Source organism: Chryseobacterium panacisoli (genome assembly GCF_008274625.1).
Taxonomy (GTDB): Bacteria; Bacteroidota; Bacteroidia; order Flavobacteriales; family Weeksellaceae; genus Chryseobacterium; species Chryseobacterium panacisoli.
In genome coordinates this window covers 1-57671 of the sequence record NZ_VTRU01000003.1, presented here as the reverse complement: position 1 = coordinate 57671, position 57671 = coordinate 1, and the positions used below count along the sequence as shown (strand labels likewise).

Below are 57671 nucleotides of genomic sequence, written 5' to 3'. Positions count from 1 at the left end.
TACCAATCTACAGTGTCAGAAAATAAATTGGTTAACTCTGTTAGATTTCTCTCCGAAAGATGCTGAAGGAAATCCTGAACGGTTTCCTGAATGTTGTTATTCATTTTTTCTATAAATTTTAAATTTCCTGAAACATTTTTAAAAAAAATAAGTTTAAAAGAGTTTAAATTCATTTTTCCACGGCAAATCCTTTTTGGAAAATTCCAATCAATAATGCCCTAAATATATAAAATTAGAAGATAAGAAAAATCTAAATTCTGTTATCGAAAATACTATTTCACAGTAGATAATCAATAACAGATATAAGTTCTTATCTCATAAATCCTTTGATGATGGGCTGTTTCAAAGTGTAATTTTTATGATATGTATCATATTTTTATTTAGAATTAATAAAAATAAAATAATTTTGCAGAACTAACTTAATTATAAACATGAAAAAAACAATTATTTCTGCAGCTCTATTAGCCGTAACAATGCTGAGTGCCCAGGAAACGGATACCATTAAGGTGGCTGAAATCCAGTCCGTATCACTCCAGGGAACTCACAATTACAGAACCAAAAAATCGGAATCTATAGCAAGGCTTCCTCTTGAAAATCTTGAAAACCCTACCGTTTACAACCTTGTTCCCAAAGAAATCATCAGTGAAATGGGAGCTATGGACTTCAACACAGCGATGGCTTCTGCGCCGGGAGTTGTGGTAAGCAACAGCGTAAACGACAGTGGAAACGATATTTTCATGAGAGGTTTCAGCTCAAATGCCAGTTTTAGAAACGGATTGACTCAAAACCCAAGAGTACAGTCCGAAATCGCTAATATTGAAAGAGTAGAAGTAATTAAAGGTCCATCCGGAACCTTATTCGGAGGAACATTGGCCAACTATGGGGGTGTGGTGAATATAGTCACTAAAAAACCACAGGAAAACTTTGGAGGAATTATCAATTATACCACCGGAAGCTGGGGAATGAACAGGATTACAGCAGATGTGAACACGCCTTTGAATAAAGAAAAAACTGCATTGGCAAGATTCAATGTCGCTGCATATTCTCAGGATTCTTTCCAGGATGCCGGTTATAACAAAGGATTGTTCTTTTCCGGAAGTGTTTTATATAAAGTAAGCGATAAAACCACAGTAACGCTTGATACAGAATTCCATGCCCCGGATAAAACATTGAATGCCTATGTAAGAAACTCAGAGAAATTGACCTTACATTCAATGAAAGACCTGGAAGTTGCCTACAAAAGAGCTTTTACAAGTAATGATATCGGCTCCAAAAGAACGAACTTTGTGACGATGGCTGAGGTGACTCACAAATTCAACGATCAATGGACTTCAAGAACATCTTACCAGAGAGGTGAAGCCAATGAAAATGAGTCTATCTTTTTAGTGCTCAGATATCTGAATAATAATCAGGTAGAAAGAATGATCCGCCCTTTCGACAGCTTTAAAGTGACTACAGACAATATCCAGCAGAATTTTACCGGAGATTTTAAAATAGGTGGCTTAAGAAACCGTTTGGTGGTGGGAATAGACTATTTCCAGCAAAGAACGAAATATCAGTTCCCTTATTATGAGGCCAACGGATACAGCAATGTTTTCATGCCTTATGATAAAGTAAATCTTGACAGCTCTTCAGCGTGGGATCCTATCTCGAGAAATAAATTTATGAACAAGGAGAGAAAATCTACCGAATCTGATATTACAACATTCAGAACGATCAGCGGTTATATCTCTGATGTTTTAAATATCACAGATAATTTACTGGTAATGGCAAGTTTGAGAGTAGACAGCTATAAAAATGATGATACCATCATCAATGGTGTTGAGATCTCAACCAAAAACGGATATCCTGAAAATAAAGTTACTGGATACAGCCAGACCCAGTTTTCCCCAAAATTCGGATTGGTCTATGAAATTGTAAAAGATCAGATCTCATTCTTCGCCAATTATGTAAATGGATTTAAAAATTATGCTCCTTCTCTTAACGAAGTGGGTGTTTTGACAAAATGGGATCCGGAACAGGGAAATCAGATTGAAACAGGTTTTAAAGTAGATCTTTTTCATAAAAAATTACTGACAACCGTGAGCTATTATAATATTAATGTTAAAAATAGACTGGTTGCAGATCCGGGCGGGATAGGAAGCATTCAGGATGGTAATATTAAAAGTCAGGGACTGGAAATAGGAATCATTGCCAACCCTTTCAAAGGATGGAATATTGTTGCCGGATATGGATATAACGATAACAAATACGATGACCGAAGCAAAGACAGCGGAAAAAGAATAGCGTGGACACCAAAACATGTAGCCAATCTATGGACAAGCTATAAAATTATGGATGGAGCGTATGAAGGACTTGGTTTCGGAGCCGGATTTAATTTTGTAGACCAAACGTATATCAACATTACCAATCATTTCCTTGCTCCTTCTTATACTACCGTAGGAGCTACAATTTTCTATGACAAGAAAAAATACAGAATCGGCCTGAAAATGAATAATGCTCTGAATGAAAACTATTGGAACTTCTACGGACAGCCACAGAAGCCAAGAGAAATCCTTGCCAATTTTGCATTCAAATTTTAATACCCTAAAAAACAAAAAATAATCTCAACGAAAATATAAGGATGAAAACCGCAAAGGTGCAGCGCTTTGATTTATAATAAACAAATATTTCTGTGCCTTCGAATATGCTAAAGTAAATGGCAGCAGGAATAACTCTTTTCACTTTACATACATGCCGTTATAAATCCTGCTGTGCCTTTGTATTTTCAACCATTATATTTTTGAATGACAGAAACAGATATGGAGAATAAAAAAACTAATCCTAAAAAAAAGCAGGGGAAATCCCTTACGAAAAGGATCACCGGATGGCTGCATCTTTGGCTTGGACTGGTTTCCGGGATCATTGTGCTGACGGTTACTCTTTCGGGAACTGTATTTGTCTTTTGTGACGAAATTATTGATCTGTGCGGAGGAAGTGCCAAATACATCCAGGTTCCTGCGGATACCAGAAAAATGACTCCTGAAGAATTACTAGCTCAATTCCATCAGCAGGTTCCAGATAGAAAAGCGTTCTATTTTGATACTTACAAAGAAGCAGACAGGAGCTTCAGAGTGGCATCAGCAACCAAACCGCCTAAAGATAAAAATGCAGATAATGCAGAAAAACCGAAGAAAAAAGAACGTGGGCCAAGAGGTGTATTTGCCTATCATTATCTTAATCCTTACACCGGAAAAGTGATCGGTTCTACAAAGAGCTATGAATTTTTCTATGTTGTGGCCCATATTCATGCTCAGCTGCTGGCAGGGAAGTTTGGGAAAACCGTAGTAGGAATTGCTTCTGTAATATTTTTTATCCAGTTAATTGGCGGGTTGATCCTTTGGTGGCCTAAAAAATGGAATAAAACCACAAGAACGACTGCTTTTAAAATCAAATCAGGAACAAAATGGCGTAGGAAAAATTACGATTTTCATAATGTTTTTGGGTTCTATTCATTGCTTCCGGCAGTATTTATTACCATCACAGGACTGATTATGGCTTATGAGGTTTTGACCAATCTTACCCAGCAGGCTTTCGGCGGAGCTGTAGATGCACATCGTATTGCAGAAAAGTATGAGCCGAAATTTGATGCCGGGAAAAAAGCTTTGTCCTATACCGATTTTGTAGACGGAAAGTTCAAAGAATTTCCTGAGGCAAAACAGTTCAGAATGAGTATCCCAAGAAATGATTCTGCAACGGTTTATCATGTAGTAGCAGCTCAGTTTATTGGCTTAAAAAGCCTTGTCAATGGGAAAAGTATGGAAACAGACAAATATACCGGAAAGGAGATAGAATATCCTAAAGAAGTTCAGATGCATGAAGTGATTGAGCATATGAATTTTGACCTTCATGTAGGATATTGGGGCGGAATGTTCGGTAAAATATTCACCTTCATTATCGGAATTATCTGTACAAGCCTCCCGGTTACCGGATTCCTGATCTGGTGGGGCAGAAGAAACAAATCACCCAAAAAGAATAAAGAAATTAAGAACATTCATCAACACAGAAAAGAATCACACCATGAACAACTGGTTTAAAATGATATACCTTCCACTATTTTTGCTCTTCACATTAGGAAAAGCCCAGGAAAAACTGATAATAGGAGAGAAGCAAAACGTATTTTCAAAAGTTTTAAACGAAAACAGGGAAATCTGGATTCACCTGCCTAAAACCTATGATGACAATACCATCAGCCCTGCAAAATATCCGGTCATCTATCTGCTTGACGGTGAAATCAATTTTGAATATTACACCGGATTAACAGATTTCATTGCAAGAACTCCTTATGCTGATATCCCGGAATGTATTGTAGTAGGAATTAAGAATACAGAAAGAACAAGAGATCTTACGCCAACGAAAGCTCAGAAGAAAAGCCCTGTAAATCCGGATGTTATTCTTTTTGCAGACAGCGGAGAAAGCGAAAATTTTGTAAAATTTATGCAGGAAGAGCTGAAACCATTCATCAGTAAGAACTACAGAACTCAGGGCTATTCCGTATTGGTGGGACATTCTTTCGGGGGATTATTTGCCATCAGTACATTCCTTTCACATCCTGATTATTTCAATGCTTATGTGGCTAATGACCCGAGTTTATGGTGGGATAACAAAATTATGATTTCAAGAGCAAAAGATTATTTAGAAAAAAATAAAAAGTTTCCGGCAAAGAAATCCTTATATGTTTCTCAGGCAGATAATGAAGAACAGCAGAAAAACTGGAACTCCGATATGACACAGGCTATTGAAGAATTTAAAGGAATCATAGAAAAGAACGGGTCTCTGAACTATAAACATAGTTTTTTCGGAGGAGAAACCCATGGTACTGTTTCCTATCCCGGAAATTATGAATCTTTAAAATTTATATTCAAAGGTTTCAGATCCGATATAAAACAGTTGGCTAAAAATCCCAAACTGCTGGAGGATGATTATAAAAAGTTTTCCGAAAAAATGGGAGCAGAATTTACTCCTTCAGAAGCTTATCTGAATGTAGTCATCAAATTCATGAAGAGTAATGGTTTCAAAGAATCAGAAACTTATTTTACGAATCTGAAAGACCTGTATTATTCTAAGAAATAATAAACTGAAGATAAAAAAGCCAATTTGTTGATCAACAGGTTGGTTTTTTAGATAGATGATATAAGTTTTGGCTAAAGCCAATGGATTGTTGATTAAAATATACAGAAATTGTCATTCTGAACGAAATGAAATGTAGTGAAGAATCTTATGTGTTTGTTATCAATAAGATTCTTCCTTCGTCAGAATGACAAAATCAAATAATTAGTTTTTAGATAGATGATAACTTTAAAAATTTTGGCTAAAGCCAATGGATTGTTGATAAAATAAAAAACGGGCTAAAGCCCGTTCCTATTGATACTTTACAGATTTTGCTGATTGCGCCGATTTATTCTAAAAAACTATCCACACAGTTTGTCATTCCGTAGGAATCTATGCAAGAGTTAATGTCTGTTATCACAATTAATCGGAAAATCCCTTTCTTTTTTATCTAAAAAACTAATGGAAGGACAGCCAAAAGATTGAGCAATAAATCCAAATACAACGGGAGGTTTTCCTTTGAAAAGATGACCTGTATATTGAAAAATATTGGCTTCATCAGTATCTATTCCATACAGAGGAAGAAATTCTCCGCCATCACTTCCTGCAAGGCTGAATGTTTTCTCAGCGATCTTTTCTTTATGGTCATTGATAACTGCCAGTCTGCGTTCTGTGATATTTCCTTCTTCAAGATAATCCTGCAGATAATAGGTCATATTTTCATACTGTGTCTGATAGGTTTTTCCTGATATCAACTTTGATGGACTAAAATATTTTTTTGAAATATCAGCACCGGCTTTTTGCCATTTCATCGCCTTCATTTTATTTTCTACAAAAGGATTTTTATTCCCAAAATAAGCGATGGCATTATCAAATTTATCAGAGTCTGTTATTTTTTGGTGAGTTGCTACCTGAAACCCCATCATATAAGAGTCTGGATCTAAATCTTCACTATCTGTATAAGGACTTAGATATGCCACTGCTTTTAATTGGCTGATCGGAATTCTTTGCAGTTTGTTAGAGCCATACCCGTAAATATACAGGGAGTCATTGTCAGTAAGGTGAATTCCTTCGAGCAGCTTTTTTCTGCTGGGAGCATCCAATTCAAAATGCTGACGTTCTTCATAGGTCATCTGTTTCTGATTTTTAAGAATATCTGCAGGAACAGGCTGTACACCTTTATAGATATCCGAAACAGAAATAAAAATATCCATATCGGAATCTTTTTCTGCTGATGAAATGATAGACAGACTGAAGATATTAAAGTTATTATAATCTATTTTCTCTTCAGTTTTTGTTGTTTTTATAGTGTCAACTGTAGTTTTTGTTTCGGTGATCACTGTTTTCTTTTCTTCTTTCTGACAGCTCACTATGACCAATTGAAAAAATAAAAGTGCGGCGGTGGTTTTGATCTTAATCTTTTTTCTTAATAGCAATGTATTTATCATATTCTAATTCATTTTGTAATAAGGTTCTGAAAAGTATTTACTGGGTTTTATATAAGCCATTTTTCTCTCAGCATCAAAAATCCATATAAATCTGCGGAGCATATCGGCCCCGAGATAACTGACATTTTGTGTTTTAAGCTCTCCTGAAAAAAAACCTGCAGGGATGTCTTTGAAAACACTCTTTCCTAATTTAAAATAAGGAAGAATGGCCTGTTTGGTGATTAAAATTTTGCCTTCAGAATTTTTCAGTGTCTTTTCTCCGGTTACTTTTAGCTTTTTGTCAAGCTGCTTTTCTTCTGCAAACTCGTTGCTGTAAAGAATGGTTCCGGAAAATCCGGATTGCAGTACAAAATAAGCTTCCTGCTGTTGGTCGCCATCAATAATATTATCTGCTGCAAGATAGAACCCATCATGGTCTAAGATGATATTGACAGGCTGGTAACCTTTCAGGTCTGGCATTTTATCATACATCACAAATTGATTGTTGTCGTAATCAATTTTAAAAGCTTTACCATCAAAAATTCCGGTTCCAATTTTTCCATCTGCTTCATGTCCCGTTAACTGATTATCAAAAAAGCGTACGTTTTTCTGGTTGATTTTCCCAATTTCCACGGTATTATGATCACTGACTTCTTCTTTGTTGAAAATAATATGATCTGCTTTATGCTTTCGTTCCGGGGAAATTGAATACTCTTTCATCGCAATCTGAAACATCAGATCCAGAGAATCCTTTTTGTTGACAAGGGCTTTCACAATGATATTATTGTGTTTTGTAATCCGAAAGGGGATGGTTTGCTGGGCTTTCATACCGGAAAATCCGACAGAAAGCAGGATGAAAAGAACTGTTCTTTTGAGCATTATCGGTGATTAGTGTTTTAAAACTTTAAAATTACCTATTATCTTTGGAAAAGCAAATAATAAAATGAAATGGTTGAAAAGTTACTTCAAAGCGGAATCCATTGGGAGAAGAAAGAATTCAAAAGAAATGAGTTCCTGAAGATTTCGGGAAGTATGGATACTAACATTTATTTTATTGAAAACGGCAGTGTCAGGATTTTCATGATGGATGAAAATGAAGAGCGAATTATCCGTTTCGGATATGCCGGAAATATTATTGTCAGCCTGGATTCTTTTTTAGCAGAAAAACCGTCTGATCTTTATATTCAGGCAATTAAAAAGACAGCAGTAAGAATAGCCTCAAAAAAGGAATTTTATAAGTTTATACAGTCCAGTGAAGAACATCTGAAATTCTGGATGAATATTCTGGAAGATCTGGTCTTGCAGCAGCTCGAAAGAGAAAAAGATTTACTCATCAATGCTCCGGGAGAACGCTTTGAGCGAGTTTTGAAACGAAGCCCAAAGCTGTTTCAGGAAGTTCCCAATAAATACATTGCCAATTATCTGAGGATGTCACCGGAAACTTTATCAAGGCTTAAAAAATCTTGAGTTCAGTCAAGATTTAAGAATGATCTGTTCAGGATATTTGCATAAAAAAAGTAATGAAAATTTTAGCTTCGGCATTATTAGATGAATTAAAAGAAACAACCCGCCAGCATTTACAATATGCACAGATACTCACCCAAAAAACAGAGGAGGAGCTGAACTTCAGAACTTCACAGGATAGCTGGAGCCCATTGGAATGTCTGGAGCATCTCAACCGTTACGGAGCTTTTTATATTCCGGAAATTTCTAACAGGATTGCTGCATCCAAAACCACTCCGGGTGTTGATTTTAAACCGGGAATCCTCGGTAATTATTTTGCAAATATGATGCTTCCGAAGAAAAAACAGAATGCGATGAAGACACTTAAAGCAATGAACCCCATCCACAGCCAGCTGAACAAAAGAGTGGTGGAGGAATTTATCAGCCAGCAAAAACAGTTACTCGAATTACTAGAAAAAGCACAGAATATTGATCTTGAAAGAACAAAAACGAGTATCAGTATTTCAAAATTGATCAAACTGAAGCTGGGAGATACCTTTCGTTTTGTTATTTATCACAATGTAAGGCATATTGAACAGATAAAAAGAATTTTACCTCATTAAAAAGAAGCTATGATTTCCAAAAAAGCTTAATTTTAAACTAATGGAAATTATACACCAAAAAAACATATCAACGCCACTGGGGGAAATGATCGCCTGTGCCGTAGATCAGGGAATCTGCCTGCTTGAATTTACAGACCGGAAGAATATTGAAAAACAGCTGAAGGCTTTGTCAAAGGTCTTGAAAGCTGAAATTGTAGAGAAAGAACATCTTCATTTCCACCAATTGGAAGAAGAGCTGAAAGAATATTTTGAAGGAATAAGAACCCATTTTGAAGTTCCATTATTTACTACAGGAACAGAGTTTCAGGAAAAAGTATGGGAGCTTCTCCGTGAAATTCCAATGGGAGAAATAAGAACATACAAACAACAGTCGGAAAGATTAGGAAACCCCAAGGCAATACGTGCTGTAGGAACAGCCAATGGAATTAACAAAATTGCCATTTTAATCCCTTGTCATCGGGTGATAGGTTCCAACGGAGAATTGGTAGGGTATGCCGGAGGAATCTGGAGAAAACAAAAATTGCTGGAGCTTGAAAAGGCTATATTATTTTAAAACTAATGCTGTACTCGGAGAATTATAAAAAATAGATGTTCATTTTTCGGTTGTAAACACCCTGTAGTCTTTCTAATTTTGAATAAAAAAGTTATGATAAGTTTTGAACAGGTACAGCCTAGTGAAGAGCCATTACTGTTGAGTAGTGTGTGGAATGCAGAAATCTACAGAGAGCTTGAAAAAGCAAGTCAAAAGATTACGAACGGAAGAAATTTTTCACCTCTTTTTATTACATTATGAAGCTCACAGAAAAAATAATGTATGAAGCTTCTTATACCAAGGATGCTTCATTTGAAGGGATATTCTGGATGGGTGTAAAAACCACAGGAATATTCTGCAGACCAACATGTACGGCAAGGAAACCAAAATTTGAAAATGTAGAATTTTTTTCCACTACCAAAGATGCTATGCTGAAAGGCTATCGCCCTTGCAAAGTATGCAGACCTTTGGAAAATCTGAATGCAACACCATCCTATATTAAAGAATTGCTGAAAGAAATTGCTGAAGATCCGACATTGAAGCTTAAAGATTATGATCTTGTAAAAAGAGGATTGGAGCCCGCAACAGTCCGCAGATGGTTTCTGAAACATCATGGAATAACTTTTCATGCTTTCCAGAGAATGTCCAAACTCAATACAGCATTTAAAAAACTCCAACAGGGAGAATCAGTTACAGAGGTAGCGTTTGATACAGGATATGAAAGCCTGAGTGGCTTTAATGAGAGTTTTAAAAATATCTTTGGGGTATCTCCTAAAAATAATACGACGGAAAAGATTATTGATCTGAAGAGAATTGAAACCTCGTTGGGAACGATGATAGCCTGCGCCGATGAACATGGCATCTGCCTTCTGGAATTTTCAGACAGAAAAGCACTTCCTACAGAGCTGAAAAGTATCTCAGAACATTGTAAAGCGAATATCATTCAGGGAGAAAACCCACATTTTGATATCCTGGAAAAAGAGCTGAAGGAATACTTCGATGGAAAAAGAACCCAATTTACCGTTCCTCTTTCTCCGGTGGGAACTGCTTTCCAGAAGGAAGTCTGGAATATTTTACAGAAAATTCCTTATGGAGCAACAAGAAGCTATCAGGAACAGGCTGATATCCTGGGGAATCCTAAATCTGTAAGAGCAGTAGCCAATGCCAACGGGTTGAATAAAATATCCATTATCATACCCTGTCACCGTGTGATCGGAAGTAATGGACAGTTAACGGGATATGGCGGAGGAATCTGGAGAAAACAAAAATTACTGGAACTGGAAAAGGCTATTTTATTTTAGTTTTTTTTCTAATATTTCTTCATTCAATCCAGTTGAGAAAAGGTAAAATGATTAAGAATAGCAAAGTCTTCAATGGCAAAAGGGAGGGTAAAAAAAGGATTTGATTGGAATACTACGTTAATAGAAAAATATCGGGAAAACAAAAATTAACGAAGTTTGTGAAAGCTATTTTGTTTTGATTTTTGTAATTTTAAACAAAAATTTACACGTGAAAAAGTTACTAGCAGCAGTTTGCATTTCAGTTTCAGCATTCAGTTTTGCTCAGGATTATTCTGTACCGGCAGCAAGCCCGCGTCAGAAGGTGGAGCAGCAGTTTTCAATGTCCAAAATCTCTATTGACTATGGAAGACCGGGAGTGAAAGGACGTAAGATTTTCGGAGAATTGGTTCCTTATGGTCAGGTTTGGAGAGCAGGAGCGAACTCGTCTACGAAAATTACTTTTGGACAGGCCGTTAATTTCGGCGGGAAAACAGTGCCTGCAGGAACCTATGGATTATTCATTGTTCCTACAGAAAAAGAATGGAAAGTGATCCTGAATAAAGATTTCCAGCAGTGGGGAGCTTATACTTACGATCCTAAACAGGACGTAGTAGATGTTACCGTACCAGTAAATAAGCTGACAGACAAACAGGAGTGGTTTGAAATTACTCTGAATCCTACAGATGAAAATACAGGAAACCTAGTGATCAAATGGGATATGGCTCAGGCAGAAGTTCCTTTGAAGCCATCAAAATTAGACACTGTGATCAAGATTTCTGACAAATTGAAGGAAATCAAAAAAATAGAATCAGATTCTACTAAAAAGAGCTAAATAATGAATTTTTATGTTCAGCCTGTTTTAGAGAATGAAGAATTTCAGTTAATCCCCTTACAGCAAGGGGATTTTGAATCTTTATATGAAGTAGCTTCCGATCCTAAAGTATGGGAACAGCATCCCAACAAGGACCGTTATAAGAAAGAGGTTTTTGAAAACTTTTTTACAGGAGCTATGGAGAGTAAAGGTGCTTTCAAGATTATTGAAAAAGCCACCGGGGATGTTTTGGGAAGCAGCCGTTATTATAACTTTGATGAAGAAGACAGCCATATTTTCATCGGGTATACTTTCTATGGAACAAAATCATGGGGCAAAGGTATTAACCCACAGGTTAAAAAGCTGATGCTGGATTATATCTTCCAGTTTGTAGATAAAGTTCACTTTCATATCGGAAAAGAAAACTTCCGTTCACAGACCGCTTTGGAAAGACTTGGAGGACAAAAAATTGCAGAGGAAGAAGTTGCTTATTTTGCAGAACCTACAAGAACCAATTTTGTCTATGAAATCAAAAAAGAAGCCTGGGTATGAAAAAATATAAAATTCAACAATCACCATTCGTAGTCCCAACTACTGATGGGAAGCTGATAGAAGAGCATTGGGGAAATTCTACCGGAAATTCTAATGTTTCTATTGCGCATATGGTAGCACCTCCAGACTGGAGCGAGCCCCATCAGACGCCGGAATTTGATGAGTTTACCTATATTATTTCAGGGAAAAAACAATTTGAAATTGATGGAGAAACCATTACCCTGGAAAAAGGGCAGAGTATTCTTATTGAAAAAGGAGCGAGAATCCGTTACAGTAACCCATTTTCAGAACCTTGCGAATATCTTGCCATCTGCCTGCCTGCATTTTCTATGGAGTTGGTCAACAGGGAAGAGGAAGGTGTAGATTAAGAAAATTTTTAAAATATAAAAAAAGGCAAATCCTAGGATTTGCCTTTTTTTATTTGGATGGTAAATTAGAGTTATCTTCTTGAAATACCTATGAATTCTATGCTTTGTTAAGTTTTTTTCAAAATTGATATTGAATGTTTTAAATTATTTTGTAAGTTCGCGGACTTAAAAAAATGAACTAATTAAAATCTATGAAAAACAAATTATCAATTGTACTTATGCTGGGAATCGTACTTTCTACTACTTCATGCGCAACAATTTTTACAGGAACTCAGGATTCAATCGCTTTTTCTTCAAATCCTGAAGGGGCAAAAGTGTTTCACAAAGGAATAGAAAAATGTACAACACCTTGTACTGCTAAAATCCCAAGAGCTTTGGGTAAGCAGATGGTAGCATTTGAAAAAGAAGGGTTTGAGAAGAAAGAAGTGAAGCTGACTAAAAACTTTAATGCAGTAACTTTACTTAATATTATTCTGGGAGGAGCTATAGGAGTTGGAATTGATGCCGCAACAGGTTCCCTGACCAAATACTCTCCAAAAAAATATGATGTTGAGCTGGAAGCTAAACCATAATTGGATAAAAATATAAAAGGAAAAAGGCAAATTTGCAGTTAGCAGATTTGCCTTTTTTATGTTTACTTTAAAATCTCTTTCAGGAACATCAGGGTGTGATTCCATGCTCTTTTCGCCATGGTTTCATTATAATCCGGTGATTTTGGATCTGTGAAAGTATGTTTTGAGTGGGCGTATGTGATAATTTGCCAGTCGGCATTTCCTTCGTTCATTTCTTTGATAAGGTTATTGTAATCATCAGGAGTTACACCTTTGTCATCAGCTGGATTTTCAACAAGAATTTTAGCAGTTAATGCCTCATTTTTTCTGCTCTGATCCTTTGCAAGGCTTCCGTGGATAGAAACAACTCCCGCAACAGGCAGATGTCCTCTGGCAGATTCTAATGCTCCGGTACCTCCGAAACAATATCCAATAACAGCTGTTTTGTCAGAAATGGCTCCGTTTTTCTTCAGCTGTTCCAAAGCCAGCGAAATTCTTTTCTGGTATTCGTTATAATTCTGTTTATAGTATCCTGAACTTTTAGCGGCAGATTCATTGTCTGCAGGAATTTTTCCTTCGCCATAAATATCAGCGATAAAGGCAATGTAGCCTTGCTTTTCCAGTTCAATGGCGGCTGTTTTGGCTTCTTCATCAATCCCTTTCCAGGCTGGGAGAATCAAAACTCCCGGAAGTTTCTTTCCTGCGTTGGAGGTAATTAAGCCATTCAGTTTCTGTGCGCCGTCCTGATAGGAAACAGTTTTAAGTTTCTGACTGAAAAGAGTTCCTGAAGCCATGATCATTGTGGTTAATAAGATGGAACGTATCATAATTAATTATTTGTGAATTAGTGAATTATAAACAGATTAAAATTAAGAAAATATTTAAATGTTTAAACGTCAATTCCAGATTTCTTCAATTCCTTTGCTAAATCAGTGTCCGGAAAAACCTGGATGGTAATAAAGCCTAGTGATTTTGCCATTTCAATATTCTTTGTATTATCATCGATGAAAACCGATTCCTCAGCCTTGATATTGTATCTTTCTAACAGCACATGCCAGATTTCAGGATCGGGTTTTATCAGCTTTTCTGCTCCGGAAACAACAATTTTACCCTCAAATATCTGGAAGAAATCATAGTTTTCCAATGCGTAAGGAAAAGTTTCCTCCGACCAGTTGGTGAGTCCAAACAGATGATAATCCGTATTTTTCAGTTTTCTCAGCACTTCTACGTTTTGTGGAATATCGCTTTTCAGCATTACCGTCCAGTTGTCGTAGAAAGCCCGGATCTCTTTTTCCCATTCAGGAAACTTTTTCACCTGGATTTCTGTTCCTTCAGCGAGACTTCTTCCTCTGTCCTGTTCTACATTCCATTCATCCTGTGCAATATGTTCCAGGAAGAATTCCATTTTTTCATTATCGTTAAAATAATCTTTGAAAAAATATCTCGGGTTCCAGTCCATAAGGACACCTCCGAAATCGAAAATAATGTTTTTGATTTTCATATTAATTGATATTGTTGTGAATACCCCGTCAAAACAATGACTTCTCGCTGCTTCTCCAAAGGAGATGATTTTTGCTTTCCATTGATTATCATTATGTAAACGGTGGGCTTTTGTGTTTTTATTTTGTATGATTATACTTAAAATCAGTCTCTATTTACTCTGGTCTGTAGAACTGATATTGTCCGTCTTTATAATACGCATTGATATGCTGAAGTCCATTGGTCAGAATGATTTCTCTGGCTCCGATAATAGAGTTGTATCTGGCTGTCTGTTCAAATGTTTTTTCCGTTAATTTGATCTGTGGCGCTTTACACTCAATCAGAATTACAGGCTCTGTTTTCTCGGTAACCAGTAGGTCAACACGTTTGGTCAGTCCATTCAGAACAATCTTTTTTTCAGTAATCAGGGCAGATGTGGAATAGGATTTTACAGTAAGGTAATAATGTATCCAGTGCTGTCTTACCCATTCCTCAGGAGTGAGCAGAAGATAAGTTTTACGAACCAAATCATAAATAAAAAACTTATCTTTGTCTTTCTTGAATTTAAAATCAAAAGTTTCCTGAAAATTCAGTTTTGGAAGTTCCATTAATAAGATGAAAGAATTAGATTTAATCCTCAAAAATATTAAAAATAAAGAAGTTTTACCTATTTATTTTTTCCACGGAGAAGAAGCCTACTTTATTGATGTTGCTGTGAAAGCCCTTGAACATAACTTTTTGGAAGAAGATGAGAAAGCTTTCAACCAAACGGTTACTTACGGAAAAGATACTTCTTATCAGGAAGTCCTTTCTCTGGCAAGACAGTTTCCGATGATGGGAGATAAGCAGGTGATTATCGTGAAAGAAGCTCAGGATTTGCGATTCAATGAAGAGGAAAACAGAATTCTGGAATCTTATGTAGAAAATCCTGTACCTTCTACAGTATTGGTTTTTGCCCATAAACACAAGAAGCTGGACAGCCGAAAAAAGGCTGCCAAAGCCTTGGATAAAGCCAAAGCTCTTTTCCTGAGTGAATCTATAAAGGAAAGCAATCTTCCTAAATGGATTTCAGATGAATGCGCGAAACTTAAAATCAATACAGCACCCAATATTTCCCATCTTCTGGCAGAATATCTGGGTAATGACCTGTCAAGAATTGTGAATGAACTCAACAAATTAAAGATCATTCTTAAAGAAGGAGAAATCCTTGACGGAACAATTGTTGAAAATCATATCGGAATCAGTAAAGAATACAATATTTTTGAGCTACAGAAGGCCTTGGGAACTAAAAATGCCAATGCTGCTTTTAAAATTGCTCATTTTATGGGTAAAAATTCGAAGAACAATCCTTTTGTAATGATGCTGGCAAGCCTTTATAATTACTTTTCAAACGTTATTATCTATCAAACGATGGCAGGGCAGTCTCCACAGGCAATTGCCTCCCAGATGGGCGTAAATCCTTACTTTATTAAAGATTATGCAGAAAGTGCAAGGCTTTATCCTTTAAAACATGCCACAAGAGTCATTTCTATTTTGCGGGAATTCGATATGAAAGGAAAAGGGCTTGGAGCTGTGAATATGGGAGAAGCTGAACTGATCAGAGAGCTGGTGTACAAGATTATCAATGTAGATAAAATCAAGATGAAGGTGTGAGACGGGATGCGGGTTTTATGATTCGAGATAACGATATGAGTGTACGATACTTGATGGGGTATGAAAACAAAAGTTTTATTTTTCATATTAAAGACCAAACCCTGTAATCTAACCCCGAATCTTGACCTGTACAAAATGACCATCGAAATTCAGCATATCAGATATTGACAAGTATCATTAAAATAACTTTAAGGAGAAATTAAAAATTCCGAAATTAGCAGTCTTAATTTAAATTAAATCTTTTCGAACAAAGTAAATTATGGAGCAAAACATTTTAGATTGTGTGATCGTTGGATCTGGGCCTTCTGGCTTCACCGCTGCTATCTATGCAGCAAGAGCAGACCTTAAACCTGAATTGTATACAGGTTTGGAGCCAGGCGGACAATTAACTACAACCACGGAGGTGGATAACTTTCCAGGGTATCCAGCTGGGATTACAGGTCCTGAAATGATGATGGATCTGCAAAAACAGGCAGAAAGATTTGATACCAAGGTTCATTATGAAATGATCACTAAAGCTGAATTTTCAAAAGAAGTTGGCGGTGTTCACAAATTATATGCAGGAAACAAAGAGATCCTTGCCAAAACAGTAATTATCTCTACTGGAGCTACAGCAAAATATTTAGGTCTTGATGATGAGAAAAAGTATGCAGGAGGTGGAGTTTCTGCTTGTGCTACGTGTGACGGATTCTTCTACAGAGGAAAAGATGTAGTAGTAGTAGGAGCAGGAGATACAGCTGCTGAAGAGGCTACTTACCTTGCAAAACTATGTAAGAAAGTAACTCTATTGGTAAGAAAAGACGTTTTCAGAGCTTCAAAAGCAATGGTTCACAGAGTGGAAAGTACTCCGAATATCGAGGTGAAATTCCACCATGAATTAATTGGGATTGAAGGGGAAAACAGTTTAGTAGAAAGAGCGGTAATCATCAACAACCAGACTCAGGAGAAATCTACAGTAGATGTTGAAGGAATCTTTATCGCCATCGGTCACAAGCCGAATACTGATATTTTCGCAGGTCAGATAGATCTTGATGAAAACGGATATATTTTAACAGAGAAAGGTTCTTCAAGAACAAATCTTCCGGGAGTATTTGCTGCCGGAGATGTTCAGGATCATATCTACAGACAGGCTATTACAGCTGCAGGAAGCGGGTGTATGTCTGCAATGGATGCTGAAAAATATTTAGCTGAATTACATTAATAGTATTCAGTGTATACAATACAAAGCGTGCCCGATGGGTGCGCTTTTTTGTTTTCCAAATGCATCTTTAAAACATTGATCAATTTTTATTGGTAATCGCAAAGGCGCAAAGTTTTTTTAAGTTTTATGCTTTATTTAAGGCGCAAGAAAATCAAAGATTTTCAGCAAGGATGAGATTTTATTTTTATTAAAAAAATCACGCATATCAATGGGATAGAAGATGTTTTTGAGTATCTGTGTAAACGTTAAAATCAGCATAAGATAAAATAGATTCTACAGTATACAATTTTATCGGAGATAAAATCCTTGCGCCTTTGTGTTTTCCAACATTAAACATTCCTCCATACCAAATATTTCACAAAAAATAATGAAATATCTAATGAATTAATATATTTGTGAAACTGCAAAACGACTTGAATTTGCATTTGAGTAACTATAAACTGAACAAAAAACGAATAAAAAATGAAAAGAGTAACCGCCATTGGAGGCATCTTCTTTAAGTGTAAAGACCCAGAACAAGTTAACGAATGGTATAAAACGCATCTCGGATTACCAACCAGCCCATACGGAGCCAAATTCGACTGGAAAGACGAAGAATCTGATAAAAAAGGATATACGCTGTGGAGCCCTTTTAAAGAATCTACCCAATATTTTGAGCCTTCATCCAAAGAATTCATGATCAATTACCATGTAGAGAATATTGAAGCATTGGTAGAGGAATTAAAGAAAGAAGGAGTAACGGTCCTGGATGAGATAGCTACGTATGAATATGGAAAGTTTGTTCACATTCTTGATTCGGAAGGAAACAAGATAGAATTGTTTGAACCTGCTGGAGAGTAAAAAAAGGGAGTATGCACAAAGCTTTAGATTCCTACGAAATGACAGGCGTTATGGGTAAACCACCATTCAAATTGTATCATTCCGTAGGAATCCAGTCCTAATAACTCAAAAAAAATTCTGTAATTTCTAATCCAAAATATAAATCTTTTTCTCTTTAAGATTGAATCCCAGTTTTTTACCCAGCCAGTTGATGCTCGTTTTACCTTCATAAATAAGACCTTCTACAAAAGAGACTTTAGGTTTTTCAACGTAGCAAAAGACGTGGAAATACTGCCAATGTCACCATTATAAAACTTGGTCGTCAGATCGGGATTGAATTCACTTTTCTTTTCCATTACCTGCAGCATTTCTTTTTTGATGCCTAGTGTATTCATCAGGTTTTCACTCAACCAGAAAGAGTCTTTGCCGGAGCCGGAATCCAGAAGAACATTGATTTTATATTTATTATTCAGAAGCACGTAAGTGGTAATGTCCAGAGACTGATTTGAAAATAGTGTTATTAGTTTTTTAAGGTAAACCTTACAAATATAAATTATAAATGTAAAATTGAGTATAGGAAATCGAATAGTTTTATTATTCATGACCTGTATTATGCTTTGAATCATTTTTAAAGAGCGTTCTGTTCATGATCATAAATGTCTTCCTACTTAAAGTAAAATTCCTACATTTAGCAACTCATAAAAAAGAATATGGAAAAAAAAGTCATCAAAATAACACACGTTACCGGAACCTACATCATTGAGGTTCCCAATGGAGCTCTTAATGATATGAAAACCCAGTTGGACAAGTGTCTTAACGATGAACAAGGGGCTATTGTAGTGAAGGGAGAAGATGGAGATCAGTTTGTATATCCGTCCGAACTTTTAAAAAACAGCTTCATTGCAATCGTAGACAAGGAATAGATGATATGTTCGGGAAAAATAATTCCCTTGATTTCTAGTCTATTATTAAGTTTTGTTAAAATTTGTGTGGCAAAAGTTTTGCGGAAATTAAAAATCGTTCTATATTTGCACCACTGAAAACAACGGTATAGCCGGAGTTTAGGGAGAGTTGGCAGAGTGGTCGATTGCGGCAGTCTTGAAAACTGTTGACTGTAACAGGTCCGGGGGTTCGAATCCCTCACTCTCCGCAAAGAAAGCCTTGAATCGAATGATTCAAGGCTTTTTTATAAGATATTTTGTTATCACACATGATACCATTTCTTTTTCAATAATAATCCTGCTTTTACCAGAAGCATCAATACAGGAACTTCCACCAATGGTCCAATCACACCTACAAATGCCTGCGGTGAATGAATGCCGAAAACAGAGATGGCAACAGCAATGGCCAGCTCAAAGTTGTTTCCGGTTGCTGTAAAGGCTATTGATGCATTTTTATCATAAGGAATTTTTAATGATTTGTTGATCATAAAGCTCATAAAAAACATGAGAACAAAATAGATGATCAGCGGTACTGCTACTTTTATCACGTCCATAGGCAGTTCCAATATTTTGGTCCCTTTTAAGCTAAACATCAGTACGATCGTAAATAATAAAGCATACAGTGTAACAGGAGATATCTGAGGTATGAATTTTCTGTTATACCACACTGTACCTTTTGATTTTATCAGAAAATAACGACTAAGAAAACTCGCCAGAAAAGGAATTCCGAGGTATATCAAGACACTTTCCGTAATATCTTTCACAGACACAGTTACATTGAAACTGGCCAGTCCTAATTGAGCGGGAAGTACATTGATAAACAGCCAAACCATAAAACTATAAGTAAACACCTGAAAAATACTGTTTAAAGCAACCAACAAAGCAGCATATTCTCTGTTACCTTTAGCGAGGTCATTCCAGACAATTACCATAGCAATACATCTTGCCAGTCCGATTAGTATCAGACCTGACATATAATCAGGTTCATGTCTTAAAAAAAGAACCGCGAGGGCAAACATAAGGGCTGGACCGATGATCCAGTTGAGAAATAAGGAAATGCCGATCACTTTTTTATCTTTAAATACTAATGGCAGAAGGGAATAGTCAACCTTTGCCAATGGTGGATACATCATAAGAATAAGTCCAATTGCCAGAGGAATATTGGTAGTTCCTACAGACTGGGAGTTGATGATGTTAGGAATAGCCGGAAACAAATGTCCCAAAGCTATCCCAATACCCATAGCAAGGAATATCCATAATGTGAGATAACGATCCAGAAACTTTAATCTTGGCTGCATATTATTGGATTTTAGAAAAAACATAGAACATTTCTTCTGCAATTTGTAAGCTTCGCTTTGTATATACACCTGTTTGTTCAGGGGTATTGTCTGAAACTTTTGGGTCTTCAAATGTTATAGGAATTCTTTTTTCTGCTCCTGGGATGAACGGACATCCGCCATCTGCCTGCGAACAGGTCATAATTGCTGCAAATCCGGAAACGGGATTGAAAGGACTGTCATATTTTTTTGAAAAACCTATAACGGGGAGGGTATTGCCATCATATTTTATGGCATATATGGGATTATCTGAAATTGCAATACTGAATACTGTAAACCCCTGCTCAGCTAAAGTTTCTGCTATCTTGGGGAATAATGCCGTTGTTTCCGTACCTCCGGAGTAGCTATGAACTCCCGGGATCGTAAAAAAAGCAGCCGCTGCCTGTGCCCAAACCTGCGTCAAATGACTACGGCGCGAATTGTGCGTGCAGATAAAATTCAGATTGACTTCTTTCCCCTCATTTACTTTTTGCTGAATGTAGCTAACCAATGGTTCCAGAATCTCTTTTCTGCTGGTCTCTATATTTTCCCATTGTAAAGATTGAACCGTGTTTAATAATTCTTGATACATCTATCTATTTTATAAGGTTTAATTAGCAGCAGCCTGAAGCCGGATTACAAGCTGATTTTGGGTTTGCAGACAATTCAGAAAGATTTTTCTTTTGTTTTTCAGAAGGAATTCCGCATGCTTCCTGATCAAGACAGGCTGTTGTTTTGTTTTTCAGGACAAAATTTTTACCGTTAAATTCCAGATCATATTTACCGATAGTTTCTCCCTGATATTCTACTTCAATTTCTGAATTTTCTATTCCCAGTTTTTCTTCAGAAAGTTGAATGATATGCAGCAGTTTTCCCGGTTTCAGACGGTGTTCATAATCATCAGCATTCCATAGCTGAAAGTTGACCGCCTTTTCATTTCGGATTACACCGCCACAATCGATGAAGTTTTTTGTAATCTGACCTACTTCTGTTACATGGAAATGCTCAGGTACAAAAGTGCTGTTTTCCAATTGAAATTCTACATTTTCCAGTGTCGGAAGGATTTTTTTGATTTCAGATAGTTTCATTAGATTAAAATTTATTAGTGTTATATTGCAATATTACGATTATGATGTTCAAAAAAAATGCCTTAACAGCATTATTTTATCGTAACATCCTGATTAAAAAACAGGTTGAATTCGTTTTGAAATTGTTTCCAGGTACTTTCATTAATACAGTAGCATACTGATTTTCCTTCAATTGAACCTTTGATGATTCCGATATTCTTCAGCTCTTTTAAATGTTGCGAGATAGTAGCCTGAGCCAAACCAAGCTCTTCAACCAAATCATTACAGATGCATGCCTTTTGATTAATAATATATTGTAAAATAGCTATTCTGGCAGGATGTCCCAAAACTTTAAGAAGGGAAGCTAATCTGTTTTGTTCGTCAGTATAGATTTCTGTTTTAGTAACTCCCATTATTTTTATTTTAATATTGCAATATTACGATATTAAAATATGATAAACATGAAAACCTTAATTAATTTTAGTGATTTGTTTTTAAATAACTGATTTGTATTTAGTTAAAATTATTGATAAGTTGTAATGTCGAAAATAAAAAAGATGAAACAGAGATATGCTTCATCTTTTGATTTGTTTTATGGTAAACTAATCTTTTTGCCTTGTTCCGGGAAAATATAATTTACTTTCAGAGGATTGTTTTTCAAGAGTTCCTTTTTGATAAGTTCAGGGTTATCACCTGTTGGTTTTCTATGAGTAACTACAATACTGAGTCCTTCAAGGCTGCTTTGTCCTGTTTTTTCTTTCAGTTTGCTTAGTTCTTCAGTCAAAAGATTAGGAGTAAGGTGTCCGAACAGCAGATGTTCAGGCTGACTGTTTGGGAAAGAAACTTCAATTAATATGGTGTTTAACTGTCTTTTTTTAACAAGAGGAGCGATAGTGTTCCAAAGGTGATCAAGCCGGTCAGACTTTTCAATGCGGTCAGCACCCGTGTCACCCAGATAAAGAAGGTAATGATCATCTTTTCTTACCAATGCTGCACTGCTTTTATAGGGAGCTACATGGCTCAGCTCATATCCGGTAATAAAGAAAGGTGTTTTAGGAGCCGGAATTTCCGTTCCTTCCTTAAGTTCATTATAGTGGTATTTTCCAAGGATCGGTTTTTGTCCCTGATCAGCAAAATTGATCCAGGTATCTGTGATAAAATAATGATTCTGCAAAATCTGAATCACCGGAGCGATAGCGAAAATATCTTTTTTAGAGTCAGCCGGAGAATTGATAATAAGGCCTGATAAGTGGTCTAAATGACCATGGGATACAAAATATCCTTTTATCTGATCTTTTAAAACTGTTTCTGCTGATCCTTCAAGGCTTTTCAGTTCAATTGCTTTTCGTATTCCTGCATTTACAGTGCCGGCATCAAGGCAGAGAAATGCATTGTCTTTCGGAGCGCCTACCAGATAGGCTGATAAATTGTCTTCCTGCTCACCGCCATAGATCCCTAAGGGAATCACATCAAAATTTTGTGCATTGCAAACAATATTCAGAAGAAGGGCCAATAAAGAAACTGCTGTTTTTTTCATAATACTTACACTGGAAACCATCATTTTATGAGATGACATGGCAAATTTACGCTATTTTTTGGCGAATGCCTTTCAGTTGTAATAACAAATAGGGCATAATGAGGTTAAGTATTTAAAAATCTGAGTAAACAATATTTTGTATATAAATAGATAAAGTCTGCAGAACAATCAGCAGACTTTATCTATTGGAAGTATTTGTTTTATTGTGGCTGCTGCTGCGTTACACAATGTACCATTCCGCCATTGGCAAATAAATTACGGCAGTCTATTCCAACAACCTGTTTACCGGGATACAGCTGTTGGATGATATTGTTGGCAACGGCATCATTCGGATCATTATAATTAGGAACCAATACGCGGTTATTTGCAATATAATAGTTGATGTAAGAAGCACGGCCTACATTTTTTCCGTAAGTGGTTATCACATCATTCCTTGTTAAAGGTACTTTTACAAAATTATAAGGAGACCCGCTTTTTGTGGTAGCATCATATAATTTATCAATGTCGCTGTCAGGAACCTGCCAATAGTTCAGATCATCAGGATTCATTGTGATAATGGTAGACGAATTGGCAAATCTGGCAAAACCGTCAATATGCATATCGGTGATATCAAGACCTGCTTTTCCATTTAGCCAGATAAATTTAGTTACCCCTAAGTTTTTGGTAAATATAGCTTCTGCCTGCTGTTGTGTCATCCCCGGATTTCTATTGTTATTAAGGATGGAACTTTTACAGGCCATTAATACTCCGTTTCCGTCAATTTCCACACTTCCGCCCTCATTGACCATCACAGAATTGAGATTGATTTTCGGGATATTGGTATCTGCTGCTATTTTAGATGGAATTGCATTGCATTTGCTGTAATCAGCTTTGCTGCCCCAGCCGTTAAATCCCCAATCCTGAATGAATAACTGTCCGTTTTGATCTTTTACATAAATAGGACCGTTATCTCTAATCCAGAAATCATCTGTCTGATAAAGTTTGAAATTGATATTGGTAAGGGGGACTCCTGCACTGTTTAATAAGTCTGTGATACGGTTTTTCTCTATATTATCGTAAGCAATGATATGAACTTTTTCACTTTGTACCAGTTCTTTGGTCATCGCTACCCAGGTTGCATCCAGTCGGTTACGGTAGGTGATTCCATATTGATACTGATGTGGCCATTGAAGCCAGGTTCCTTCATGGGCTGCAGATTCTTCCGGCATCTTGTAAATAACAGTACCGGCATTTGTTACCTCCGGAGGCTCTGGTACTTCTGTCTGAGAACAGGAAAGTAAAATAGCTGGTAATAGCAGGGACATGATTTTCTTTTTTTGCATAATTGGTTGATTTTTAACAGGGCAAAATTAGATCGATAAAAATGTGAAAACTTGTCCCAAATTGACAATTTATTTCAAAGGCAGTAAAATATAAGTTAAATGATTTTCCTGGTTATCTTCATTGTCAGCATGTCTTTTATATTGTTCTATGATAGGAGCGTGTGAAAATTCAAGACCGGAATTAAAAATCCAGCGGGAATAGATTTTAGTGTACGTTTCGTCTATAGTTTCATAACTTCCTGTATGGATGAAACGGGCATATTTACCTCCGAATATTGTTTTTGAAGGCAGTTTTTTGTTGAAAGATTGTACAGAAGCACATGAATCATACCGGCAGCTGATTTCAGTTTTAATCAACGGCTCATCTGCTATTACGCCAAAATATTCTGTTCCGGCATCAGGAAATTTATTTTCCATGAATTTTTCCCACAATACTTCAATTTCTTCATTGTTATAAAAGGTTTTAATACTCTGATAATATACCTGCAGTGATTTGAGATAGACAATTTCTGGTTCCAGCAGTTCATCAGATGTTATCGGAGTGATCTCGTCTTCACACAAAAGCTTTTCTTTACTTAATCTCGCTGCTTTTGGAGAAATCCCGAAATGCTGTTTGAAAGCCTTGGAAAAAGAAGCGATATTGGCAAAACCTACTTCAATGGCAATGGACGTAAGGTTTTCCTGGGTATAAAGAATCCGCTTATAGGCATTTTCAACCTTTAATCTTTGCTGAAAGGCACCTATTGTTTCTCCGCAGCTATACTTAAAAATACGCTGGATATTCCGGTAAGAATAATGTGAAATATCTTCCAGTTCCTTTACAGAAACAGGCCGATCATAATTCTTTTCCATGAAATTGATGACTCTGTAAATAGAATTCAGGTTGTCTTCCATAAGTTTTGAAATTTTCAGAAATAGACAGCTTGAAATAAATTACAAATAAAAGAAATAAAAAAATGTCTTGGCAATATTGTATTTTAGCTTTCGGTAAAAATAAATTTCAGAACAATAATTTTTGTTATTTTAAAAACCAAAAACCAACCAAAAAACTTGAAATGAGCTATGGAAAAAGAATTATCACAATTAACCGACCATGAATTATTAGAAAAGAAAAAAGAAATCAAATCCAATAACATTCTCAATGCTGTACTCCTGGGAGTAATGGTAGGTATTTCGATTTATAGTACCATAACTGGCGGTTTCGGATTTCTGACAGTTTTGCCATTATTTTTTGTAGGTTCTATTGTTAGTCGCTGGAATAAAAATAAGAAACAATTAGAAGAAGAATTAAACTCCAGAAATCTGAAATAAATGCAGGACTTTAACAGACAAACAGAAGAAGGGGCAGTAGCCTATTTCCGTCACTGTATAAAAAATGGAGATGCAGCAGGAGCATTAAGCTGTTTTCATCCTGAAGCTGTCTACATTGGCAGAGATGGGAGAGAGCTGAGAGGACTGGAACAAATAAGTCTGGCAATGAATGAGATCTGCAGATTAAGGCTGGATATACAAGGAGAAGCTCCACATGTAACTGTTGTGAATGATCTTGCGATGTGGCTTGATCAATGGGAAATGACGGGAACTGCTCCTGATGGACATTTGATACACATGACTGGTCATACTTCGTGCATTATGAAAAGAAATGATGAAGGGGAGTGGTTATGGCTGGTCGACAATCCTTTTGGAGCTGCTATACTTAAAAATGATAATATGGTATAGAGGCTAAAATAATCTGATTGAGAATCAATTTATGAGGCTTTTTAATTCCTGTTCCTGACTCTTGACAAGGATTAGGACAAATTCTCGCAGAAACAAATAAAAAAACCTTCAGAACTGATCTGAAGGTTTTTTATGTTTAATCTGTAAGATATTGATTTTAATTACGCAGAAACTGACCGATACCTGGTGAATCAAAAGTAAAGGCATTCTGACTTTCAGACTTATCAATTTTATTACTGATAGTCAATGCCCATAATACCAATTCTTTGCAGAAATTCTGATCTTCCGGACTCAGTTCAGATGTATTTTCTTCCACTACAGCAGTGAGAGGAGCTATCTTATCGAGTTTAGCATAAAACTCTTCATCGGTATCATTATAATTAAGCTCCAGATGATTTTTATTGAACCATCTGATGAGGTCGGTATAAGGAGTTTTGATCCCTTCTTTTTCAAGTTTGGAGATACGTGGGAACAGACTTTCAAATTGGGCCATCACCGCTTTGTCAATCAATATTTTGGCAACATAATCTGCACCTTCCTGTTCTCCTTCATAGACCAGCTCAATTTTTCCTGTGATAGAGGGAATAATAGACATGAAATCAAGCAGGCGGACAGTGGTTCGCTCAGCTCCGGATTCAATCAAACGTAATTTAGCGGCTGCGATTAAATTCTCCATGGCGCTGATGGTCAGACGTGCACTCACACCGCTTTTTGCATCTACATATTCACTGATGCGGGCTGCAAAAGCTACTTCCTCCAAAAGATCTTTCGCCAGGTCAGGAATCTGGATCTGTGCTTTATCTTCAGCAGAAATCAATGCTTCCTGTTCTGTGATCTGGCGGGCAAGGGCAATTGTTTTTGGATAATGGGTGAAGATCTGAGACCCGATTCTGTCTTTTAATGGAGTTACAATACTTCCTCTGTTGGTATAGTCTTCCGGATTGGCTGTGAAAACGAACTGAATATCAAGAGGCATTCTCAGTTGAAATCCGCGGATCTGAATATCACCTTCCTGCAAAATATTAAACAGGGAAACCTGGATGCGTGCCTGTAAATCCGGCAGTTCATTTAAAACAAAAATAGAACGGTTAGCACGCGGAATCATTCCGTAATGTAAAACACGTTCATCGGAATAAGGAAGTTTTAAAGTAGCCGCTTTAATGGGATCTATATCGCCAATTAAATCAGCAACATTCACATCGGGAGTAGCCAGTTTTTCATAGAAACGGTGAGAGCGGTGTACCCACGAAATTGGAGTTTCATCACCCTGCTCTGCAATGAGATCTCTGGCAAATTTTGAAATCGGATGAAACGGACTGTCATTGATTTCTGACCCTTTTACAATAGGCATATATTCATCCAACAGATTGACCATGCTTCTTGCAATTTTTGTTTTTGCCTGACCGCGTAAACCCAACAAATTGATGTGGTGACCGGCAAGAATGGCTTTCTTCAATTGGGGAACCACAATGTCTTCATAGCCCCATAGCCCTTCAAATACGGGTTCTTTAGCTTTAATCCTGGCAATCAGGTTTGCCTGGATTTCCTCATTGATCGTTTTATGGGTATAACCGGAGTCTTTTAATTCTTTGAATGTAATATCGTTTTTCATTTTCTTGTACTGCTAATTATCTGGTAAGATTTTTATTTTACTGCTTTGATGAAGTCTGAAATCCGACCTCTATATCCTTCTTATTCTGTTTTTTTCGTAATCCTCGAAGATCATTTGTCCTAAACCTGATAGCCCTGTCAGAAATGCCTTTCCTTTGTTCTGAGCTGTAAACTCTTCTACAAACTGACGCAGATATGGATCTTGGGCAATCATGAAAGTAGTGATGGGGATTTTCAGTTTTCTGGCCTGTGCTGCTCTGTTGAGGCATTGGGTGACGATCTTTTCATCCAAACCAAAACTGTTCATATAAAACTCACCACTAGGCAGCTGAATGCAGCTAGGTTTCCCGTCAGTGATCATGAAAATCTGTTTGTTGGTATTTCTTTTTCTGCGGAGAATATCCATTGCCAGTTCCAGACCGGCTACCGTATTGGTATGATATGGGCCTACTTTTAAATAGGGCAGATCTTTGATCTTGATTGGCCATGCTTCATTTCCAAAAACAATGATATCAATGGAATCTTTGGGGTATTTCCGTTTAATAAGTTCTACAAGTGCCATGGCAACCTTTTTCGCTGGTGTAATACGGTCTTCACCATATAAGATCATGGAGTGGCTGATGTCTATCATGAGGACGGTACTCATTTGTGCCTTGTGTTTGGTTTCTTCTACAATGAGGTCGTCTTCTGTAAGGCGCAGATCTGAAATTCCGTTATTGATCTGTGCATTTTTTAAGCTTTCAGTCATATTTACGGCTGTAAGATCATCTCCATATTGAAAGGAGCGGTTTTCACCATCGCGTTCGTCACCGATTCCTGTTTTACTGGTACGGTGATTTCCTGCTCCGTTCTTCTTCAGTTTTCCGAAAATCTGATCTAAAGCATATTCACGGAGGGCTGCTTCCAGCTTTGGGGTTAATATATTTTTACCTTTTCCACTTCCGGTATTGCCTTCTTCAGGGTCTTCTTCTTTAATATACCCACGTTTTTTCAGATCTTCCTCAAAATCCTGAAGGGTATATTCCTCGTTGAAGATATCATATTCCTTATCAAGCATATCAAGCCACTCAAAGGCTTCCTCAAGATCTCCGGAGGTATGGGTAAGCAAATCTTTGAAAACATCAAAGACCCTGTCAAAATGTGATAATTCCTCCGGTACATGTTTGCTGAATATAAAACCTTTCTGAGGATTAAAATTTTTATCTGTCATAAGATGATGAATCTGTTTGCTGTTATGGCTTTTGAATTTTGAATATTTCAGTGTATTATACAATAAAACTGTCTGAAGTATTCTGTATTCCTTTACTTTGTTTCAAACTGAAAAGTTAGGAAATTATCACTTCAAGATTCCTTATGAGAAATAGAAAAAACTAATGATGGTGATATGGAATTAATATATAAGCTTATGGTTGTTATAAGTTATAAAAACGTTCTATATCATAGATTTACATTGAAAATGCACAAATAAAAATTTGTGCATAAGAGGGTGACCGGAGAAAAATCGGTTTTATGAAGGTATGGCAATCATAGTTGCTGTCATTTTTGCAATGAGTTTTTCTTCTTTTTGATCATAGACATAGCCTTCGCAAATGGTAAGTGTTCTTCCTGCGTTTAGAACTTTTCCAATGGCAACGAGCTTATCTGTATTGGCAGGTTTCATAAAATTAACTTTGAATTCTACTGTCAGTACATTAGAATTTTCGGGCATTGTTGTCAGAGCTGCATATCCGCAGGCACTGTCTACAATCGTTGTCAGAACGCCTGCGTGGAAAAAGCCGTTGTGCTGTGTCAGGTTTTCCGAAAATTTACAGGTAATTTTCACTTCTCCCTGTTGAACGTCTTCCAGACAAGCGCCTATTGTTTTCATAATTCCCTGCTTGTCGAAGCTGTTTTTTATTCTGTCGTACATAATGATTGGTTTTTTAATCATGAAATTTTAGTCCATCCAAAGCTTTATCAACTTTTTTATTTTCTCCGTATACAATCATACCTACCAGATCCAGGTTATCTGCAGTATGTTTTGCTATTTCTAAAACATTTTCTTCACCAGATCTTGTATCAAAGAGCTGTCGGGTATAGATTCCGATTGCCAGCTCACGGTCTTTTGACCGGCGGAATGCTCTTTGAATTTTTTCTGTACTGTCTGCTTTATAGACAAGGGTAGGATGCTTTATAAAAGCCAGGAATTCTTCATGGTCAGCCGTCACGAATTTATTACCGTGGGTTTCCGGAAATTCAATGGCAATACTTCCGGCCAGAAAAGAAACAACATTAAGCTTTTGCCATGGCAACAGGTCGTCTTTGATAACAACGGCTACTTTTTTATCGTACATATTTTTAATTTTTTATATCTAGTTCCATTTGAATATTACAACGCTGATAAGGTGTTAAACGTCCGGATACTTTCTTGAACCCCAGTTTGTAATACAGATTAATAGCGGGTTTCAGTATGGTATTACTTTCAAGATATATTTTTGATGCTCCGGCTTCTTTTGCTTTGCTGATGATAGCCTGTCCCAGCAGCCAGCCTAAATTCTTTCCTTGGGCTCTGGGAGATACAGCCATTTTTGCCAGCTCAAAATCATAATCAGGATCATCCATTTTGATAAGAGCACAGACCCCTAGAGGTTCATCATTATAGAGTGCGACAAGTATTTTTCCTCCTTTATTTAAAATATATTCTTCGGGGTTATCCAATGCTTTATAGTCGGCATCTTCCATTACAAAATAAGTAGAGATCCACTCTTCGTTGAGTGCTTTGAATGCAGACTGATATTTCGGTTCATAATCAACAATTTTTACATTTTTGCTCTCCCGTGCTTTCTTCTGTTCTTTTACTCTTGAAAGCAAAGATTTCTGTTCAAAAAGGTGCTCCCACTCGGCAAGCGCTTCCCAAAGATTGTGGGTAGCCTCTTCAATAATCCCATCAATAGCAAGATCTATATCTGCACATTGTACTGTTACCATTCTCTCTGCGAGCTGTTTTCCTTTCGCTGTTAAGCCTACTATATTTCTTCTCTTATCACTTGATTTAAGATTATCCTCAACCAATCCTGCCTTCAGCATTTCCTTGATAATTTTTGTTACTGAAGGTTGAGAGTGTCCAATTTGTTCAGCGATTTCAGTAATGGTTTGATTGCTTTCTTCATGCAAAACAAAAAATACAGGAAACCATTTTGGAGAAAAGTTTTCTACATTATACAGCTCATAAATTTTAGAAGCATCGTCGGTTACCTTTGCTGTCAGCAAACGAAGTCTACTTCCTAATGCCATTTTACCTGTTCTGTTGAATAAGTCCATATTTCAAGTTTTTTATTAATAGCTCTCAGTTTTGTTAGGGAAATTCATTGTTTTTACATCATCTATGTAATGCTGTGCAGCTTCTGTCATTACAGTATACAGATCTGCATACCGCCTTAAAAATTTGGGTGAAAAATCTTTGTTCATTCCCATTACATCTTGTATAACCAGTACCTGTCCGTCTGTCCCTGCACCTGCACCGATTCCTATTGTCGGGATAGATATCTGTTGAGTAATTTGAGCAGCGAGATCAGCCGGTATTTTTTCAAGTAATATTCCAAATACTCCCAATTCTTCCATTAACTGGCAATCTTCTATAAGTTTTTTTGCTTCGCCTTCTTCTTTTCCTCTTACAGCATACGTTCCATATTTATTGATGGATTGAGGCATTAACCCTAAATGAGCCATTACAGGAATACCGGCATCAATTATTTTTTTTACATCCTCCCTGATTTCTGCTCCACCTTCAATTTTAATGGCATCCGCACCCGTTTCCTGCATCATACGGATAGCTGCATCAAGAGATTTCAAAGGATTTCCAGATACGGTTCCAAATGGCATATCAGCGATCACCAAAGCTCTTTTTGTACCATTCACTACTGCTTTTGTATAATAGATCATCTGATCTAAGGTAATGCTTAATGTGGTTGGGTTTCCAATCATTGTATTGGATGCACTATCTCCCACAATGATTACATCAATTCCTGCTTCGTCAATGATCTTTGCAGTTGTATAATCATAAGCAGTCAAAACACTTATTTTTTCTCCTTGCTGCTTCATTTTTTTTAATTGAAGCGTGGTAATCTTTTTTTTATCTTCTTTATGAACTGACATTTTTATGTTTTTTTGTTTTAAACCAAGTTCCTGTACTTTTTCTACCCGAACCATTCCCAAATAGTAATAAAAGGAAAACATTTCTTGATCTTCTGTAGGTTTTTCTTAATAGTACATTCCATAACAACCAATTATATAACTGGTTATGCAAATGTAATAAATTAATGAATATTGCAATAAAATATTTTGGTTAAAAAATTATAAAATGAATTGAATGTGTTTAAATTGAGTGTGTTACGGTTTTTTATAATATGAATAAACAAAATAAAGCTCCGAAATAATCCGGAGCTTTATGGGTACACATCATCTTAATTATTATATATTCAAGATTACCATCCTAAATAATATTCACGATCCAGCCAGTATGGCCAGTCTAATTTAAAATGGGTCTGAAGCATTTTTTCAGCTTCACAGAAAGCACCTTCCACCCAGCCCTGCTGATCAGAATAGGCTTCCCCTATAATGTGGATTTGCTCATCCAGCAGTGGTTTTCTCATATAAGGCATGACATCTTTCACGGAGAAACCTGCTTTCCAGGCATGGTATCCTGCACCATAAGGATCATCTGTCCAGTCTCTGAAGTAGGTTACATAAGGCTGTGGAATATCGATACCGTGTAATTCTTTCAGCTGGTTTATCAATTCGTTGACCATGAATTCTGTGGCCTGAACGTCATCAAATTTGTGTAATTCTTCCATGGATGTAGACTTATTAGCTCTTACTTTGAACAGAACTTTGTCATCAGAAAGCGCTTTCCAGAACGTTTCCGTTTCCATATCACCATAACTTCCCAGCAACATTGAATTATCGTTTTCAGTATCAGTACCGAAATAGTAGCACTGTCTCATAGGCAAATCCGTAATGGAATGCCCGGAATAAATATCAAGATCTGTCCACCATGGACGGTCAAATCCCATCAGGATTTTAAATGCAGGCTCCATGATAATAGAACGGATATTTTTGTTCAGTTCCTGATGTCTGTTAGCGTCAAAAAAGAAATTATTCTGATCCAGAAGTTCGAGGGATTTTCTTGGCATACCTAATACTAAGGAATTCGCATACACTTTCCAGGTTGTATTGCTTTGTATATTCAGGAAAGTAAGTTCATATTTATGAGTATCAATCAAATGATGGTCTTTGGTGAAAGTAATCAGCTTATTTTCAGACCAGATGCGTGCTCCTTCATATTCCATATAAGCGTTGGCAATTGCATAAGCAATGCTGTCATATCCTTCTTCAATGGTTTTGTAGATAGTATTGGCAGAAAAGTCTCCTACCATATACGGAAATGCTTCAGCAGAATTCCAGTTGATGGTATTGGAATAATATCCTCCGGCATTGGCCAGAAATTCATAACCTTCCTGAGAAACCTGGTCTTTGATTAAATTCCAGAAACCGATATCATTTACCAGACGTTTGTCATAAGGAGAACCGGGGAAATTGTAAACCATTCTTGGTTTGATGGCATCCCAGTCTCTGCTGGTCAGTTTGAAAGAGTAATCATAACCATTGGGATCTGCAATAATCAGTTCTTTATAGTTTTCAGCCACCCATGCATCTGCCATTAAAACATTATAAATGATTTTATTGAATAGCTGGTCAGAGCTGAAGCCTTCATCTCCTTCGTTCAGATAATAGCGGGTAATCAGTTTGTTGTCATGTTTCTGTTCTTCTGTCCAGGCATTCTGTTTGAAACGCTCTTTTCGGATATACATCAGAAGTTTTTCAGGTTCTCCCATAGGGAATGGGACAGGAGTCATCTTGTCTTTTAATACAGGTGTTCTTTTGCTCGGATCTTCTTTCAAAGGATAACCCTCGATCAATGTGGTTACAATTTCCTGAGAAGTCAGATACCGCATTCCTCCCAGTTCGCCCCAGAAATTCATTCCGGGCATAACGACCGATTCCAGTCTTCCGCCCAATCTGTCACTCATATCGAAGACCTGTACTTCATGAGCCTTATACTTATGATCGGTTACCAAACGGAAAGCGGTGTATAGTCCGGAAGTTCCGGCGCCAATAATTGCAACTTCTACCTTCAGATCGGGCTGCATTCCCGGATACAGCGGTGTGTCTTTATTTACGTTTTTTTGATTCATGGTATTATAATTTTTTAAAGTGCTAAGAAATATTTATATCCTAATCGGAAAGGGGTAATGTCAAAATCGGTATGTCCGTCTAATGCGAGATCAGACATGATTTTCCCTAGGAAAGGCGTAAATTTTGCGGCCCATCCAGTAGCATAAATCACAATGTTTTTATGGTTAGGTACATAGGAAGGAGCAAAATCAATCAGTAATTCTTTATTGGGAATTGTACTTAAAGCGATAAGACATGTCGAGGTATATTCCGGTTCAGTGTTCAGGCCCGTCATATGGTTTTGTATCCATTGGGAAGTATAGGCGAGTTCCTTTGGGTTCGGAATCAATGTTCTGTCATTGGGCTCTTCCAAAGGCTTGATGACAAAATCCGGGGCTACACGGATATATTCCGGATGGTCCCATTCGACGGAAGGAAAACCGTAAAACTGATTACCGTTATCTCCCGTTGCATTCTGGAACACAAACCAGGTTGGATACTGTATGGCAGGATCGGTCTTTTTGAAATAAGCAGAAGACATATTCCAGTAAGTGGCTTCTATTTTAAAATCAAGCAGATTGATAACGCTGTTGATGTAGGGTCCAGGAATAATGGCCAGTTTTTTGGCGATATAAATTCCGTTGGGTGTGGTAAGCTCAAAAAGGCCACCGTTTTGTTTGATCTCAAGTACAGGAGAATTTTCTCTGAGCTCTACGGTTTCTTCTTTCTGACAAAGACTTAGAAGCGTTTCAATAGTTGCTTTAAAATTAATGCTGGCCCCATCAGGCTGAAACAGCCCGACATAGTTTGCCGGCAGGTTTTTGAAATGATATTGCTCTTCAATTTCCTTTGAAGTTAAGTTGGTATAGGGAACCCCTAAGCCCTCCAAAGCTTTTTCTGCTTCAGCAATATTTCCTTCGGTGGAATGTACTTCAGGATCACCAAACCAGAGTGTGCCTACTTTATCAAGCAATTGGGTATCTGTCTTTTTTTGAAGCTCATCCCAATAAGGTTCGGAATCCAAAGCCATTTGTACCATATATTCATCAGGATAAGGAATCCGGAACTGGCGGGATACTCCTGCAGAGCTGCCCAACTGATTCACAAAGGTATATTGTTCCAGGACCAAAGTCTTAGCCTGGCGCTGACCGAGGTGATAGGCTGTTGCCAGACCTATTGCTCCTCCGCCAATGACGATTACGTCATAGTTTTCTGTAATCATAGGTTATTTGTTTTATTTTTATAATCGTATTGAAGAGATACAGAGAAGTAAAGACAACAATAAGTAGAAATGTACCCTCACTGCTTGTCTTCAATAATCGAATACCACTTATGCGATAGTTATCTGTAGAGACGAATCTGCCGGTACATGTGCATATTCTGGTTTCCCGTTGAATGGGCACTATTAATAAGCATTTCAAAGTAACAAAGAAGAGGGTATATGTTCTTAGAGTGTAAATGACCAATTGTGGTATCTAGTAGAAATACTTAATGGTACAAAAACTTGTTCAGCAAGAGAATCCTGATCCTACAAAATGACTAAAATGATGAGTGTCATTTATTGTTTTTTCACATGTCATTGACTATTTGTTATTCGTTAGATACAATAAAATAGGCAGATACAGAATCTTTTAAAAAACTCCAACTTTTGCAATTGATATAAAAAAATGGATTTACGTAAATAAAACTGAATATTTATATGGCATTTTGATACAGAAAAAAATTAAATTATGTGGGTTTTGTCAAATATTCATTATTATAAGAAGACAAAAATTAATTTAACTTTGCAAATAAGATGATATACGGCTATTATGAAATTGTTGAAAATAATAGTATATTGTTGAAGGCTAATATCTCATGGACTTATGTAGTCAGGAAATAAATTTAACTGATAAACAAATATGAAATATAAATTCTTAAATTTTAAATTGAGAAAAGTTGTTCATTACTCTTTGATCCTTTGTATTTTACTGATACAGGTCATTATCGCCATATTTTTTTATAACGAATTTGTCAACGGGAAGAAGCTGAAGTTTATTAAAGATCAGCTCGAGGAAAGCCGTGCACTGGGAGGGCTGACAGACAATTCGAGGAAAGATTTTCTAGCTGCCCAGGAACATCTTCAGAAATATATGGCTACTCAGGATAATGCTGAGCTGCAGTTATATTTCCAGTCGTTAAGAAAACTTAAAACCAATTTTGATAAAATTGGTGAATATGAAAATACAAGTCCCAGACTGAAAAAGACTTTGGCACTTCATCGCCAGGATACTGTAAAAACAGCAAAACTGAAAACATTGATCGATTCAGTGTACCAGACCTCTCTGAATCCGCCTGCAAAGATAGAAGATAAGCAGTATGAACCTGCAAAGTATAAAAATGACTTTGAAGACCTGAAAATTCAGACCCGTACTTATGCCGATACTATTAAAAAGAAAGGTTTCTTCGGCCGTTTAAAAGATGCTGTAACAGGGAAAGTGGATGTTCAGAAGGAAAGTACGGTAATTACAATGACCAACAATAAAACCCTAGATCTTTCTCAGGTAAAATCCAAAATGGATAACACGATAAAGTCTATGGATAAGCATTATGCCGCTGAAGTAAAGAAGGTGCAGCAGCTTGCCGCTCAAAACCAGAAAAACAATATGCAGTTTTATAGTAATTTCAGTAAATTGCTTGTTTACAGTAACGGACTGATAGAGGTTTACGAAAACGCCATTAAGGATTTTAAAACAGAACTGGAAAAGGAATACAGCGAGCAGAGTTCCAATAATAACAGAATCAGGACCTACTTGGTATTGGGACTGATGATTCTAATGTTTATTGTATCTGTTCTGATCATGTATTTTACAAGAGTAGCATTTATATATGAACAAAAACTTAATGCTGCGAATAAAGAAATTAAAAAGAACCTTAATTTCAAAAATAGAATTCTGGGAATGCTGAGCCACGATCTCAGATCTCCGTTAAAAATTATCAATATTTTTATAGATAAGATCCACAGAACTACTGAGGATGAAACAATAAAGGATTATCTTAAATCGATCAAGTTTACCAACAGTACTCTGCTTCTGCAATCTAACCAGATCCTGGAATACACTAAAAATGAAAATGCTGAAAAAGAACTTATAAAATCGGTTTTCAATCTTAAAGATGAGATCAGTTCTATTGTGAAGGTAATTACTCCTTATCTGGAAACCAGAAACAACAGGTTTGTGGTAACAGACAGAATTCCTGAAGAGATAGTGGTTTATTCTGACAATATAAGAATCAACCAGATTTTTATGAATATTCTGGGGAATGCCAATAAGTTTACAGAAAACGGTCAGATTGATCTCGTGATGTCCACAGAACCCATAGGAGAAAATCAAATTTCCCTGATTACAATGGTAGGAGATACCGGAGTAGGTATATCAGAATCTGATCTTGGTAAAATTTTTGATCCTTACTATCAGGGAATGGTATCTGATGAGGTAGATAATCTGGGGGCAGGACTTGGACTTAACCTGGTAAAGGAAATCGTAGAGCTTTTCGATGGTGATATATCAGTGGAAAGTAAACTGCACAAAGGAACGAAAGTGACATTCAGGATCAATTTAAATATTAATAATAATGGAAACATCAATTCAAAATAAAGAAATCATTTTCCTGCTGGCAGACGATCACAGCATTGTGCGCCAGGGAATGGAAATTGTTATCAGTGATATTGTTCCCAATGCTAAAGTTTATCAGACTTCATCCTTACATCAGGTATTGGAGCTCATAGAATCAAAAGGCATTCAGATGGCTATCATTGATGCTCATTTTCCGGACGGAAACAGCCTGCATATTCTGCCCCAGATGAAAAGTGTAAATCCTGATCTTAAAGTTTTGATTTTCACAGGACTTGAAGAAGATCTGCATGGCCTTAAATTTATTAAAGCGGGTGCTAACGGCTATCTGAGCAAGCTGAGCGAAGAGGAAGAGGTAAGGGAAGCAATCACAGCTTTTATAGAGAAAGGAGAATATTTTTCAGATCTTTTGAGAAATCTTTTGGTGCAGCTTGTGTATAATCCGGATCTGATAAGCCCCCTCAACAGCCTTACCAAACGGGAACTGCAGATTGCAGAACTCTATGCCGAAGGATATGGAAATCTGGAAATTTCAAACAGCTTGAATATCAAACAGAATACAGTAAGCACCATCAAAAAAAACATTTTTGAAAAACTAAAGATAGAGAATATGGTTGAGCTGGTAGACCTCATTAAAACACATCATAAACTATAGTGGTTTGTAGGATATTTTTCACTTCTATTGTATCGTCAGAGAATTTGTTCATCGATAAATATCTATAAGCAAATCGAGATGTATCGATGGGGTTTATAGAGAATTTTATTTTGGAATGTTGTTCCTTTGTACTGTGAAATTTAAGTAATGAAAAAGTAGATGAGAAAGCTTATTCAGGTTTTAAATTTCATAACACAAAACAACAAATGATTATAACTATACAAGTAATAAACGATAGTTATAGGAAACACAAATGATGAAATTAATAAACACCGATGAAATTAAACGGAGTAATGAATAACCTTAAACAGGCTTCTTAAAAAACCAAATGAAAAAAACACAAATACATATAAAGAGGTTCAGTTGACAGGTTACAATTACAAAACAAAAAAGGAGGCGTACAGCCTTCTTTTTTGTTTTTTATCATTTGATAAACAGATGCTGTAATCTATGCCTTAGTTTTGTATTCAAAAAGATGACAGGAGAAAAAGATCTGGACGTTCTGCTTCAGAACATGGAACCGGTATTAAATCCCGGAGAATATGTATTTTGTACCGTTGAAGACCTCGGTGAGATACCGGATATAGAAAAGGTTTTGTTTTTCTTTCGGGAAGTGGAAGCGGTTACTATTGTTTTAAAAAAAGAGATTGCAGATGAATGGAGTAAGACTTACAGTTATATTGCTTCATGGATTACTCTGAATATCCATTCTTCCCTGGAAGCTGTAGGACTCACGGCAGCCTTTGCAAATGCACTGAAACAGCAGAATATCAGCTGTAATGTAGTTGCCGCTTATTTCCATGATCATATTTTTATTGCAAAAGAAGATGCTGAAAAAGCATTGAAAACGCTCCATACCTTGAAAATGGCTTAAGAAGTTTCAAAAAAATTATCTTACCCTTTCCATTAGTAATTTTCACCTTCAGAAATGTCTAATTGAATTCCTAAAATGTCTTGTTGATAAAGCTTTTGAGTGTTCTACCTGCTTTTGTGTTTTATGTTTGCACCATAATCAAACAAAAATAAACTACAATGAAAGCAATCAGAAAAATCTCAGCCGTTAGCCTATTATGCTTAACTCTTTTTACTGTGGTGACAGTTTCCTGCACTGAGGAAAATGAGCCTCCCACGGTACAGGAGATACCAAACAGGAATCACCAAACCGCCAAAACCCAATTCATAAACGTAAAAGGAAATGCCATTGCGTACCGGGTTTTAGGAAAAGATGATGGAATTCCATTGGTGCTTCTGCCGGGATTGGGTGGGTCAATGGATGACTGGGATCCAGCAGTGACAGATGGGCTGGCAAAAAAATACAAAGTAATTATCTTCGACAATAAAGGAGTTGCTTCTTCAAAAGGCACTACCCCCAATACCGTTCAGGCAATGGCCGATGATGCTGTGGATTTTATCAATGCATTGAATTTGAACAAAGTGAATATCATGGGATTTTCCATGGGCGGGTTTATTGCTCAGAGAATCGTGCTGACCCATCCTTCACTGATTAATAAAGTGATTTTAACCGGAACAGGTCCGCAAGGTGCAATCGGGTTGTCTAATCTACCTAATATTATTGCAGGAACAGCGGGATTAAGTCCTGAAGCTTCCTTCCTGAAATTTGGGTTTACAGAATCTACTCAGAGTATTGCAGAAGGAAAAGCATCTTTTGCAAGAGTTCAGCTTCGTACCACAGACAGAGATCTTCCGTTGAATGATGCTGCTTCAAATTCGCAATTTACGGCTGTACTGGCCTGGGCTCAACCTAACGCTGGTGCTCTTACAGAAATACAAAAGATCAAAAAACCTGTACTGATAGTTCATGGAGAAAATGACCTTCCGGTGTCTGTTCAGAATGCTAAAAATATGGCTCAGAATTTAGATCAGGCAGAATTGGTGATTTTTCCGGATTCGGGACATGCTTCTTTCTATCAATATCATGATACTTTTGTAGGGAAAGCCATTGAGTTTCTTGGGAAATAAAATTTAATATTTTTAATTATAACAAAAAGAGGCTGTTTCAAAAGTGTCATTCTGAATGAAATGAAATGGAGTGAAGAATCTAATATGTTCGGTTACTAATAAGATTCTTCCTTCGTAAGAATGACAAAATCAATTTATTTGACTCTGAGACAACCTCTTTTTACTTTTTACTGAAGGGGTGACTTAGCTGAATTTTTGGACAGCTTCCACGCTCACCGGAGTAAAAAAGTTGATCAGATTTCCATCCGGATCGCAGAACAGAAGTGATCTGTTCCCCCAGGGCATTGTTGTCGGTTCCTGGATAATTTCGGAGGCCATACTTTTAATTCTTTCATATTCTTCATCTACATTTTTAACCATAAATTCAATAATGGTTGATTTTGTTCCAGCAAATTCTGTAAGATCTTCTGAAAACATCTGCATCGTACGGATACTTCCGATCGCAATGGTTATGGAATCAGCAGAAAGCTCTGCAAAATCTTCAGTATACCATCTGGCAGTTGCTCCCATGATTTGTTCATAGAATTCTACTGTCGCTTTGATGTCTTTTGTAATAATTCTTAATGAGGTAAGTTTCATAAGGTATTTTTTTGTTTAAACTAATTTTAAACAAAGGTAACCGGTAGATATGACAACAGTTTGTCAGTAGAGGTTAATCAGTTTTATATTTTATGGAATGTAAGAGCGTTGTATAAAAAAATCCCGATTTAATCGGGATTTATAGTTGTTTAAGGAGTTACAGGCTGAATCACGAAAGTCTCCGTATCTGTTGTATGGGCGGAAAAATAACCCAAAGCTCCGTTATTGATATTGCTTGGTGGATTGGCTGGAGTAGCACCTCCGCCATTGCCCCCGGAAATCTGAAGCAGAGCACTGTAGTAAGTAAATATATTGTTATCTATAGACTGCATCTCTACATGGATTTTATCTCCTACAATCACTTCATGGTCTCTGCCTTTGTTATCGTCATTAGGCAGAATCAGTGGCTGTTGGTTCAGCATTCCGTTATTTACATTGTCTGAAAAGGTATTCATGTATTTTTTAGGAAGATCATTGATTGTAAAACTAAAAAGATAGCGGTTCCCAAGAGGCATAGGATCGGTAAAGACCGGTAAAAGGGTATAAGTGGTTTTGTCACCAAATTTGAACGAACTCTGTTCAAGCCCATCAAAATCAACAACTTCAGGCATACTGCTCTGAGCGGTATACTGTTTTCCTTCCGCCTGTATCTTCAGAGTATAGGTTCTTCCGGGCTGCCCCACAAAAGTGGTGGTCTGATACATTCCATTTCCTGTGTACTGAAGGGTTTCAGTTTGGCCGGTATCATCACTTAAAATAACCTGAGCTCCCGTTACAGCGGGATATTGATTAGGATCTGAAAAACTAACTGTTTTTGTAATTTTTACGGTATAAGGTCCCGGTTGGTTGGTTACATTTCCTTCGATGACAATATTGCCGCTCTGATCATTAAGATCCAGGTCGATCTCTTTTTCACAAGAGGTTAATGCAAAGAGAGGTAATATGATATAAAAAGTATTTTTCATGATTTAGAATTTGAAGTTATAAGTGATATTAGGTACCCAGCGGAACAAAGAAGTCTGCATCGCGCGTGTTGTTCCGGGATGGTCAGGATTGTCTTCAAAATTGATGGTATAAGCATTTTCTCTACCGTACAGGTTATAAATACCAAACGTCCATGAACCGCGGAATCGCTTATTGGACGTTGGTTCATAGGTTGCACTCAGATCCATTCTGTGATAAGCAGGCATTCTGTCAGCATTTCTGTTGCTGTACTGGAATATGGTCTGACCATTCAGCTCATATTTTCCGGTAGGGAAGGTAACGGCATTTCCAGTGCTGTAAACGAATAGTCCCGAAAAGCTCCATTTCGGATTAAGCTGATAAGTGGCAACGATGGACAGATCGTGGGTTTTATCCATTCTTGCATTATACCATTCATTATTATTAATTCCGTTGATCTTTCTTTCCGTTTTAGAAAGGGTATAGGAAATCCATCCTGTAAGTTTTCCGCTTTTCTTTTTGGCAATAAGTTCCAGACCATAAGCTCTTCCTTTTCCGAACAGCAGTTCACTTTCTACGTCAGATCCGGCGTCAAATCCAATCTGAGCCCCGTTTTTGAAGTCGATTTGATTTTTCATGGATTTATAATACACTTCAGCATTCAATTCATAATTATTGTTGTTGAAGTTTCGGCTGTAGCCCACACTGATCTGGTCTGCAATTTCAGGTTTTACTGTATAACTGCTTCCTATCCACTGGTCAGTAGGATTTCCGCTGTTGCTGTTACTTAAAAGGTGAAGATTTTGTGTGTTGCGGGAATAGCCTCCTTTCACGCTGCTTACCTCATTGATGCGGTAGTTTGCACTGATTCGAGGCTCAGGATTCACATACGTTTTTCCGAATTTTCCTTTCTCTAAGAATTCACTGTCGGTAAGTACTCCGTTTTCATACGTATTGAATGTGTCTCCTCCCAATACACTGAATAGGGCAAGTCGTACTCCGTAATTGATGGTTAACTTTTCCGTTGCTTTAAAATCATCATTGATGTAAACCGCGTTCTCCCAAGAGTATCTCGGATTTCTTGGAAAACTGCTCACCGTAGTACCGGAAGCACTGCTTGGAGTAAGAGTATGATAAATAGACTGAAGACCAAAACGTACAGAATGCTTATTCCCGGCAAACCAGGTGAAGTCCTGCTTAAGGTTCCAGTCACGTATTTTTGAATTTAAATCAAATACAGTATCATCATTTTTAAGACTTATTTTATAATCATAATTACTGTAGATAAAAGAGGTATTGGAGAATAGTTTACTGCTGATAATGCTGTTCCATCTTAAAGTGGCCGTGGTATTTCCCCAGTCTGTATTGAAAGTGTCTCCCAATCCCAGAACATCTCTTCCGAAATATCCTGAAAGGTAAATACGGTTGTTTTCGTTGATCTGATAATTGGCTTTCAGGTTCAGATCATAGAAGTATAACTTGTTGTCTTTATAATCTTTGTTGGTTTTAAGAAATAAATCCGCATACGTTCTTCTTCCCGAAACAATGAATGATGATTTTTCCTTCTGAATAGGTCCTTCTACACTCAGTCTGCTGCTGATCAGACCAATTCCTCCATTCAGGTTATAGTCTTTATTATTTCCGTCTTTCATTTTGACATCCAGTACAGACGAAAGTCGGCCACCGTATTGTGCAGGACTGTTTCCTTTAATGATGCTGGCGTCTTTTAAGGCATCACTGTTGAATGTACTGAAAAAACCAAGAAGGTGAGACGCGTTATAAACCGGAGCTTCATCCAGCAGGATCAGGTTCTGGTCGGTAGCACCACCTCTTACACTGAATCCGCTGCTTCCTTCACCGTTACTTTTGATACCCGGTAAAAGCTGTATGGTTTTCATAACATCCTTTTCCCCAAAAAGAACAGGGAGCTTTTCTATACTTTTTATATTTAACGTTTCTGCTCCCATTTGAGCGGATGTTAAATTTTTATCCTTTTTAACAGCGGTCACAACTACTTCGTCAATGGCCTTTGTGGTCTCTTCCTGAGGCAGAAGAGGGAGATCAAGTTTCATATTCTGATCTACTTTGATCTGCTGTTCAAAATCTTTATATCCCGGATTGGAAATAATGATGGTATAATTGCCTGCAGGAAGTGAAAGAGAGTAAAATCCATACTCATTGGCTGCAACGTTGATAGTGGGATCTTCACTTACTTTTACCGATACTCCGATTAACAGTTCACCGTTTTTTTTGTCTTTCACAGTCCCACTTACAGAATAGGTTTGCTGGGCTATGGCCAGGGTACTGAAACAGAGCGCTGCGGTGGCAGCGGTAATTTTTAAAAAGGATGTTTGCATTAGTTTATTTTAAAGTAGTAGATCTCTTGTATAGGAATTAATGTTTTGTTGATGTACGATTAGTTGGATGAACAGGGAATTTGTTACACGTAACAAATTAATTATGAAATAAATCCATTTAAAAAGTGGAGTGTTGAAAATGGTAAAAGCAAGAATACAATAAGACTGTTACATAAAAAATAATATTATGCATTGTATATTGATTTATTAATTGTTTTTTAGTTAATTATGTTAAAAAATAAATTATTAACGGTGTTGTGTGAGCTTTATTGCTGTTTGTTAGGAAAATTATACAACTTAACACATAAAGGGCTTTATTCTGCGGTCTGGAATTTTTTAGCTTAAAAACATTCCTTCAGAATTTTTGATCGGAATATTAGTCTTATCTTGGCTAAGAATTAAGAGGAAGAGTATGGAAAATGTAAAAATTTGGATCAGGAAAAATGGCTCTACTGCAATACTGACCCTATTGTTCATTATTGTATTGGTGAATAAAGATGCTAAGGCTTGGCTGATGAGACAGGTTGCTTCCACGGGAATCCTCAATTCCAGTATTTCAGAATCAAAAGAGCATCAAAATACTTCAGCACGGGTTTCTTATGCCGGGTTTACGGTGAAAAATGAAGATGGAACCGTTATCAATACTTCTGCTTTACAAAACAAAGTAGTTTTCATCAACTTCTGGGCTTCTTGGTGTCCTCCCTGCAGGGCAGAATTTCCCTCTGTGCAAAAGCTGTATGATCAGTATAAAAAAAATCCGGATATGGTATTTCTTACCGTAAATCTTGACGATAATGCTGATCTTGGAAAATCATATTTAAAAGAAAATGGCTTTACTATTCCTTTTCTTGTACCGGCTGGCAATATTCCTGGAGTACTTTATAGTGGCTCTTTGCCTACAACGGTTGTTCTGGATAAAAAAGGTAATATCCGTCTGCATCATAAAGGATTGGCAGACTATAGTAAAGATTCCTTTTACAGACAGATTGATGAGCTTTTGAAGCAAAAAAATTAGTTATTTAAATCGTATTTTTATATGATAAGAAACAGAATATGCTAAATCAGCTGAGAACTCACATTGAAAAAATAATCTCACTTGATGATGATGAATTTGAATTTATATCATCCTGCTTTACCTATAAAAAGTACAAGAAACATCAGTTTTTAGTGCAGGAAGGAGAGGTGGTGCCTTATAATTATTTTGTTCTGAAAGGTCTTCTGAAGCTGGTTTATACTGACGAAACCGGAAAAGAACATATTATCGGCTTTGCTATGGAAGATTGGTGGGAAACAGATTTTCCTGCTTATTATCAGCAGACTTTGGCAACAATGTCTTTGGAATGTCTTGAAGATACAGAAGTATTGTGCCTTCGGCTGGAAGACTACAAAAAGCTCTGTGCCCGTCTGCCAAAACTGGAACATTTCTTTCTGGAAAAAGCCTATATGGGATTTATTACGGCTCAGCAGAGAACCATTTCTATGATGACCACCGGAATAAAAGATAGGTATGACCAGCTTTTGAAAAAATATCCTTCTCTTGTTCAACGTGTTCCGAAATCCCTTTTAGCTGCTTATTTAGGAGTTTCCAGGGAAACTTTGAGCCGTCTTCCCCAGTAAAACTGTGAGGGAACTCACCCCATAATCGTGATCCGGATCACAGGGATTTGCTGTATTTGTTCTGCAATTTTGTGTAGTAACATATACAAATTCAATACAATGGAAAAAAGAACGGTTAACCCATGGAAATGGCAGGATGAAAGAAGCTATTCTCAGGCAGTGGAGGTGAAAAATGTGGAAAGCACTTTATACTGCTCAGGGCAGGCAGCTATTGATCCCGATGGAACATCCAGCGATATGGATATGAAATCCCAGCTGGAACAAGCTATTGCCAATCTGGAACAGGTGATAAGCACGGCGGGATATGAATGCAGTGGTATAGTAAGATTAAATATCTATACAACTTCTACTGAAGAACTCTGGCCTTATTTTCCCATTCTTCAGGAGTGGATTGCCCAACATAAAATACAGCAGGCAGTAACGATGCTTGAAGTAAATGGGTTATTCGAAACATTAAAGGTGGAACTTGAAGCCACAGTGGTGAAATAAGTGATAAATTTGAGTTAAAAGACAGACCTTCAAAATATAATTTGGAGGTTTTTTCTTACATTTATTTGTACCAATTAATATTGATCAAAATTTTATGAATATTCAACTTTTTTCTAAAAACGCTTTGGTGGGAGGGGCAACTCAGGGAATAGGAGCAGGAATTGCTCTGGAACTTGCAAAATGCGGTGCTAATGTTACCGTTATGGCCCGCAATGAAACAAAACTTAAAGATTTCGTTTCTTCTCTGCCGGTACTCCATCCGGAACAGAAACATGAATATCTGGTGGCAGACTTTTCGGACTTTGAAAATTATAAAAAGATTATAACAGGATATTTTAATGACCATTCTGTTGATATTCTGGTTAATAATACAAACGGTCCGGAACCGGGTTTAGCACTTGATAAAACTCCGGATGATTATCAGAAAGCGTTTGATCTTCTTTTCAAAACGGTTTGTGAAACAACGGTATTGGCTCTGCCTCATATGATCCAACAGAAAAGCGGCCGTATTATCAATGTTTCTTCTTTGTCCGTTAAAGAGCCGATTGGAAATCTGGCGTTGTCAAATTCTATCCGTTCTGCTGTCATTGCGTGGGCAAAAACTCTTTCCAATGAGATTGCACAACATAATATCACCGTAAATAATGTTCTTACAGGATATTTTGATACCGAACGAATTCAAAAACTGGTTGCCCATGAATCTCAGCAAAGTGGCGCTCCGGCGGACGAAATAAAAAGAGCAAGAGAAAATAAGATTCCCATGAAAAGATTCGGGCAGCCGGAAGAATATGGTCATCTGGTAGCTTTTCTGGCTTCAGAATATTCAAATTATCTTACCGGAACAAGTATTCCTTTGGACGGAGGACTGAATAATACATATTAAAGATTTAACCAATTGAATTGGAATAAAGCTTTTGTGACTTTGTGGTTAGACATAAAATAATTAAATAAATTTTCTTTCATGTAATAAACCCTTTCCTCCGGTTGTCATATACATATTGAAAAATAGTATATGAAAAACTGGTCTTTTAAAAAATGGAACACCGTACTGGGATGGTTCCTTTTCGCTGTTGCACTTGTCACTTATCTTTCAACAATGGAGCATTCCCTGAGCTTTTGGGACTGTGGGGAATATATTTCTTCTGCAGTAAAACTTGAGGTGACCCATGCTCCGGGAGCTGCCTTATTCCAGATTATGGGAGCGGTGGCGAGTATTTTTGCGCTGGGAAATGCTGAAAATTATTCTATTGTGATCAATGCGATGTCAGCACTATTCAGTGCATTTACCATTTTATTTCTGTTCTGGACGATTACCCATTTTTTAAGACGGCTTTTCAATAAAAATTTTGACGATATTACCCGATCTCAGGAAATTTCAATCCTGTTTGCCGGTGTTATCGGGGCTTTATGTTTTACTTTTTCAGATACATTCTGGTTTTCAGCGGTAGAAGGAGAGGTCTATGCAATGGCATCTCTGTTTATCGCGTTGCTGGTGTGGCTGATCACCAAATGGGAGAATGAATCTAAAGAGGCTGACAACGAAAGATGGATTATTCTTATTTTCTTTACTATAGGACTTTCTGTAGGCGTGCATATGATGTGTATGCTGGCTATTCCTGCCATATGTCTGGTATATTATGCCCGTAACTATACTTTTTCATGGAAGAGTTTCATGACTGCCAATCTGATTACATTAGGGATTCTTGCTTTTGTATTCAAGATTATCTTCCCTTTAGTGATGACAATGTTTGGAAAACTTGAGATTTTCTTTGTGAACGGGCTGGGACTTCCTTTCCATTCAGGGACAATTGTGGCGTTTGTTCTTATGACAGCAATCAGTTATTTCCTGATTAAATATGCGAGGAAAACAAAAAGAAAAGTTTATCAGACCATCGTTTTATCTTTGGTGTATATGATGATCGGTTTCTCCTGCTGGCTGGTGATTCCCATCAGGGCAAATGCCAATCCGCCGATGAACCTTAATGATCCGGATACCGCAATAGGTATGAGAGATTATTATAACAGGGTACAATATGGTGACTGGCCAACCATTTATGGACAGAACTACACTGCATTTCTCGACAGAAACGGTTTGGAAAAAGATGAAGACGGGAGTTACAAAAGAGATGTGACAGGAGAAATTTACGAAAAAGATGAAAAAACAGGAACCTATAGAAAAACCGGGGAACGATTTAATTATGTATTTAATAAATCACATATCAGTTTCATGCCGAGAATGTTCAATGAGGATAAAGAGGTTACTGCCAATTATATTGCCTTATATGGCGCTCCTGATTTCACCTTCAATTATGATAATGAAGAGGTAGCAGATAATCCGGAAGCCAAAAGGATTTTTGATGAACTGAGAGCGAAATATGAAGGAGATTCCATTACCGCAGAAGATTACCTGAAAGTAAAACCCTATGATCTTATTAAGGTACAACGGCCTTCCTTTGCTCAGAATATGGAGTATTTCATCTCTTTCCAGAACGGATACTACTTTGTCCGGTACCTGATGTGGAATTTCGTAGGAAGACAGAACGATCTTGAGGGACATATGGAAAATACCAATGGCAACTGGATCTCAGGATTTTCCTTTATTGATAATGCTTTGCTAGGTGATCAGGATCATATGCCTGCTAAATTTAAAAATGAAAGTACCGTCAAATTTTTCTTTCTGCCATTGATTTTAGGACTTATCGGTTTCTTTTTTCAGCTGAACAGGGATTTCGGGCGATTTTATGCTATCCTGTCGCTGTTTGTTCTTACAAGTATGGGAATTGTCTTCTATACCGGGGTAAAGCCATTTGAAGTAAGAGAAAGAGACTATGCAATGGTAGGTTCATTCTATGCCTTTGCCATCTGGATTGGCCTGGGAGCAGGAGCTGTACTTTGGCTGATTCAGTCTAAACTTAAATCTAATGCAGTCAACATTATCTTGGGAGTCGTGTTGTTGGGAATTCCTTTTATGATGGGATTCCAGAATTATACCTCGCACGACCGGAGTAAAAAGACAGCAGCCCGTGATTATGCCTATTCATTCTTACGTTCGCTGCCCAAAGATGATATTCTTTTCATTTATGGTGATAATGATACTTTTCCCGTATGGGCAATTCAGGAGACAGAAAGATTCAGGGATGATGTGAAAACGGTTAATTTTACGCTTTTAGCCACTCCATGGAATATAGATCAGGTCAAAAGAAGAACATACAATGCCAAAGGAATTCCGGGAGAGCTCACTCACGAAGAGTACAGAGATGGTGTCAACGATCAGGTTTATATGATGAAGAAAGAAGATTGGGAAGGCTTTTTCCAGATGTTGAAAGAACAGGGGGCACCAGACACGGCTTTCCAGGAGTTCAGAAAATATCTTACCCAGGATTCGCTGACGGTGAAAGATGCTATGAAGTTCCTTAAACTTAAATCATCCGAAAAAGATGAATTGCTGAAGATGTATTTCGGGGAAAAGCAGTATGAAAAATATAATATTCTTCCGGTAAGTAAATTTATACTTCCGGTAAATAAGGAAAATGCTGTAAAATCAGGGATCATCAATCACGCTGATCTTTCTAAGGCGGTAGATCAGATTATGATCAGTTATGAAGCCAATACCCTTTACAAAAGCAATCTGATGATGCTGGATATGCTGGCCAATTTCGACTGGAAACGTCCCATTAATTTCTCATCTGGCGGAATGTATGACAGTGAAAATATTTTTTATCTTGATGAATATCTGCAGTTTGATGGTTTCAGCTACAGACTGGTTCCTATTCGTACGCCTCAGAGTCCGGATGGAGATAAAGGAAGGGTAGATGCCAATTCTCTTTATCAGGTGGTGAAAAACTTCAGGTGGGGGAATTTTAAAGACCTCAGCATTTATTATAATGAAACGGCTACTTCTAATATTTTAAGCTACAGAATGTCGGTAAGCAGAGCTGTATCGGCACTTGTGACAAGCGGCCAGAAAGCTAAGGCATTAGAACTGCTGGATCTTGCAGCAAAAGAAATCCCGGTGGAGAAGTACAACGATCCACGGTCATTAAGCTCAATGGTAACCGGATATATTGTTGCGGGGCAGGAACAGAAAGGCCTTCAGCTGGCAGAAACCCTTAAGAAAGGAATATTTGAAGAATATGACTACTATCAAAATCTTTCTCCGGCATTTAAAGCAGCGGCCAGAAAACAGATGAGGGCAAAACCAATGGAATATGCATTAGTCGTTTCAGCAGTTACAGAGGCCTACAAAACATTAGGACGGAATGAAAAAGCATATGCCTATTTGCTAAAGTCAATGGAGCCGATTGATAAAAAATTCAGTGTTTTTATAAAAGGGCTGCAGCAAATGGGGAAAGAGAAAGCGATAAAAGAATCGGAAAATGTACGGCAGATCGCCCCTTTTTATCAATATCTATTCAATGTCATGGAACCTTTTGATTCTGCTTATTCCAGAAAAAAGGAAATTGAAATTACTGATGCCCTCATGAAAGCAACACAGTAAATTATAAGTAAGAAAGCCTTTAAATATTGTATTTAAGGGCTTTTGCTTTTGGGAAAAGGATGTTATTGTCAGAATAAATATGTTGGTGCAGATCATTTTCAAAATTCGGAGGCATAGCAAACACAGCTATTTTCCACTCTATGTTCACTGATATTTTATCTGCATCATCTTTTCCGGTGAACGCTGTTTTATCCTGGTGTGTTTTGGACAGGTTTATTACTCTTCCTAAGGTCTGAAGGTCTGGATTGTGTAAATTCGCGAAAAGTGTCACTAAAGGCACTGATTGAGCTGTAGCCTACATCATCGGCAATTTCATTGATGGGTTTGTCTGTATTTAAAAGTAATTCAATAGCTTTGATGATTCTTAATGTTTTCAGGTATTGAAGAAAAGAAATATCCATATCTGCTTTGAACAGCCGTGACATAGAGCGTTCACTCAGTCCGAATCTGTTGCTTACATTGGCCAAAGTAAGTTTTTCCCCGATATTCCATTCCAGATAAGATACAATTTTCATCATCTGTTTGTTGTGGGTGGCTGGAAGAATGATGGGGAGAGGCTGTTGATGTGTTTTTGGAAGGATTTTTTTTAAAGCCACCAGAAATTCAAAGTTTTCGTCTTTTGCGGTCACATGTTTTTCATCCCATACTTCCGTATACTTGATCATCTGAATCAACAGTTCTGATGCCGGATATATTCCCAGTCTGCTGTAGAAAGGATCTGAGAGGTCATCATGAGCATAAAAATAAAGAGAGCGCAGAACAGTGGCGGAGTGCCCGATTTCTAAAATATGTTCCAATCCCTGCGGAATCCAGAAGAAGTGCCGGGCCGGAACCACATACGTTCTGTTGTTGATCGTAATATAGGCAATACCACCTTCTACATAGCTTAGCTGTCCTTTTGTATGCTTGTGGAAAGGAATCAGTTTTTCTGACTTTTCGTGCATAACAAATACACTTTTGTCATCTTTATCAATATCAGGTAGTGCAGCAATTAATCCCATAAAAAAATATAAAATACCAAGGAGAATGCAAATATAATCATTTGGCCGGAATCATGTAAAAGTTGACTATTTTAGATAAATATAATTTCCAGATTGAGGATAAATTTGCAGTGCAATAATTCAAAAATTCAAATGAAAATTTATGTCGCCGGATTGCTGATGCTGGGAGTTTCCTACACAATATCAGCTCAGACAGGCAGTCCAACAAAGGATACCCTACGACTCTCCTTAAAAGATGCATGGCAGAAAGCTGAAGAAAACAGCCGCCACATCAGAATCAATACCATCAATCTTGACATTGCGGAAGCTGAAGTAAAAGATGCGAAAAGAGAGCGGCTTCCGGAAATAGAAGTTAAAGGTTCTGCCGAAAAAGCCTCCAACATTCCTATCTATGAAAACGGAATCTTTTCCAAACCCACCCAGCATGAAGTCATTCACACGCTATATCGTGCCGGAGCAGATTTTTATCTGAATATTTATAACGGAAACAAACTAAATCTTAAAATTAAGGAAAACCAGACGCTTCAAAAAATTAAAGACATCCAGAAAGAGCAGTCGGTTTCTGATATTCATTACAAAACAGCCGCTCTTTATCTTGAACTTCAGAAAACTTTAATTTTCAGGAACCTTATACAACAGGATATTGCCGATCAGAAAACACAGCTTAAAGAAATTCAGTCCCTTTATAAAAACGGGGTCGTTTTAAAAAGTGATGTTTTAAGGATTGAACTTGAACTTTCAAAGCGGAAGATGGCTTTGGTAACCATTGAAAATGATATTCTTATTGCTACACAAAAACTGAATATTATCCTCGGTATTCCTGATGAACAGATTGTCATTCCTGAAGCACCATTGAATCAATGGGATGAAAACACTCCTTACAGCGGCTATTTGAAACTGGCACTGGATCACTCTTTCAATTATCATGTCTCTGAACAGCAGACGGAACTGAGTAAGATCAAACTGAAGCAGGTAAAAGCCAATGTAAGACCTAAAATCGGGATGTACGGTGAATTTTACTATGCCAATCCGCAGATTTTTCTTTATCCCTACAATCCCTATTGGTATTCCTTGGGAATAGTAGGAATCAAGGCCTCTTTTTCCATCTCTTCTCTTTACCATAATACCTATAAAGTAAAAGCTGCACAGCTGGAATTTGAAAAAGAAGAGGAGGTACACAAGGATACGGAAGATAAAGTAAGGCAACAGGTGAAAGAAGCCTATCTGAGGTATCAGGAAGCTCTTGAGCAGATAAAGGTGGCAGAAGCCAATGTCACTCAGGCCAAAGAGAATGCACGCATTATTAAGAATACTTATTTCAGCCAGACTTCTCTTATTACAGAGCTGCTGGATGCAGATATACAGCTTCTTCAGACAAAATTTGAACTGGAAGCAGCAAAAATTATGGCACAGAACAATTATTATTTACTACAAAATATTACAGGCGTTTTATAATACAATGAAAAAAAAATATACTCCAACGGACAGACTGATCACAAAGATCACAGGATGGATTTCTGTCTTAATTGTTGCTGCACTTGCTGTATGGGGCGGCTTTACTCTAAAAAATTACTATGCTTATGAACAGACCAATGATGCGCAGGTTCAGGAATATGTAAATCCTATTATTTCAAGAGCCGGAGGGTTCATCGTAGCTGTGAAATTTGAAGAAAACCAGGAGGTTAAAAAAGGTGATACACTGCTGATTATAGATAACCGTGAATATATCCTTCAGCAAAAACAGACTCAGGCAGCTCTTCAGAAAGCCCGCGCCCAGCTGAAAGTACTGGAAAGCAATACAGGAACCACAGAAAAGGAAGCTGCAGCAGCAATGGCTCAGGTAGATGCCAATAAAGCAAAAGTATGGAAGCAGAAGCTTGACTATAACAGGTATAAAAAACTCTATGATGAAGAATCTGCCACAAAACAGCGGCTTGAAGATGTAAAAGCAGCTTTGGATGTCAATGAAAGTGATTACAAATCTTCCCAGGATAATTATGCTGCTTCGAGATCAAAAATAAATGATATTCAGGCAGAAAAAACAGTTGTTCTGGCAGAAATCGCAAGACTGGAAGCACTATTAGACCGTCACAAACTGGATGTAAGCTATACCGCAGTTACCGCTGCCTATGACGGAAGGATGGGGAGAAGAACCGTTGAAGCAGGGCAGATGATTGATGCCGGAGAAACGTTGGCATTTATCGTCAACAATGAAACAGATAAATGGGTGGTTGCGAATTATAAGGAAACACAGATCAAGGATATGCATATCGGGGATCATGTGAAAATTGTTGCAGATTCTTATCCTGACAGAGAATTTAAAGGAACTATTATCTCGCTTTCCCCGGCTACCGGATCGAGTTTTTCACTGCTGCCACCGGATAATTCTACCGGGAACTATGTGAAGATTGTACAGCGTATTCCTGTGAGAATAAAAGTAGACGGTACAAGAAAAGATATTGATGTGCTGAAAGTGGGAATGAATGTGAATGTATATGCCGACAAAAAACATTCTAATGGCTAAAAGACAAATGCCGTTTTTCAAAAGATGGGCACCGGAATGGCTGATTAAGATCATTCTCTTTTCGATGACTCTTCCGGGAATCATTATATTTTTTCTTCCTTTGGCTAATGTGAATGCCGCAGCGGGATATTATGGGAGCGAACCAGCGGATATTCAGTTTTCTGTAGCACTGTTTTATGCAGGGTATGTGGGATTTTACAGTCTGGAAAGACGGTTTTTCAGCTTTCTGGCTGCCAAGGAATATTTTCTCCTGTTTACCACACTGCAGATTCTGGCCTGTCTGATATGCTATTTTACCCGTGAAATTCATATCCTGTTTCCGGTGCGTTTCATACAGGGGATGTTATTTGCAGGAAACGTGAATCTTTCACTGACTCTGATTTTTACGAGACTGAGCAGTGAAAGAGGAAGGGAGATCAGCTTTTCAGTATTCTTCGGAATCCTGATCTGTGCACTGCCATTTAATAACCTGATCACTGCGGATCTTATTGATTCCTATAATTTTAATATTGTCTATAAAACGGCCATATTCTCTTATCTGCCAGGACTTATTTTTCTCACCCTTGCTATGAGCAATTACAGAACTCATGCGAGATTTCATCTGTATAAGCTCGATTGGCAGAGCTTTGGGCTTTTCAGTACCCTATTGGTGCTGATAGGATATATTGCCATTTTTGGACAGGAATATTACTGGCTGGAAGATAACCGGATTCTGGGAAGTGTTGTAGGAATTGTTGTTTTGGGAGGAATATCCGTTTTCCGTCAGCTGGCCATTAAAAGACCCTATATTGATCTGAGGATTTTTAAATACAGAAATTTCAAAGTAGGATTGCTGATCCTTTTTGTGATGTATATCTGCCGGTTTGCATCTGGAATTGTCAACAGTTATTTTGCATCGGAACTGCATTTGGACCCGTTTCATATTTCCTATATAAATATTTTTAACCTTGCAGGGTTGGTTGCGGGAGTGATAATTGCCTGCTGTATGGTGTTGCAAAAGAAAAATATACGGTATATCTGGGGCTCCGGATTTTTAATGCTGTTGATTTTTCATGGATTAATGTATCACTCTTTTGATGTTCAGGCTGATGAGTTTAATTATTATGCTCCGTTATTTCTTCAGGGACTGGGAGTAGGATTGATTATGGTTCCGACGATTATTTTTATTATTTCATCAGTTCCTGCCGTTATTGGCCCTTCAGCTGCAGCAACGGCTTTGGCAGTGCGGTATCTGGGATTTTGCATCAGCATAGCGCTGATCAATTTTTTTGAATTGTTTGAAAAAAGCCGCCATTATAATGCTTTTCAGGATCATTTAACTGCTGTGGATCCTGAGGTCAAAAATTTTCTTCATCTGCAGACCGCTAAACTTATTTCCAGAGGAATTCCTGAAGACAAGGCAGTAAAAGCGGCCAATAAGCTGCTGGTAGGAAGAATGAATGTTCAGGATCATGTCCGTTTTGCTATGGATTATTATGAAATGATGGTGTGGCTGCTTGCGGCTTCACTGTTACTGATTTTTCTTTTCCCCTATCTGAACCGTACGGCTCTTTATTTGAAGTCCAGGAGACTGTCGCCAGCTTAAGGGAAATTTTTAATATTTTGAAAGTATAGATTGTTAAGCTGATTTTATAGTAGAGTGCTGAGACTGCCTGATAAGGCAGTCTCTTTTGTTATGGCAGAAAAATGAAAATATTTTGGCAGGAACTGTATGTTTTTTGTCATTGCAGACAAAGAGCTTTCTCTCTACATTTGTACTTATACAGAACGAGATATGAAGAAAGAAGCAGAACATGCCGGGAAGAAAAACATAGTGCTTTTGGCATTGCCACAGGTGCAGCTGCTTGATATTGCCGGCCCGTGGGATGTTTTTACATCAGCAAACCGTTTTTTGAACAGCGGAAGGGAAGAATCCGGCTATCATGTTCATTTGGTATCCGGTACATCAGAAAAGATAATCTGTTCCGGTTCCGGAATGCCGTTGTCATGCAGTTATACCATTTATGATATTGACTTTCCTGTAGATACTTTACTCGTTGCTGGTACGGCCTTAAGCGTATTGGATGAGATCAGTCCCGATGTTTATTATTATCTTCAAAATATAACATCACAAATAAGGCGGTTGGGATCAGTATGCGTGGGAGCATTTGTACTTGCCAAAGCAGGTCTGCTGGATGGGCGACAAGTGACTACCCATTGGAAATTTGCAGATGTACTGCGGAAATCTTACCCCAAATTGGAGGTTAATGTTAATCCATTTTTTATTTGTGACAAACCCATTTATACTTCAGGAGGTGTTTCTTCAGGAATGGATCTGGCATTGGCACTCCTGGAAGAGGATTTTGGTAAAGCTTTAGCAGCAGAAGTAGCCTGCCACCTTGTTCTGCATTTAAAAAGACCCGGGATGCAGTCTCAGTTTGGAAATGCATTGCCGGAATATGAAACAATGTCTCCCTTTACAAAACAGGTCCGCGATCTGTTGAAAGACAAACTTGGGAAAACGATAACGGTAGAATACATTGCTGAATCTCTGAATATGAGCGCCCGCAATTTTTCCAGAGTGTTTGTAAAAGAATCAGGATTAACTCCTGGTCGGTTTCTGGAAAAAATGAGGCTGGATCAGGCCAGGAATATGCTTGAGTATACCGATATGAGTATAGAGATCATTGCTGATAAATGCGGTTTTAACAGTGGTGTTTCGCTGCGTCGTTTATTCCTTAAAAATATTTCTCTTACCCCGGCGCAATACCGGAAAACATTCAAGCGCACAGAATAGTCGTTTTTCCCTTGCTTGTTTACTATAAAACTGATGATCATCAATTGTCAGTAAAGAATAGTCATGCCTTTATCCCCAAATAATTATCTTAAAAATAACAGAATTATGAAACACATACAAAACAGTGAAACAATGAATGTAGCATTTTTAGTCTATGATCAGGTGGAAGTACTTGATTTAAACGGTCCTTTAGATGTTTTTGTTAAAGCAAATGTCATACAGCCTGACAGTTATTATTGCTTTACAGTCGGAAAAACAAAAGAGGCCGTATATACAGAAGCAAATACAATGACTGTTATTCCTACTTATGACTTACAGACCTGTCCAAAGCCGGATATGATTGTCATTCCCGGTGCAAACCCTGAACAGATTATGAAATATATTCAGGATGAGGATTTCCGGGAAACCGTTCTGAAATGGATTAAAAATCATTATGATAGGGGTACTGTTGTATTTACGGTATGTACGGGAAGTATGCTGTTATCCGGAACTGGTATCCTTGATGGTCACGATATCACAACTCATAGTATGCTGCTGGATGTTTTAGAACAGCGCAATCCTGAAGCCAATGTAATCCGGAATGTACGTTATTTGGATCAGGGACAGCTGATAACCACTGCAGGAATTACAGCCGGAATTGATGCTGCCCTCTACCTTATTGGAAAGCGCCTGGGGCAGGAAACCGTTGATACTATCGTTACGCTTTTTGAATACCAGAATACGCTCTGCCTCCCTACCGAAAATGATAGGTAGTATCTTAGTCATTAATTGACTTATTTATTAACTGTCTTAGCAACTAAGTTATATTTATTTTTTATGTCCAAAAAATTGGTTTATCCGGAATTCCCATTATTCCTAAGATTTTATTGAAAAAAAATAATTAACGTAATTAATTTATAAACAGGTGTTTGACTTTTCGGTTGTGAATTTTATTGTAAAAAGGCTTGGAAAAGTTTGGAATTTAAGGCTGTTTTTCTATCTTTGCAGTCCCTTAAACAAAGGGATTAACTTGAAAAAGTAAGTGGCCGACTCGGTAGCTCAGCTGGTAGAGCAATACACTTTTAATGTATGGGTCCTGGGTTCGAATCC

The 57671-nt window shown here is 37.4% G+C and carries 58 protein-coding genes and 1 tRNA gene (1 of these 59 running past the window's edge); 33 read left to right on the top strand and 26 right to left on the bottom strand.

What is annotated here, in order from left to right; genetic code table 11:
• A protein-coding gene (locus tag FW781_RS13415) for a nuclear transport factor 2 family protein (protein ID WP_172625726.1) crosses the window boundary here: on the bottom strand, nt 1–104 show its beginning. It extends 298 nt beyond the left edge of the window; the window shows 104 of its 402 coding nt (coding positions 1–104); it begins with the start codon at nt 102–104; the stop codon falls past the left edge of the window.
• A 327-nt stretch (nt 105–431) separates the two neighbouring features.
• Here FW781_RS13415 and FW781_RS13410 point away from each other — a divergent pair, with 327 nt between their 5' ends.
• The 3 genes from FW781_RS13410 (at nt 432) to FW781_RS13400 (ending at nt 5112) form a co-directional block, all read left to right on the top strand.
• Nucleotides 432–2582 (top strand): TonB-dependent siderophore receptor, encoded by a 2151-nt coding sequence (locus FW781_RS13410; RefSeq protein WP_149387882.1) that lies wholly within the window; start codon nt 432–434, stop codon nt 2580–2582.
• Nucleotides 2583–2786: 204 nt separating this feature from the next.
• A complete protein-coding gene (locus tag FW781_RS13405) occupies nt 2787–4076 on the top strand; it encodes a PepSY-associated TM helix domain-containing protein (protein ID WP_228720200.1) in 1290 nt (429 codons plus the stop codon).
• The gene (locus tag FW781_RS13400) at nt 4060–5112 is read left to right on the top strand and encodes an alpha/beta hydrolase (protein WP_149387881.1); all 1053 of its coding nucleotides are present in this window, start codon (nt 4060–4062) and stop codon (nt 5110–5112) included. Before FW781_RS13405 ends, FW781_RS13400 begins: the two co-directional genes overlap by 17 nt.
• A 380-nt stretch (nt 5113–5492) precedes the next feature.
• Here FW781_RS13400 and FW781_RS13395 read toward each other — a convergent pair whose 3' ends face one another.
• The gene (locus FW781_RS13395) at nt 5493–6536 is read right to left on the bottom strand and encodes a hypothetical protein (protein WP_149387880.1); all 1044 of its coding nucleotides are present in this window, start codon (nt 6534–6536) and stop codon (nt 5493–5495) included.
• A 3-nt stretch (nt 6537–6539) separates the two neighbouring features.
• Entirely contained in the window at nt 6540–7394 is an 855-nt protein-coding gene (locus FW781_RS13390) for a hypothetical protein (protein WP_149387879.1), read from the bottom strand.
• A 69-nt stretch (nt 7395–7463) separates the two neighbouring features.
• On the opposite strand from FW781_RS13390, the gene FW781_RS13385 reads away from it, so the two are divergent.
• The 9 genes from FW781_RS13385 to FW781_RS13350 all read left to right on the top strand — a co-directional run bounded on the left by FW781_RS13385 (nt 7464) and on the right by FW781_RS13350 (nt 12696).
• Nucleotides 7464–7982: a Crp/Fnr family transcriptional regulator gene (locus tag FW781_RS13385; RefSeq protein ID WP_149387878.1), complete on the top strand. Its 519-nt coding sequence runs from the start codon at nt 7464–7466 to the stop codon at nt 7980–7982.
• A 53-nt stretch (nt 7983–8035) separates the two neighbouring features.
• A complete protein-coding gene (locus FW781_RS13380; protein WP_149387877.1) occupies nt 8036–8581 on the top strand; it encodes a DinB family protein in 546 nt (181 codons plus the stop codon).
• A 40-nt stretch (nt 8582–8621) separates the two neighbouring features.
• Complete coding sequence (locus FW781_RS13375; RefSeq protein ID WP_149387876.1) at nt 8622–9134, top strand: methylated-DNA--[protein]-cysteine S-methyltransferase; 513 nt, start codon at nt 8622–8624, stop codon at nt 9132–9134.
• 93 nt (nt 9135–9227) lie between these two features.
• Complete coding sequence (locus FW781_RS22450; RefSeq protein WP_172625725.1) at nt 9228–9374, top strand: hypothetical protein; 147 nt, start codon at nt 9228–9230, stop codon at nt 9372–9374.
• Entirely contained in the window at nt 9371–10414 is a 1044-nt protein-coding gene (locus tag FW781_RS22780; RefSeq protein ID WP_149387875.1) for a bifunctional transcriptional activator/DNA repair enzyme AdaA, read from the top strand. Before FW781_RS22450 ends, FW781_RS22780 begins: the two co-directional genes overlap by 4 nt.
• A gap of 208 nt (nt 10415–10622) precedes the next feature.
• Nucleotides 10623–11225 carry a DUF2911 domain-containing protein gene (locus FW781_RS13365; RefSeq protein ID WP_077414838.1) on the top strand — a complete coding sequence of 201 codons (603 nt, stop codon included), beginning with the start codon at nt 10623–10625 and terminating at the stop codon, nt 11223–11225.
• Nucleotides 11226–11228: 3 nt separating this feature from the next.
• Nucleotides 11229–11756 carry a GNAT family N-acetyltransferase gene (locus FW781_RS13360; protein WP_149387874.1) on the top strand — a complete coding sequence of 176 codons (528 nt, stop codon included), beginning with the start codon at nt 11229–11231 and terminating at the stop codon, nt 11754–11756.
• Complete coding sequence (locus FW781_RS13355) at nt 11753–12124, top strand: cupin domain-containing protein (protein WP_149387873.1); 372 nt, start codon at nt 11753–11755, stop codon at nt 12122–12124. The genes FW781_RS13360 and FW781_RS13355 overlap by 4 nt, the downstream gene beginning before the upstream one ends.
• Before the next feature lie 191 nt (nt 12125–12315).
• Complete coding sequence (locus FW781_RS13350; RefSeq protein ID WP_149387872.1) at nt 12316–12696, top strand: PEGA domain-containing protein; 381 nt, start codon at nt 12316–12318, stop codon at nt 12694–12696.
• Nucleotides 12697–12758: 62 nt separating this feature from the next.
• Here FW781_RS13350 and FW781_RS13345 read toward each other — a convergent pair whose 3' ends face one another.
• The 3 genes from FW781_RS13345 to FW781_RS13335 all read right to left on the bottom strand — a co-directional run bounded on the left by FW781_RS13345 (nt 12759) and on the right by FW781_RS13335 (nt 14762).
• A complete protein-coding gene (locus tag FW781_RS13345) occupies nt 12759–13502 on the bottom strand; it encodes a dienelactone hydrolase family protein (protein WP_149387871.1) in 744 nt (247 codons plus the stop codon).
• Between the two features lie 62 nt (nt 13503–13564).
• Nucleotides 13565–14176 carry an HAD family hydrolase gene (locus FW781_RS13340; RefSeq protein ID WP_149387870.1) on the bottom strand — a complete coding sequence of 204 codons (612 nt, stop codon included), beginning with the start codon at nt 14174–14176 and terminating at the stop codon, nt 13565–13567.
• Between the two features lie 154 nt (nt 14177–14330).
• Nucleotides 14331–14762, bottom strand: coding sequence for a type I restriction enzyme HsdR N-terminal domain-containing protein (locus FW781_RS13335; protein ID WP_149387869.1), 432 nt, complete (start codon nt 14760–14762; stop codon nt 14331–14333).
• A 7-nt stretch (nt 14763–14769) separates the two neighbouring features.
• Between FW781_RS13335 and holA the strand changes: the two genes are divergently transcribed.
• The 3 genes from holA to FW781_RS13320 all read left to right on the top strand — a co-directional run bounded on the left by holA (nt 14770) and on the right by FW781_RS13320 (nt 17848).
• Nucleotides 14770–15807 carry a DNA polymerase III subunit delta gene (gene holA / locus FW781_RS13330; RefSeq protein ID WP_149387868.1) on the top strand — a complete coding sequence of 346 codons (1038 nt, stop codon included), beginning with the start codon at nt 14770–14772 and terminating at the stop codon, nt 15805–15807.
• 259 nt (nt 15808–16066) lie between these two features.
• The gene (gene trxB / locus FW781_RS13325) at nt 16067–17008 is read left to right on the top strand and encodes a thioredoxin-disulfide reductase (protein ID WP_047376728.1); all 942 of its coding nucleotides are present in this window, start codon (nt 16067–16069) and stop codon (nt 17006–17008) included.
• Between the two features lie 462 nt (nt 17009–17470).
• The gene (locus tag FW781_RS13320) at nt 17471–17848 is read left to right on the top strand and encodes a VOC family protein (RefSeq protein ID WP_149387867.1); all 378 of its coding nucleotides are present in this window, start codon (nt 17471–17473) and stop codon (nt 17846–17848) included.
• Between the two features lie 221 nt (nt 17849–18069).
• Here FW781_RS13320 and FW781_RS13315 read toward each other — a convergent pair whose 3' ends face one another.
• A complete protein-coding gene (locus tag FW781_RS13315; RefSeq protein ID WP_149387866.1) occupies nt 18070–18429 on the bottom strand; it encodes a hypothetical protein in 360 nt (119 codons plus the stop codon).
• A 108-nt stretch (nt 18430–18537) separates the two neighbouring features.
• Here FW781_RS13315 and FW781_RS13310 point away from each other — a divergent pair, with 108 nt between their 5' ends.
• The gene (locus FW781_RS13310) at nt 18538–18750 is read left to right on the top strand and encodes a glyceraldehyde-3-phosphate dehydrogenase (protein ID WP_149387865.1); all 213 of its coding nucleotides are present in this window, start codon (nt 18538–18540) and stop codon (nt 18748–18750) included.
• Between the two features lie 142 nt (nt 18751–18892).
• Nucleotides 18893–18977: transfer RNA gene (locus FW781_RS13305), tRNA-Ser, on the top strand.
• A gap of 54 nt (nt 18978–19031) precedes the next feature.
• On the opposite strand, the gene arsB is transcribed toward FW781_RS13305, so the two are convergent.
• From arsB to FW781_RS13270, 7 genes are all read right to left on the bottom strand, one after another.
• Nucleotides 19032–20066, bottom strand: coding sequence for an ACR3 family arsenite efflux transporter (arsB, locus tag FW781_RS13300; RefSeq protein WP_149387864.1), 1035 nt, complete (start codon nt 20064–20066; stop codon nt 19032–19034).
• A gap of 1 nt (nt 20067) precedes the next feature.
• Nucleotides 20068–20676 (bottom strand): low molecular weight phosphatase family protein, encoded by a 609-nt coding sequence (locus FW781_RS13295; protein WP_149387863.1) that lies wholly within the window; start codon nt 20674–20676, stop codon nt 20068–20070.
• A gap of 22 nt (nt 20677–20698) precedes the next feature.
• Nucleotides 20699–21172, bottom strand: coding sequence for a DUF6428 family protein (locus tag FW781_RS13290; protein ID WP_149387862.1), 474 nt, complete (start codon nt 21170–21172; stop codon nt 20699–20701).
• Nucleotides 21173–21243: 71 nt separating this feature from the next.
• The gene (locus tag FW781_RS13285) at nt 21244–21564 is read right to left on the bottom strand and encodes an ArsR/SmtB family transcription factor (protein ID WP_149387861.1); all 321 of its coding nucleotides are present in this window, start codon (nt 21562–21564) and stop codon (nt 21244–21246) included.
• 179 nt (nt 21565–21743) lie between these two features.
• Nucleotides 21744–22688, bottom strand: a complete 945-nt coding sequence (locus FW781_RS13280) for an MBL fold metallo-hydrolase (RefSeq protein ID WP_149388275.1) — start codon at nt 22686–22688, stop codon at nt 21744–21746.
• A 200-nt stretch (nt 22689–22888) separates the two neighbouring features.
• Entirely contained in the window at nt 22889–24010 is a 1122-nt protein-coding gene (locus FW781_RS13275) for an agmatine deiminase family protein (RefSeq protein ID WP_149387860.1), read from the bottom strand.
• 69 nt (nt 24011–24079) lie between these two features.
• The gene (locus tag FW781_RS13270) at nt 24080–24904 is read right to left on the bottom strand and encodes an AraC family transcriptional regulator (RefSeq protein WP_149387859.1); all 825 of its coding nucleotides are present in this window, start codon (nt 24902–24904) and stop codon (nt 24080–24082) included.
• Nucleotides 24905–25072: 168 nt separating this feature from the next.
• Here FW781_RS13270 and FW781_RS13265 point away from each other — a divergent pair, with 168 nt between their 5' ends.
• Together FW781_RS13265 and FW781_RS13260 are read left to right on the top strand one after the other, a co-directional pair.
• The gene (locus FW781_RS13265; RefSeq protein WP_149387858.1) at nt 25073–25321 is read left to right on the top strand and encodes a DUF92 domain-containing protein; all 249 of its coding nucleotides are present in this window, start codon (nt 25073–25075) and stop codon (nt 25319–25321) included.
• Complete coding sequence (locus FW781_RS13260; protein WP_149387857.1) at nt 25322–25729, top strand: YybH family protein; 408 nt, start codon at nt 25322–25324, stop codon at nt 25727–25729.
• A gap of 157 nt (nt 25730–25886) precedes the next feature.
• Here FW781_RS13260 and FW781_RS13255 read toward each other — a convergent pair whose 3' ends face one another.
• From FW781_RS13255 to FW781_RS13220, 8 genes are all read right to left on the bottom strand, one after another.
• A complete protein-coding gene (locus FW781_RS13255; protein WP_149387856.1) occupies nt 25887–27341 on the bottom strand; it encodes a sigma 54-interacting transcriptional regulator in 1455 nt (484 codons plus the stop codon).
• A 69-nt stretch (nt 27342–27410) separates the two neighbouring features.
• The gene (locus FW781_RS13250; protein WP_149387855.1) at nt 27411–28550 is read right to left on the bottom strand and encodes a vWA domain-containing protein; all 1140 of its coding nucleotides are present in this window, start codon (nt 28548–28550) and stop codon (nt 27411–27413) included.
• A 297-nt stretch (nt 28551–28847) separates the two neighbouring features.
• A complete protein-coding gene (locus tag FW781_RS13245) occupies nt 28848–29270 on the bottom strand; it encodes a PaaI family thioesterase (protein WP_228720198.1) in 423 nt (140 codons plus the stop codon).
• Complete coding sequence (locus tag FW781_RS13240; protein WP_149387853.1) at nt 29263–29673, bottom strand: DUF2000 domain-containing protein; 411 nt, start codon at nt 29671–29673, stop codon at nt 29263–29265. The genes FW781_RS13245 and FW781_RS13240 overlap by 8 nt, the downstream gene beginning before the upstream one ends.
• A 4-nt stretch (nt 29674–29677) precedes the next feature.
• On the bottom strand, nt 29678–30640 hold the full coding sequence (locus tag FW781_RS13235; protein ID WP_149387852.1) for a bifunctional helix-turn-helix transcriptional regulator/GNAT family N-acetyltransferase: 963 nt from the start codon (nt 30638–30640) through the stop codon (nt 29678–29680).
• A gap of 15 nt (nt 30641–30655) precedes the next feature.
• Nucleotides 30656–31474 (bottom strand): 3-methyl-2-oxobutanoate hydroxymethyltransferase, encoded by an 819-nt coding sequence (panB, locus tag FW781_RS13230; protein ID WP_149387851.1) that lies wholly within the window; start codon nt 31472–31474, stop codon nt 30656–30658.
• Between the two features lie 329 nt (nt 31475–31803).
• On the bottom strand, nt 31804–33573 hold the full coding sequence (locus tag FW781_RS13225; protein WP_149387850.1) for a flavin monoamine oxidase family protein: 1770 nt from the start codon (nt 33571–33573) through the stop codon (nt 31804–31806).
• Nucleotides 33574–33587: 14 nt separating this feature from the next.
• Nucleotides 33588–34775, bottom strand: a complete 1188-nt coding sequence (locus FW781_RS13220; protein WP_149387849.1) for an FAD-dependent oxidoreductase — start codon at nt 34773–34775, stop codon at nt 33588–33590.
• Between the two features lie 679 nt (nt 34776–35454).
• Between FW781_RS13220 and FW781_RS13215 the strand changes: the two genes are divergently transcribed.
• From FW781_RS13215 to FW781_RS13200, 4 genes are all read left to right on the top strand, one after another.
• Nucleotides 35455–37188, top strand: coding sequence for a sensor histidine kinase (locus tag FW781_RS13215; RefSeq protein WP_149387848.1), 1734 nt, complete (start codon nt 35455–35457; stop codon nt 37186–37188).
• Complete coding sequence (locus FW781_RS13210; protein ID WP_172625724.1) at nt 37166–37819, top strand: response regulator; 654 nt, start codon at nt 37166–37168, stop codon at nt 37817–37819. The genes FW781_RS13215 and FW781_RS13210 overlap by 23 nt, the downstream gene beginning before the upstream one ends.
• A gap of 475 nt (nt 37820–38294) precedes the next feature.
• Nucleotides 38295–38693, top strand: coding sequence for an ACT domain-containing protein (locus FW781_RS13205; protein WP_149387847.1), 399 nt, complete (start codon nt 38295–38297; stop codon nt 38691–38693).
• A 158-nt stretch (nt 38694–38851) separates the two neighbouring features.
• Complete coding sequence (locus FW781_RS13200) at nt 38852–39799, top strand: alpha/beta fold hydrolase (RefSeq protein ID WP_149387846.1); 948 nt, start codon at nt 38852–38854, stop codon at nt 39797–39799.
• A 183-nt stretch (nt 39800–39982) separates the two neighbouring features.
• Here the strand turns inward: FW781_RS13200 and FW781_RS13195 are convergent, their stop codons facing one another.
• From FW781_RS13195 to FW781_RS13185, 3 genes are all read right to left on the bottom strand, one after another.
• Nucleotides 39983–40378 (bottom strand): VOC family protein, encoded by a 396-nt coding sequence (locus tag FW781_RS13195; RefSeq protein ID WP_149387845.1) that lies wholly within the window; start codon nt 40376–40378, stop codon nt 39983–39985.
• Nucleotides 40379–40527: 149 nt separating this feature from the next.
• Entirely contained in the window at nt 40528–41343 is an 816-nt protein-coding gene (locus FW781_RS13190; RefSeq protein ID WP_149387844.1) for a DUF4249 domain-containing protein, read from the bottom strand.
• 3 nt (nt 41344–41346) lie between these two features.
• On the bottom strand, nt 41347–43677 hold the full coding sequence (locus tag FW781_RS13185) for a TonB-dependent receptor (RefSeq protein ID WP_149387843.1): 2331 nt from the start codon (nt 43675–43677) through the stop codon (nt 41347–41349).
• 412 nt (nt 43678–44089) lie between these two features.
• Between FW781_RS13185 and FW781_RS13180 the strand changes: the two genes are divergently transcribed.
• The 5 genes from FW781_RS13180 to FW781_RS13160 all read left to right on the top strand — a co-directional run bounded on the left by FW781_RS13180 (nt 44090) and on the right by FW781_RS13160 (nt 50281).
• Nucleotides 44090–44692 carry a TlpA family protein disulfide reductase gene (locus FW781_RS13180; protein WP_149387842.1) on the top strand — a complete coding sequence of 201 codons (603 nt, stop codon included), beginning with the start codon at nt 44090–44092 and terminating at the stop codon, nt 44690–44692.
• Between the two features lie 38 nt (nt 44693–44730).
• The gene (locus FW781_RS13175; RefSeq protein ID WP_149387841.1) at nt 44731–45294 is read left to right on the top strand and encodes a Crp/Fnr family transcriptional regulator; all 564 of its coding nucleotides are present in this window, start codon (nt 44731–44733) and stop codon (nt 45292–45294) included.
• A gap of 99 nt (nt 45295–45393) precedes the next feature.
• Nucleotides 45394–45783: a RidA family protein gene (locus FW781_RS13170; protein WP_149387840.1), complete on the top strand. Its 390-nt coding sequence runs from the start codon at nt 45394–45396 to the stop codon at nt 45781–45783.
• A gap of 94 nt (nt 45784–45877) precedes the next feature.
• Nucleotides 45878–46666, top strand: coding sequence for an SDR family oxidoreductase (locus FW781_RS13165; RefSeq protein WP_149387839.1), 789 nt, complete (start codon nt 45878–45880; stop codon nt 46664–46666).
• A gap of 129 nt (nt 46667–46795) precedes the next feature.
• Nucleotides 46796–50281, top strand: coding sequence for a glycosyltransferase family 117 protein (locus tag FW781_RS13160; protein WP_149387838.1), 3486 nt, complete (start codon nt 46796–46798; stop codon nt 50279–50281).
• 188 nt (nt 50282–50469) lie between these two features.
• Here FW781_RS13160 and FW781_RS13155 read toward each other — a convergent pair whose 3' ends face one another.
• Nucleotides 50470–51282, bottom strand: a complete 813-nt coding sequence (locus FW781_RS13155) for a helix-turn-helix domain-containing protein (RefSeq protein ID WP_149387837.1) — start codon at nt 51280–51282, stop codon at nt 50470–50472.
• A 132-nt stretch (nt 51283–51414) separates the two neighbouring features.
• On the opposite strand from FW781_RS13155, the gene FW781_RS13150 reads away from it, so the two are divergent.
• From FW781_RS13150 to FW781_RS13130, 5 genes are all read left to right on the top strand, one after another.
• On the top strand, nt 51415–52737 hold the full coding sequence (locus FW781_RS13150) for a TolC family protein (RefSeq protein WP_149387836.1): 1323 nt from the start codon (nt 51415–51417) through the stop codon (nt 52735–52737).
• Between the two features lie 4 nt (nt 52738–52741).
• Entirely contained in the window at nt 52742–53806 is a 1065-nt protein-coding gene (locus FW781_RS13145; RefSeq protein WP_149387835.1) for an HlyD family secretion protein, read from the top strand.
• Nucleotides 53799–55391 (top strand): efflux MFS transporter permease, encoded by a 1593-nt coding sequence (locus FW781_RS13140; RefSeq protein ID WP_149387834.1) that lies wholly within the window; start codon nt 53799–53801, stop codon nt 55389–55391. Before FW781_RS13145 ends, FW781_RS13140 begins: the two co-directional genes overlap by 8 nt.
• Nucleotides 55392–55580: 189 nt before the next feature.
• Nucleotides 55581–56582, top strand: coding sequence for a GlxA family transcriptional regulator (locus tag FW781_RS13135; protein ID WP_172625722.1), 1002 nt, complete (start codon nt 55581–55583; stop codon nt 56580–56582).
• Nucleotides 56583–56687: 105 nt separating this feature from the next.
• Nucleotides 56688–57335: a DJ-1/PfpI family protein gene (locus tag FW781_RS13130; protein ID WP_149387832.1), complete on the top strand. Its 648-nt coding sequence runs from the start codon at nt 56688–56690 to the stop codon at nt 57333–57335.
• Nucleotides 57336–57671 lie beyond the last annotated feature (336 nt).

Coding starts and splice junctions, on each gene's coding strand:
- FW781_RS13410 (WP_149387882.1), top strand. CDS start 432: ATGAAAAAAACAATTATTTCTGCAGCTCTATTAGCCGTAACAATGCTG.
- FW781_RS13405 (WP_228720200.1), top strand. CDS start 2,787: ATGACAGAAACAGATATGGAGAATAAAAAAACTAATCCTAAAAAAAAG.
- FW781_RS13400 (WP_149387881.1), top strand. CDS start 4,060: ATGAACAACTGGTTTAAAATGATATACCTTCCACTATTTTTGCTCTTC.
- FW781_RS13395 (WP_149387880.1), bottom strand. CDS start 6,536: ATGATAAATACATTGCTATTAAGAAAAAAGATTAAGATCAAAACCACC.
- FW781_RS13390 (WP_149387879.1), bottom strand. CDS start 7,394: ATGCTCAAAAGAACAGTTCTTTTCATCCTGCTTTCTGTCGGATTTTCC.
- FW781_RS13385 (WP_149387878.1), top strand. CDS start 7,464: ATGGTTGAAAAGTTACTTCAAAGCGGAATCCATTGGGAGAAGAAAGAA.
- FW781_RS13380 (WP_149387877.1), top strand. CDS start 8,036: ATGAAAATTTTAGCTTCGGCATTATTAGATGAATTAAAAGAAACAACC.
- FW781_RS13375 (WP_149387876.1), top strand. CDS start 8,622: ATGGAAATTATACACCAAAAAAACATATCAACGCCACTGGGGGAAATG.
- FW781_RS22450 (WP_172625725.1), top strand. CDS start 9,228: ATGATAAGTTTTGAACAGGTACAGCCTAGTGAAGAGCCATTACTGTTG.
- FW781_RS22780 (WP_149387875.1), top strand. CDS start 9,371: ATGAAGCTCACAGAAAAAATAATGTATGAAGCTTCTTATACCAAGGAT.
- FW781_RS13360 (WP_149387874.1), top strand. CDS start 11,229: ATGAATTTTTATGTTCAGCCTGTTTTAGAGAATGAAGAATTTCAGTTA.
- FW781_RS13355 (WP_149387873.1), top strand. CDS start 11,753: ATGAAAAAATATAAAATTCAACAATCACCATTCGTAGTCCCAACTACT.
- FW781_RS13350 (WP_149387872.1), top strand. CDS start 12,316: ATGAAAAACAAATTATCAATTGTACTTATGCTGGGAATCGTACTTTCT.
- FW781_RS13345 (WP_149387871.1), bottom strand. CDS start 13,502: ATGATACGTTCCATCTTATTAACCACAATGATCATGGCTTCAGGAACT.
- FW781_RS13340 (WP_149387870.1), bottom strand. CDS start 14,176: ATGAAAATCAAAAACATTATTTTCGATTTCGGAGGTGTCCTTATGGAC.
- FW781_RS13335 (WP_149387869.1), bottom strand. CDS start 14,762: ATGGAACTTCCAAAACTGAATTTTCAGGAAACTTTTGATTTTAAATTC.
- holA (WP_149387868.1), top strand. CDS start 14,770: ATGAAAGAATTAGATTTAATCCTCAAAAATATTAAAAATAAAGAAGTT.
- trxB (WP_047376728.1), top strand. CDS start 16,067: ATGGAGCAAAACATTTTAGATTGTGTGATCGTTGGATCTGGGCCTTCT.
- FW781_RS13320 (WP_149387867.1), top strand. CDS start 17,471: ATGAAAAGAGTAACCGCCATTGGAGGCATCTTCTTTAAGTGTAAAGAC.
- FW781_RS13315 (WP_149387866.1), bottom strand. CDS start 18,429: ATGAATAATAAAACTATTCGATTTCCTATACTCAATTTTACATTTATA.
- FW781_RS13310 (WP_149387865.1), top strand. CDS start 18,538: ATGGAAAAAAAAGTCATCAAAATAACACACGTTACCGGAACCTACATC.
- arsB (WP_149387864.1), bottom strand. CDS start 20,066: ATGCAGCCAAGATTAAAGTTTCTGGATCGTTATCTCACATTATGGATA.
- FW781_RS13295 (WP_149387863.1), bottom strand. CDS start 20,676: ATGTATCAAGAATTATTAAACACGGTTCAATCTTTACAATGGGAAAAT.
- FW781_RS13290 (WP_149387862.1), bottom strand. CDS start 21,172: ATGAAACTATCTGAAATCAAAAAAATCCTTCCGACACTGGAAAATGTA.
- FW781_RS13285 (WP_149387861.1), bottom strand. CDS start 21,564: ATGGGAGTTACTAAAACAGAAATCTATACTGACGAACAAAACAGATTA.
- FW781_RS13280 (WP_149388275.1), bottom strand. CDS start 22,688: ATGAAAAAAACAGCAGTTTCTTTATTGGCCCTTCTTCTGAATATTGTT.
- FW781_RS13275 (WP_149387860.1), bottom strand. CDS start 24,010: ATGCAAAAAAAGAAAATCATGTCCCTGCTATTACCAGCTATTTTACTT.
- FW781_RS13270 (WP_149387859.1), bottom strand. CDS start 24,904: ATGGAAGACAACCTGAATTCTATTTACAGAGTCATCAATTTCATGGAA.
- FW781_RS13265 (WP_149387858.1), top strand. CDS start 25,073: ATGGAAAAAGAATTATCACAATTAACCGACCATGAATTATTAGAAAAG.
- FW781_RS13260 (WP_149387857.1), top strand. CDS start 25,322: ATGCAGGACTTTAACAGACAAACAGAAGAAGGGGCAGTAGCCTATTTC.
- FW781_RS13255 (WP_149387856.1), bottom strand. CDS start 27,341: ATGAAAAACGATATTACATTCAAAGAATTAAAAGACTCCGGTTATACC.
- FW781_RS13250 (WP_149387855.1), bottom strand. CDS start 28,550: ATGACAGATAAAAATTTTAATCCTCAGAAAGGTTTTATATTCAGCAAA.
- FW781_RS13245 (WP_228720198.1), bottom strand. CDS start 29,270: ATGATTAAAAAACCAATCATTATGTACGACAGAATAAAAAACAGCTTC.
- FW781_RS13240 (WP_149387853.1), bottom strand. CDS start 29,673: ATGTACGATAAAAAAGTAGCCGTTGTTATCAAAGACGACCTGTTGCCA.
- FW781_RS13235 (WP_149387852.1), bottom strand. CDS start 30,640: ATGGACTTATTCAACAGAACAGGTAAAATGGCATTAGGAAGTAGACTT.
- panB (WP_149387851.1), bottom strand. CDS start 31,474: ATGTCAGTTCATAAAGAAGATAAAAAAAAGATTACCACGCTTCAATTA.
- FW781_RS13225 (WP_149387850.1), bottom strand. CDS start 33,573: ATGAATCAAAAAAACGTAAATAAAGACACACCGCTGTATCCGGGAATG.
- FW781_RS13220 (WP_149387849.1), bottom strand. CDS start 34,775: ATGATTACAGAAAACTATGACGTAATCGTCATTGGCGGAGGAGCAATA.
- FW781_RS13215 (WP_149387848.1), top strand. CDS start 35,455: ATGAAATATAAATTCTTAAATTTTAAATTGAGAAAAGTTGTTCATTAC.
- FW781_RS13210 (WP_172625724.1), top strand. CDS start 37,166: ATGGAAACATCAATTCAAAATAAAGAAATCATTTTCCTGCTGGCAGAC.
- FW781_RS13205 (WP_149387847.1), top strand. CDS start 38,295: ATGACAGGAGAAAAAGATCTGGACGTTCTGCTTCAGAACATGGAACCG.
- FW781_RS13200 (WP_149387846.1), top strand. CDS start 38,852: ATGAAAGCAATCAGAAAAATCTCAGCCGTTAGCCTATTATGCTTAACT.
- FW781_RS13195 (WP_149387845.1), bottom strand. CDS start 40,378: ATGAAACTTACCTCATTAAGAATTATTACAAAAGACATCAAAGCGACA.
- FW781_RS13190 (WP_149387844.1), bottom strand. CDS start 41,343: ATGAAAAATACTTTTTATATCATATTACCTCTCTTTGCATTAACCTCT.
- FW781_RS13185 (WP_149387843.1), bottom strand. CDS start 43,677: ATGCAAACATCCTTTTTAAAAATTACCGCTGCCACCGCAGCGCTCTGT.
- FW781_RS13180 (WP_149387842.1), top strand. CDS start 44,090: ATGGAAAATGTAAAAATTTGGATCAGGAAAAATGGCTCTACTGCAATA.
- FW781_RS13175 (WP_149387841.1), top strand. CDS start 44,731: ATGCTAAATCAGCTGAGAACTCACATTGAAAAAATAATCTCACTTGAT.
- FW781_RS13170 (WP_149387840.1), top strand. CDS start 45,394: ATGGAAAAAAGAACGGTTAACCCATGGAAATGGCAGGATGAAAGAAGC.
- FW781_RS13165 (WP_149387839.1), top strand. CDS start 45,878: ATGAATATTCAACTTTTTTCTAAAAACGCTTTGGTGGGAGGGGCAACT.
- FW781_RS13160 (WP_149387838.1), top strand. CDS start 46,796: ATGAAAAACTGGTCTTTTAAAAAATGGAACACCGTACTGGGATGGTTC.
- FW781_RS13155 (WP_149387837.1), bottom strand. CDS start 51,282: ATGGGATTAATTGCTGCACTACCTGATATTGATAAAGATGACAAAAGT.
- FW781_RS13150 (WP_149387836.1), top strand. CDS start 51,415: ATGAAAATTTATGTCGCCGGATTGCTGATGCTGGGAGTTTCCTACACA.
- FW781_RS13145 (WP_149387835.1), top strand. CDS start 52,742: ATGAAAAAAAAATATACTCCAACGGACAGACTGATCACAAAGATCACA.
- FW781_RS13140 (WP_149387834.1), top strand. CDS start 53,799: ATGGCTAAAAGACAAATGCCGTTTTTCAAAAGATGGGCACCGGAATGG.
- FW781_RS13135 (WP_172625722.1), top strand. CDS start 55,581: ATGAAGAAAGAAGCAGAACATGCCGGGAAGAAAAACATAGTGCTTTTG.
- FW781_RS13130 (WP_149387832.1), top strand. CDS start 56,688: ATGAAACACATACAAAACAGTGAAACAATGAATGTAGCATTTTTAGTC.